The following is a 57671-nucleotide window of genomic DNA, read 5'->3' on the forward strand; positions in this document are numbered from 1 at the left end:
CGGCAGCGGCACGCGGATCGGCCACGGTGTTCCTTCCGTGAGGCTGGCCAGGGCCGCTGCAGCCACCTCGTATTTCCGGCGGTACGGCACCGCCCGATGTGCCGTCAACTCCTCCAGCACCACCCACGGCACGGCCACGCGCTCGACGCCGGACGTCCTGATGATCTTGACCAAGTCCGTGGTGGCGCTGTCTATGCCGGACTTCGTCAGAATGTTCGTGTCCAGGATGATCAAGGCGAGCGGCTCCGTCTCACGCAAGGCTGGGTGGTCTGGTCAGGGTTTCAGGCTCTGTGATCGCCAGCACCCGGTTTCGGATACTGTCCGCGTCGTCATTCACGCCCCGCGCGTTCAGTGATGCCCGACGTAGTTGCCCTTGACGACCTCGAACTGGAGAAGCGGAAGGACGTAGATCTCGTACTCCGCGAGGTAGCCCATCTTCTAGTCGTGGCAGGGTGGGCCGCCGGGGAGTACCTCGGGCACTCCCCGGCGGCCCCGTTCAGCGGCGCTCGAACCAGTAGACCGCCCCCGCGAACACGCCGGCCACAGACGCCTTCACCACCAGGCGCACGAGTTCATCGCTCGCGGTGTCCAGCATCCGACGCGCCCGTATACGGGCCGGGCTCAGCCTCCTGGTCTGCGGCTTCTCACCGAGAGGGGGACCCTCCAGGTGCTGGTCAGAGTTGCTTTGACAGTGGGAGCCCGTAGGCTCGTTGTCAGTAGGAATCGTTGCCTCCTTCAGGTTGTCGGTTCTTGCTTGTCGAAGTCGGTGGCCTCCTGTTGCGAGCAGGGGGCCGCCGCCGTGTTGGCGGCGGCACCAAAAGGCCGCCGGGAACCATTGTGTGGGGTGCTACCGACAACGCCGGATAGCTCGGCACCCCGACACGCCCGATGGTGAAGCCGGTCACATGGAGCCGTTCCCGCATGCCGCACCCTGCTGCATTGGTGCGCTGAACTGCGCAAACGCGATTCAGGGCGGCGGTCTGTCGGCTCCGCCGACGCCATGGATGGCGCAGAACCTGGAGTCCATGAACCAGGCCGCTGCTTCGCTGCTGATCTCGGACAGGTCTGGTGACCTGCATATTCGTGGCTACGCGCCGACGCTCTCCTCGTTGTCCTCCCGCAGGTACTTCTCACTCGCCGAACTTGCCGCCGGTGTGCAACACGGTCACCTCGCACGCCCGCTCACCAGCAGATGTCCGTCGTCCTTGTGGCGGCCGACTTGGGGTAAGCCGCCTTCTTGGTCTGGCCCTCGAAGTCAGCGGTCGTCTTCCCGCCTCCTTGCGGAAGGTGGGGTTGTCGCGGGCGTAGTCGAAGGTGACGAAGACGTACGCGACGCCGAAGTCCTTGTAATCCACCGGCGGGTTCCTGCACGCCTGATGCTGATGTGCGCATCGGGTCACTGAGACGTCAATCTGTACACATCCCGGTGAGCACGTCCCCGGCCTTGCACTCAGTCACGAAGTCGTTCGCCGAGTAGTCGCCCTTGCCGTCGAGGATCTCGACGAGGGACTCGGAGACCTTCGCGATCACCTCGATCTCCGGCAGGACGCGGTCTGACCAGGCGGCCGTGTCGGTACACGGTGGCCGCCTGGGAGCACCAGCACCCCCAGGCGGCATGAGCTCAGTGGCGCTCGATCCAGTGGACCGCCCACACGTATGCACCGGTCACGGACGCCTGCATGGCCAGGCGCACGAGTTCGTCGCTCGCTGTGTCCAGCAGTCGGCGCGCCCGCAACCGAGCCGGGCTCGGCCGCCTGGTTTGCGGCTTCTCGCCGAGGGGCGGGCCATCAAGGTGCTGGTCAGAGTTGCTGTGACAGTGGGAGCCCGTAGGCTCGTTCTCGGTGGGAATCGTGACCTCCTCAAATCGTCGGTTCTTGCTGTCGAAGTCGGTGGCCTCCTGTTGCGAGCAGGGGGCCGCCACCGTGTTGGCGGCGGCACCAAAGGCCACTGAGAAACATTCTGTGCCACGGCACTGACACGTAGAGGGGTCAGCTGATGTCGTACGTCTTGTCTGGCATCTCGTTTCTACGGCACGCACCTGACAAATAAGAAGCCCAACTCCGCTTCATGCAGGCAAGCTGCACCCAGGCGTCGTTTCACGTGAAACCTACTCATCGTCAATTGCGCTACACAGAAGGCCAGTTCAGCCGCTCGGCCCACCGATAGTGGCACGCCCGCGACCGTCACCCAATCGGGCTATCCACAGGGCCCTGGGCACAACCGCCTTACCTCTGGGGACACTTGACCTAACCCTGTGGGTAACCTGCGGGACATGCCTGTGGATAGCTGGCCGCGCCAGACGAGATAGCCGCTTTGACCAGCGGGTTTTCCTGTCCCCAGTCTGCGAGGAAGAAAAAGTCCGCAGTCGGCCCAAAATTGCTTCTTCAGGTGCACCGCGAGCACAACCATCACAGGCTTTCGTAATCTGTGAATGGGCCTTGCATCCCTTACCTGTGGATGGAGTGCCTACGGCGGGTCGCGGTAGGTCTCGACGGTGAACTCGGCGTCACTGAAGGCCGACGTCCATGACGCGGGTTACAGACGTCCGTCTCGGTGCGCTTGGTGAACTCGGCGACGCCGTGCGACTCGCAGGCTGTGAGCGGACTGTTCGCCACCTTCACCGGGACCGGAATGGCTTCCGGATACGTCAGACCGACGTCACATCCGGCCGGGGACCGAACCCCCGCCGACAGCGCGGATGGGAGATCGGCCACGCCGCCGCCTCCTCAACCGTCCGCAGAGTGCCGTTCGCCTTAGCGGTGTCCTTGTGACTGGTCCAGCCGCAATCGGCTCCGTCGAACACCTCAATCCACTGCACACCCGACTCGCGGGCACGATTGAGGGTGCCCGCGTTGTAGGCGACCGCGCTCTTGGCGAGCGTCGCCGACTCCGCCCACGCCTGCACCGGTACCCGAGCCCCGTTTCGATAGATCACGGTCGTCAGCTGGTGCTCGGCGGCCAGCCGGTCCGCCAACACCTTGGCGGCCTGCAGGGCGGTGGTGTGGCCCGAGGCCAGGATCGGCACCTCACGGCGTGCGGCGTCCCGTACCGCCCGATAGAACTGGGCGGCCATGCGCTGCTCCTCCTCGGAGCGGCGCAGGAAGTCGGCGTAGGAGTCCGAGGCAAGCGACTGCAGGGCCTCACGGTGGATGAGCGTCCACGAGAAGTCACCGCCGACGGCGCGGGCCGCAGCGCGCGCCCCCTCCTCGTACAGGTGGGGCAACTGCCGGGCAACGAACGCTCTCGCCTCGGCATCGACGCGCCGCTGAAAGTCTGTGATGGCGGCCTGGAACTGGGCGAGGCGGTCCGTGACCATTCGGGAGCGGCGGCTGTCACCGATCGCGTCGATCACGGCGGCCTGCTCGGCGGCAAGTCGCTGCCAGGCATCCTCGAGCACTGCGGCGACACGCGCCGCCACGGTGGCCGCGTCCCCAGGGGTCAGCGGCGGGAAATCGTAGGCCACTACCGCCGCCAGTGGTGGTACCGGTGGTGAGCAGGCTGCAGCGGGGCAATGACCAGAGTGTCACCGTCAGTTGGATCGTCAGGCGCGGGCGTGTCCTCCATGGAGGCGATCTGCCTTTCCAGGCCGGTCAGGTTGTTGGACTGGTCGACGGTGGCGACACCGTTGACGGTCAACTGCAGCGGCTCGGCCAGCAGTTTCGCGCGTCGCTCGGCCAAGACCTCGTTCGCGACAGCACGGGCGGAGGCCAGCCGCGCGTACCGTGCGTCGAGGTCGGCGATGTCAGTGGCGGGGCCGAGCTGAGCCAGCAGCCAGGCGCGCACAGCGACGTCCACGAGATGCTCCTGTCGTACGAGGTGAGGCCCGGCACCATGGCGGTCCCGAGCCTCACTAGTGATGTGCCGCTACCTATGCATCTGCGCCGGCCGCCTTCGCGGCACGTCGTCTCGGGGCCTTAGAGGGCTCCGGCTCCGGCTCCGGCTCCGGCTCCGGCTCCGGCTCCGGCTCCGGCTCCGGCTCCGGCTCCGGCTCCGGCTCCGGCTCCGGCTCCGGGGCAGGATCCGCCACGGTCGGTGTGTCTTCCGCCTCCCTGTCCTCTCCGATCAGGCCCGGGGCGTCCTTCTCCGCAGAGGGAACCTCCCCTGACCACGCGGCTGGGTTCGGGATGAGCCGGGCGAGCCGCTCGGGAACCTCCTCCCCCGCATCCAGCCGGATCGGGCCCCGCTCGGGGTCTTGCAGGAATACCGTGCGCGCCAACTTCGCCATGACCAGCTCCCTTTAGAAGACCTTCGCGGCGATGTGGATGTCCGGCACATACAGCACGGGCATCGCAGCAGCGGCGGAGATCGTGGACAGCTGGACAGGGGTGCGCGTCTGCACGTGGGTGGTGATCACGATGCCGGGCGCCTCCTCAGCGGTGATGACGCCCTTGCCGCGCAGCTCGATCGCCTCGGCGGTCAGACCGTACTGGGTCTCGCCCCACTGTTCGCGGCGCGGCGGGATCATCGCCCACAACGACTCCGGGGTCGTGCGCACCAGGTTGTCGCTGCTGTCGTACACCTGCACGTCGTAGGCGGTGACGGGCGGCAGGTTGTACTTGGCACGGACCCGGTTGACCTCCTCCGGAGCGAGCATCCCGGTCGGGATCTGGTCCGTGGACGGCGCGTTGTGGAACGCCGCCCGGTACTCCGCCGTGGACCCGAGCAGCGACAGCGCCTTCTCCGAGCTGATGACCCGCTCCGGACGCGGGGCGCCGATGCTCTTCAGATACTGGATCCACGCCAGCTCGTCCGTGACCGGGGTAGCCGCATCCGATTGGGACCACGGCACCGCCACCGTAGGCCGGTTGGCAGCCGGTACCCGCCAGTCCACGTCCAGGGCCACACCGGGCAGCGACACCACACCAGAGGACAGCATCTGGCCGGCAGCGATCTCCATGGCGGCCTTCGTGGCCTCCACGTGCTGTTCGAGGTCGTCGTACAGCAGGTCGAGGAACTCGCTGGTGTCCTGGCCGCGGGCGACAGCGGACAGGATGACCTGGAGCTCGGAGAACGGCAGCTCCTGGCCGACCCAGGGCAGCATGCCCTCGTTGATGACCTGCTCGGCACGCCGCTTCGCGAGCGTCGGCGCGGCTTCCCACGCACGGAACTTCGCCGCGTTGACGCGCCGCTTGCTGCTCTTCGTACGGAACTTGACGTTGTCGATGTTCCGCTCGGCGAACACCTCGCGCGTGAGGAGGTAGTCCTCCGGCGTGGCGATCGCTCGGATGAAGGCCTGAATGTCCTCGGGGACGATCGCCTCGAGAAGCTTCTCAAGAGCCATAGGGGTCTGCCTCCTTACCGGTAGTGGATGAACGCCAGCGTGGACGCGGCGGCCGGGGCCGTGAAAGCCACGGGCAGCTTCGACGCGTACACCTCACCGCGCCAAAGCAGCGCCCCCGCGGTCTTCGCAGAGCCAGGGGTGAACGCGGTCTCGGTAACGAGGAATCCGGCGAGGATCTGAGTGCCGTCGCTCGCTGCGGAGTTGTACGGGGCGTACAGGCCGGATGCGGTGATCCGCCCTAGTGGGATGCCGGACTTGATGATGTGGCGGGGCTGGTTTTGCGTGCCCGCCGTGTAGTGGGTGCCCGCCGTCAGCTTGCTGATGTCGATGGGGATCGTCTGGGCTTCGTGGACGCCGTCCAGCGAAGCCAGCCATGTCCGGTCATCGGTGACCGTCGTGGTGGTGGTGAGGACCTGATAGTCGCTCACGATGTCTCCCTCGTGGGTGCGGATCGGATTCCTCCCGCACCCGGCGCACATCGGCGTGGGGCGGTGTCCACGAAGTGACGGCGGCCGAGCCGCGCCAGGGCGTGGTCCCTGATCAGCCCGACCGACTTCCGGAAGGGCGTCCACGGTTTGAGGGGCGTGGTCCCACGGCCATGTCTCGCCGACGTGGTCAGTCGCTGATGAGCCCTCGCCGCCGGGCCATTTCGAGCCCCGCCGATCCCGGCCTGGGCGGAATGCCTCCACGCTTCGGCGGGCCGCCGGCGGGAGATCCGCCCGGAGCAGGCGGCACAGCCTCCCGGGCCTGGCCAAACAACTCGGGCCGCCGCTGCTTCAGTTGCTCAGCGGCAGCGGCGACCGCCTGCTCGTCGGCGTCGGGCTGGTCGTGAAGGGCACGGTCGATCAGGAGCACCGCGTCATCAAGGTCGTCCCCCGTCGCGCCGAGTCCTCCGAGGGCGGCACGGCGGATGGCGGCGTGCTCCCTGGCCAGGGCCTGCGCCTCACGCGTCTCAGCTGACTTCAGCTTCTCTTCGGCGGCCTGCTCGCGGCGTTCGATCTCCGACAGCTGCGCGGCCTGCGCGTCACGCTGCTGCTGCACGAACGTCGTCAGGTCGTCGGTCTTGGCGAACCCCAGCTGATCAACGAGCTTGCGGATCGCGGCCCGTTCACCCTGCTGCTTCTCGCGGGCCAGCAGCCGGTTCAGCGTCTCCTGGTCTGGCATCTGCGCCGGCGGTTCCGCCGGATCGGTGTTCGGGCCAGGCGGCAGTTGCTGGTTGGAGGGGTCGGTCGGGTCGGCGCCCGGCACTGGGAGGGTGGGGTGACCGATGGGGGTGTGTGGGTCAGGCAGCGGGCGGGCCATGGCGGGTCGTCCTCCAACAGCAGCGCCCCCGCACCGTCGTTCAGTGTAGTCACAGCACGTAGACCACCTGCCAGCCCTATGCTGCGGCCATGGCGAACACACCGTCCATCGACTGGTGGAACAAGCAACTGCCTCCTGAAGATCGCGCGCTGGGCTTCGTGGATCACGCGATGGACCAGGTCGAAGGGTTGCTGGACTACATCATCGGGCCTTCCACGATGCCGGAGGTCGTTCGGGTGGCCTGCATCGAGTCGTTCTGGGTCAACGTGCGCCTGCTCACCGAGTTCTTGGTGAAACTCACCAACGACACGAGGAACTGTGACGCGCGGGCCTTTGCGCCTACCTGGACGAAGCCGACCGGCGACACCGCCGAGCGGTTGCTGAACGACTGGAACACCGCGAGCGCCTACGTAATGCACATGGGCAAGGAGCGCGCACCCAGAGAGCTGGTGGACATCACACCGGTGACGGACGAAGACCTGCGGCAGACGGCATACGACTGCCGCACGGTGTACGAGGATTTCATCGAAGCTCTCCGCCAGTCCGTGGCCGACTCGGAGCAGGCGTAGCCTGACCAGTCGCTCGGAGCGCGGCACTACTTCGGCGTGGCCCCCGTTGAGCTGACCGTGTCGGCCGGGGGTGTAGTCGGCGGGGCGGGCTGGTCGGTGATGAGCGGCACCGGCGGCACGCCCGGGTCGGCCTCGGGCAGCCGCAGGTATTCGCGCACGGCCCCGTTGTCGCCTGTCGCATCGGCGAGGCGGGCGGCCTGGTCGAAGGCCCGCTTCTGAATGCGCTCAACCTCCTCGGCGACGTCCTCGATCAGGTAGCCGGCTTCCTGCAGCATCCGTACGCCGGTCTCCAGGGAGAACACGCCCTTCTCGTAGCCTGCCGTGACGTCGTTGAGGACGGTGGTGCGGTCGGTAGGGGTATGCGCACCCCACACCAGGCGTACGGGCAGCGACTCGCCGGCGGGCCACACCCGCCCGGCCTGGTGCAGGCGCTGCACCATACGCAGAAGCAGCTGGTACTTGTGGTTGCGGGCCAGGCGCATCGCACTGACGAGGGAGTTGAGCGGGCCCAGTGCCAACTGCAGCGCGTACCCGGACGGCACCTCGGCAACGTCGAGGCTGCCGAGCCCGGCCGTGGTCAGGCGGGTGTTCGAGGCGAGCCGGTCCAAGAGGTGGTCGATGCGCTGACGTAGTTCGGCGAGCTGCGCCGAGGTGTCGAGGGTGTCCATGCGCCCGGAGTCGGACAACTGCCACACCGTCCCCGCCTCCACCCGCACCGGCAGAGGCTGCCCGGTGGAGCGGTCGATGGGCAGCCTTGCTCCGGCGAGCGCGACGATCGGTGTACCGGTGGTGGCGGAGGCGGAGGCACTGTCGGTGTCGGTGGCAGCCAGCTCGTCCAGCAGTTGCAGCACCGTCGCCAGCGTCGACTTGCCCCAGTGCTCTCCGACATCGGGGATGGTGTTCGGGATGTGCACCACCGGAATGAAGTCGTGCATCAGGTCGAGCCGGTTCAGGACCTGGCCGTCGGAGCGCACCCGGTAGGCCGCCTTGCCCGGGGGTAGGGAAAACACGTCGTGGGCAAGGCCCACGTCCTCCAGCAGCCATTCGGCGTCGGTGAGGTAGCACGTCGTCGACGACGGCTTGGCTGGCGCCCACGGGTAGATGCGGGTCACGGTGCCGGTGAGAGGGTCGAAGGTGTCTCCGACCGTCAGCACCGGATCGCCGTCGGCGCCGGCCACCTGCTCGCGCACCGCGCGCCCGTCTTCGGTGCGCCCTGGCGCAGTCGCGGGACCGATCGGGCCGAGCTCGTAGGTGATGCGCCGCACACGCGCTTTCAGGCCGCGCACCGGGTCAGCGGCCAACTCCCACGCGAAGTGCACCCGCTGCGGGTACTCCTGAGCGTCCTGCTCGCCCTCGTCCCACTCCGGGAAGTAGAACCCGGGGTCGTAGGTCCTCAATATGGCCCGCTGCTTGGCCGGTTCCCACGCCAGTGCATACACGGCGTCGCCGCAACGCACCGCGCCCCGCTCCGCCTGCTGAATGCGCAGCGGTAGCAACTCCTTATCCGCCCAGGTACGCAGCTTGTCCTGCAGGTCGACGGCGGCCCGGTCTTCAGCGGTCGCCTCGCCCTGCTTGGCGTGGTCGGCACCAGGCACCACGATCGTCTGCTCCGCGCCCAGCAAGTAGCCGAGGGTGGTATCGATCAGCTTGGACGGGTCGCCCAACTCGCGGCGCTCCACACCGTGATGATGGTCGCCGGTGACGGCGGCGAGCTGCCCGGCCTGGTTGGAGTCATACGCGGCAAGGAACTTGTATGCGGCCAAGCGGCGCAGCTCCTCGGCGGGTACCCACGAGGAGTTCAGCTCCGGGAACGCGCGATGACCTGGCCGGTTCGTATCGGCCATTGCCTGCTTGTAGTTGAGCCACGACCAGGCGTCGATGAGCAGTTCACGCGGGTGCCTCACGGGTGCCCCTCCAGGCGACCGGGCCCCGCGCCCGCAGCCAGCTTAGAGGCAGCGCGCGATCACGGGCCCGACACGGCGTCCTTGCGCTTGTCGTCCTCAATGTCGAGGCGCCGCATCAGGAAGCTGGCGATCACCAGCATCTCCTCAGCCTCGTCGCGGGCATCCTTCTCGTCCGGCCCGTGCATGCGAGGGTTACGCAGAGCGCCCATCGCCCCCTTGAACAGGAACTGCATGCCGTTCTGCTCGCTCTCCAGCGAGCTGCCCGTGAACCGGGTCACCGTGAGTTTCGGAGGACCCGGCTTGGCGCCGAAAGCAATGCCCATGAGCCTCTCACCGAACTCGTTGACGCCAGCCAGCGTCTGCACGCGGTGCTCCACTTCCTGAAACGCGCGAGCCACCGCATCGATGTAGAAGCCGCTGTTGAACCGCTCGGCAGCGACCTTCGCGATCAGCGGATGCAGGTTGCAGGTGACAGACATGGTCTCCAGTGATCCCACGGCGGAGGTGACAGGGGCGGGTGGCGTCACCACCGGCGCGGGAAGCGCGAAGTATTCCTCCACGGTGCGTCCCTTGGCGAAGGGCCGGTTGTCGGCCGCAGTGCGCGTCGGCCCCCGCATCTGCTCCCGGATGCGCCAGTAGCCCTCCAGCCGGTCCACGCCAGTGAACGGCCGAATGCCCCGGTCGAAGCTCAGCGACCAGTCCAACTGCTCCGGGTTGATGCTTCCACCGCGGAAGCAGGGCTCACTGATCCCGAGCGCGGCGGCGGCGAACTGGACCTCCTTAGTCAGGAGCTTCGGGTCGATCCCGGGGCGGTTTGCCAGGTCTGCGGGCACCATCCATGGCTGCTCATCGCGGTCTGCGGGCCGCCAGGCAGGCTCCAGGCTGGCCGCAGTCCGCACCATGCCGAGGAATACACCGATGGCCGGTCGGGCGCCGGTACAGTTCGCAGCGCCAGCGATGGTCAGGGACAGTTCCTGCACACCCTGCGGCAGCTGAGAGATGTCCGGGCCAAGTCCACGAAGCAACGCTGGGCACAGCTGCTGTACGACCTCTTCGAACTGCAGGCCGCCCTCGAAGAGCTCCCGATCGATGTCGTCGAAAGTCGGCCAGCGATGGTACGTCCCGAAGTATCTCCAGATCGCTTCGAGGAGGACGTGGCCTTCTCCTCCCGTGGGGCGCGGCATTCCCTCCGGCGCGGTGGTCGGAACGGTCACGTGCTGTCCCCCAGCGTCCTAGTTTGAGCAGTGCCCGCAGGCTACTACCGTGCCGTGCCTCACCGGTTGGGGGTTTTCGTCCAGCCGATCACGAGCATCGTGCACTTCAGGCCGGGCGCAGTTACGGGGTGGTGGCGTCGGCGCAGCCGTGGATCCACATCGAGTACCACAGGCCGTGCTTCTCCGAGTCCAGCAGGTTGACCCACACCGCCTGGCACTCCTCATCGTCAGGCGTCTTGCCCACGGCCTGGATGCTCTCCCGGGTGGTGCGCCCCGCCTTCAGAGAGGCGTCCAGGCGGGCCTGAGCGGAGGCTTTGATCTGCTCCGAGGTGGGCTCTACGGGCGCTGAAGGCGAGGCGGGCCACAGCAGGATCACGCTGGCGACGACGGCCGCGCAGATGACGGCCGCGACGGCCACTTTCCCCCTGATCGACATGGCTCGGAAGGCTATCAGCCGGGGCCGATTGGGCGCCCTGGTTGGGCCGTTGGCCTATATGGGGCCGTTTCCGGTGGGTCATCGGCGTCCGCCGAGGCGGTCATCGTGGATGTGTCCGGCGACGGCGGCGAGCTGGTCGGGGTCGGCGAGTTCCGTCAGTCCGTGGACCGCGGCGTCCATGCGGTCAGGGCTGTCCATGCCGACGACCCAGGTGACCATCTGGTCCTCCAGGGCGACGTGGGCGCCGACATGGTGGACGAGGCCCTGCTCGTAGAGCTGGGCGATGGGTTCGGCGCGCAGGCGTTTGCCGACCTTGGCGGTGACTTCGAGGACGCGGGGCATGAGAGCGCCGGAGGTGACGCCTTCGCGGCGAAGCTGCTCCCATGCCTGAGAGAGGACCTGGCGGGCCATGTCACCGCCGTAGTTGGACTCGACGACGATCGCGTCTGCCTTGAGAGCGAGGGCGAGTTGGCAGGCGGCTCGACCCCAGTCGTTGGCCCCCATGCTGCCGGAGTGGTCCTCAAGCACGTACAGGTGGCCGTCGTAGCCGCGGGCGGCGCCGATGATGCCCGTCTCGTCGCCGATGGAGGATTCTCCGCCAGCGGGGTCGACGGCGACGATGACGCGGGCCATGTCCAGGCCGCCGAACTCGACGGTGGTGAGGCGGTGGCTGGTGATCCAAGCGCGCTGCCACACGCCGCCCTCCGGCGGGCGGGGCTTTTGCTGGTAGAGCGCGGCCCACACGCGTTCGCCGACGCGGCGGCGGGTGGTGGCGTGGTGCTCGGCGTCGAAGCGATCGGGCCACAGCGGCTCGCCGGGCCTTCGGCCGAGGGGGTCGTCGTCGCTGTCGGCGAGGGCGGGCAGGTCAATGATCTTCCATTCGTTGGCCTGCGCGTCGGCGAGGATGCGGCCAGCGAGGTCGTCTTCGTTCCACCGGGTCTGGATGACGCAGATCGCGCCGTCGGGTTCGAGACGGGTCTGCAGGACGGACTGCCACCACTCCCATGTCTTGCGGCGCATGCTGGGCGAGTCGGCGGACGCCATGTCCTGCACGGGGTCGTCGACGAGGGCGATGGTGGCGCCCTTGCCGGTGAGGCTGCCGCCGATTCCCGCTGCGACGAGGCCGCCCTGGTGGCCGGCGATGTCGAAGCGCATCGCCGCGCGGCTGGACGGGTTGAGGTGGATGCCGAGTTCGTCACCCCACGTTTCGATGGCGTCGCGGATCCAGCGGGAGTGTTCCTCGGCGAGGTCACCGGAGTAGGAGGCGATCATGATGCGGCGGTCGGGGTGCTGGCGCAGGTACCACAGGGGCGCCCAGCGGGAGGCTCGGCGGGATTTGCCGTGCCGCGGCGGCATCGTGATCATCACGCGGTCGGCTCGGCCTTCGGCCATGTCGATCCACGCCTGGTCGATGAGGTGAAGGTGGCGGGCCTGCATCTCGCGGCGTTCGGTGAGGACCGCGGCCATCGCGCCCGGGGAGGCGTCCATGGCTATGTGGCGTTCGATGCGTGCCAGTTGGGTTCGCAGCTCGGGGGATGCTTTCCCGGCCATGGCGCGGCGCAACGCGGGTGGCTTGGTGCGGTAGGCGGCCAGCAGCTGAGCTTGGCGTTCGCTGCTACTGGCCGGAACCACGTGCGGCCTCCTCACTGATACCGATGAGGGCTTCGAGTTCGTCGAGCGCGACGGCGGTCAGCTCGCCGTCTGCCGTCTCCGGTGTGAGTCCCTTGGAGGGGGCTTCCTTGTCGAGGCGGTTGAGGCGGGCGCGGCGTTCGAGGATGCGCAGCGCGCGGTCGATGGCGTTGAGGTTGCCGTCCTTGACGGCCTGCCGGTAGGCGACGAAGAACAGGCGGTCCAGGCGCAGGTTGTCGACCGCGCGCATCTCCTCGACCTTCACCTCCAGGTCGGTGGTGCGCTCCTGCAGGGCCAGGCGCACGTCCTTGCACGCGGCGTGGATGAGCTGCTTGTCGTCGGGGGGTTCCTGGCCCTTGGTGTACCGCTCGATGCCGTAGCCCTGCGGGTAGGCGATGCCGTCGGAGTTGACGGCGGGGTCGGCAGCGAGCTTGCGGCCTACGGTGAGCCAGTCCACGCCGGCCAGGTGCAGGTCGATGGCGTCGGCTCGCCGCCGTGCGATGGCGGCGCGCGCGGCCTTGTCAGGGCGTCCCACCGGCAGGGTTCCTCTCGGTGCTGCGCGCCCCCGCGCCGAGAGACATGATCGCACTGCGGCCCGGCGACCTGACCTCGCCGCCGGGCCGCCTGCCCTACGGGAAGGTCAGTTGCTCAGGAGCGTCAGGATCGGTGGGCGGCTGCCAGTTGGGGGGCGGTGTGTCGGGGGCGTTTCGGTTGGTACGCAGCCACCATCCGAACTGCCAGTTGCGGCAGGTGCGGTACTTCCAGTTGGCCCGGTGGGTGGCGGTGGCGGGTATCGAGTGCTCGCCCCATCCGGTGATGGGGCGAGCGTTTTCGAGGGTCACCTGCAGGCCGCGCACCATGGCGGGGCCTTCCCACCGGTGGCCCTGGGCGTACTCGAAAGCCAGGTGGGCATTGTTCGACCAGTCCCAGGGGTGGGGCAAGGCGCACAGATACCAGGCCAGCGGCGGGTTCTCCGCCGACAGGGTGACGTTTTGGCGGGATGTCCTCGGATTGAGGGGGTGACGGTCAGACCAGCCGAACGTTTCCAGACAGTGACGGTCGAGGTTCACGTTGCGAACCCCTGCCAACCACATGATCAGGTACGGAGCGGCGGCCGTGATTCCGACCCTTGCGGGCGGCTGCGGCATGCGTGCATTTCCCCTTCGAATTACGACCCCGGATCAATACCCGGAGATATTCCTTTCTTTAACCAATTTTATCAAAATTTCCACGAGTCGCTTATGGCGCCCATGCCGGAAATCGTTGGGGTAGGGCATATCGAATTCCTCATTGAGGGCTTTCTCGTAATCGAGATCGGAAAGCGGTAGGGGGGCTCTGCACACGGCTCTGAGCGTGGCGTTGGAGCGACCGGAGACCTTCACCTGCCCGAAGTACGCTTCCAACAGCTCGGTCAGCGACTCGGGGGTGTGGTAGCGGATCCGCATCCACTTTCCCTGCATGAATCGCATATCGACGTTCTCGGAGTCCAGGAACGACAGGCGGGTCGAGTCGTTGGCGCTGGTGGAGTGCTGCTTGGCCTCGAATGCCTGCTCCACCAGCAGGTTGCGGGTGCCGATGCACACCGTCCCGTCGCCGGCGCACAGCGCGTTGACGGTTGTCAGCACCCAGTGCTGGTAGTCCAGCGATGTGGTGGCGTTGATGACGGAGTCGAGGACCACCATCTCGTACAAGCCGTGCCCGGCCAGCCGCTTCTCGATCGTACGGATCATCGAGACGACGCCCTTGATGTCCACGGCGTACTTGCCGGGCGTAGTGCGGTACGGCTCGTAGTCGTCGATGCCGTAGCCCTCGGGGCGCAGCTTCTTGGCGTAGTCGCCGTGCCCTGCACCGAAGTCCACGACACGCGTCTCGGGGCGATCGCGCAGCCGGGGCAGCGCCAGCTTCTCCCACACCTCCGACTTGTAGGCGAGCTTTCCCTGCTTACGCAGCGAGGTGTACTGACGCAGCCGCTTGGGCTGCACGATGTGCTGGTTGTAGACGGGGGCCTGGTCCTCCAGACCGGACCAGTCGTACACGCCGTACTCGCCAGTGAGGTCGGCAACCAGCTGCGCCGCGTCCAGGGATGTGCAGGTCCACGCGAGTACGTCGAAGTGGTTCGCGGCGGCGACCACCGCGTACTCGGCGTTGAGCGCGATCTGCCCCTGGTCGTCGACGACGACGCTGCCCCACGCGCCGTGGCCGCCGGTCATGTGGGAAATGCCCTGTTGGAACGGCTTGTTGCGGGAGACGGCCACTTCGATGGTCCGCCACGGGATCCACGACCACTGGCCGATGGGGCCTGGCTGCGCGTATACGACGCTCGCCTCGGTCTCAACCCGGTTGTGCAGGAGGTTGAACTGGATCTCGTCGGTCAAGCGCACGACCTGGCCGAGCATCACCGCAGGGGTATGCGTCATCCCCAGCGCGGTCATGGCCTTGGTTCTCTGGTGGCCTGCGACCAGGGTTCCGTTGGCGTTGAGGATGACCGGCTTGACGACGCCGTGACGGGCGATGGAGGCCTGCAGGCGTTCGAAGGCTTCCTCGGACAGATGCCGCGGGTTGTACTCGGCCGGCCGCAGGTCTTTCAGCGGGTACGCCTCGTAGAAGGTAGTGGTGGGGCCGCTGCTGTTGGGGGCGCTGATACCGGGCTCGCTGCTCATGCGTCCTCGTCGGCTTCGTCGTCGGCGGGCTCGGCCTGGCCGGTGCCGGGGTCGTCCTGGCTGCCGCCGGGCACCTCAGCGGTCTCGGCATGGGCTTCCTGCAGCACGTGCCAGCCGAAACCGAGGTCCGTGCGGGACTCGGAGACGTACCGCTCATAGATGGAGTTGAGGGTCTCCACCTCGGCTGCGGTGATCTGCACGCGGGTGGTAGACCACTGCAGGTAGCCCCACTGCAGGTACTCCAGCTTGGCCATGGCCCCGGTGCCCTGCCCGTCGGAGGGCAGGTCGATCGTGTCGGGCAGGGCCCGGCTGTCCAGGAGCTTGTCCAGGGCAGTCTGGTCGTATCCGGTGCCGTCCAGGTCGGGCAGGTCCTCCAGGATGTCGGCCAGCAGCTCGCTGTCGTACCCGGCGAGGTCGGAGGTGCGGTTATCGACGACGACGATGCGGGCCGCGTCCTCGTCGGAGACGTCGACCCACGTCGCGGCGATCTGGTCCCAGCCGAGCTGCTTGGCGGCGATCCAGGTGTGGTTACCGGCCAGGATCTCTTTGGGACGGCCGGTGTGGGTGCCACGGTTGACGACGATGGCCTTGTACTGGCCGTTGACGCGCAGCGATTCAGCGATGGCGTCGATGTCGCCGGTGCGCGGGTTGCGGTGATAGCCAGTCAGGTCGTCGATGGGCACCGCGAGCGGCAGCAGCGACTCGGGGATGCGGGCGGGCGCAGCACTCACAGGAGGAGCCCTTCGTGTAGGAGCGTGCCCCCGCGCCCTACACCCGCCCACATTAGAGGATCACGCGCTCAGCAGCTCCAACTGCTCCTGCCCTTCGGCATCGGCGGGCGGCGGCTTGCGGGCCGCGCGCAACAGATCCCGTGCCCTTGTCTCGCCCTTGCCGATGTCCGTCGCCCACTGGGGTGCTGTCAGCTTGGGCCGGTCTGGCAGCGCATTGCGGGTCAGGGCAATCCGCTGCTCCTCGGTGCTGCACGCCTCGTACAGCGCCGCCCAGGGCATGGTGGTATCCGGCTGCAGCGGGGGCCGCTGCCGCTGTTGGCGCTGCTGGGCGTCGTCGTCGGCAGACGCCTCCTGCTGCTCCTGCTGCTGTTCGCCGTCGGTCGGCTGTTCGATGTGCTGACCGGTGGTGGCGGCATCGGATTCTGGCGCCTCCTCGGGTGCTGCTTGCGGTGCTGGTGCGTGCTGCGGTGCGGCCTCGGGTTGCGGCAGCAGCAGCGCACGCAGTTCCTGCATGCCCATCTCCAGGGCGACGAGCTGTGCGAGCGGCGCGACGGTGGCAACGGCCCAACCTCCGGCGGTACGCGGCGCGTTGGAGACGTTGAAGGCCCAGCTGACCAGGGTGAAGCCGACCGTCACGGTCCAGTACGGCCTGGTGGAGCGATGGCTTGCCAGGGCGCGGATGACGCCGACGGAGCCCAGGACGATGCCGCCGTCGACGAGGACGGGAAACATCCATGCGGAGTGCTCAGGAACGGCGTTGTCGACGGCGACGCGGTGCAGCGCCTCGTACGACAGGCTGAAGCCCACGGATTCGAACGCGGCGACCGCCACGAGGAAGACGCTGGTGACCAGCACTCTGGTCAGCCTGGTGCGGCTGGCAGATGCGGGCGCGATACGGTGCGGATCAGGCACGGGAGCTCTCTCTCCTGCTGCTTAGGCCCTCGGCTGGTGTTACCGCACCTCCGAGGGCCGCACTGTTGTTCGGTTGTTTTGCCTACCGTAGCGGTGCTGTTGGAGGTCCGCACCAGCAACAGCTCTGCCAGCAGCGTCGGTTGACGCTGGCGGTGGTGCTGAGCGTGTCAGATGGCAGCGTCGTCCGACAGGCACAGCACTGCGGTGTGGCTGCGGATGCGCAGGTACTTCTGGTCGATGGTGTGCCCGTCGAAACGGGCCCGGGCATCGCCGGCGGGAACCCGCCTGACGTGATCGAACAACGATAGGTCGGGGGGCCGGATGGACCAGGTGAACTGCCAGCCCCCTGCACGTAGGAACAGCCGGTACCAGCCGTCGCCGATGTCGGGCGCGGCCGAAAGCACGCTGGGGTGGAGGGCGGCGAGCCAGGCGGCAAGGTGGTTGCGTTCGCGCAGGACGCCGCCGAGGGCCTGTTCGCGCTCCTCGGCCTGGCGCCGCATGATCGGCTGCGCCACGCCGAGGACCTCATGAGGCTCGACGGGTATACCCCCGGTGCCCTTGTCGTCGGCCCGCAGTTCCTCGAAGGGGGACGTGCTCATGGGGTGTTCCAGTCGTCGACGGGGAGAGCGGCGGATGCAAGGCGAAGGCTGTGCGGCGCGGAGGTGGGCTGCCCGAAGCGGTTGACGCACGGGGCGCCGGCGGGCGCTTCACAGGTGGGGCAGTGCACGTCGAGGGCAGGGCGGGAACCAGCTGCGAGCAGGCGGGCAAGCCGGGTGACCTGGGCGGCCTGCCCGGCTTGGCTGGCGATCAGGTGCTCTACGCCGGCACGGAGCCGTGCCGCCTCGGCCGCTCCGAGGGGCCGGTATTCGGTGTGGCCGATCAGGTGCCGCATCTGCTCCACGGTGGGCCGATCGCTCTCTGGGCGGGCCAGGCTCACCGGCCGCGCGCCATGTCGGCCGCGGTCCAGCTTCGCAGCAGGGAGCGTCGCTGGCTGCGCGTGAGCTGCACGGCACGTGTGTAGACGGAGGCGACACGGGCGGCGGGCACGCACCAGGTGGGGAAGGGGTCCTCAGCGGAGTCCTCCGGCTCGCCGACCTTGCAGCCGTCGACGACGTGCGGAGAGATGGGGGTGATGAGGTCCCCGGGGTCGAGCCCGGGGACACCACCGTGGAAGTAGCGCAACGCCTCTCGCCTACCGGTTATTGCAGCCGCAGATGCCCTGCGGTGTGCACCAGCCTGGGCACGAATTGCACCAGGTCCAGCCAGGGCCTGGCGGGGTGCGCTCCGGTGCGAGCAATTCGGCGCGGGACCGGCTGTCGACCTCGGCAACGGCGTCTTTGAGTTCGGCGTAGTGCTCGGCCGCGTCCGGGTCGGGGCTGGACTGGTAGGCGGGCGACATCTGGGGTCTCCGGACAGGGTCAGGGGGGCCGGGTTGATTGCGTTCGGCCATGACCTTTCTCAGCGGCCCGTAGCGTTCCCTCATGAGCTGTTCGAACAGCTCGGGGTCGGCGGCATGGTCAGAGCGGTAGGTCTCGGTCACAAGGTTTCTCCTGGGTACGCGGGGACCCGCCCCACCTGATGGCGTGGGCGGGTCCATTCGCGGGCGCGTGGGGCGGCGTCCCCGTGCGGCGCCGCATGGGCGGTGCCAGTGCCTGGCGGGTAGGGCGCGGGGGAGTTGCCACCCGCCAGACACCGTTGGGGGATGCCGCATGCCACGGCAGTGCTGACAGGCCGGTTCCGCGACTGCAGCCGTTCCCGGTCAGCGAACAGAACGTACCACGGTGGAATGTTGTGGCACATCTATTGGGCGCAGTTTCGGCAGGTGACTTTGCGGTCGCGGCTGTACTCCAGCCGATCGATGACCGGAGCCGAGTGTTCGGCGCACTTCGTTGTGAAGTGGTTGCGGTCCTCGACATACCGGGCCGCGTGGACGGTACCGTCAGCCTCGACTGCGCGCTGTGGGTACTCGGCGTCGAGTTCGTCGACGAGGAACAGCGCGCCCTGATTGGTCTTGGCTCTGACGCCGAAGTCTTGTGGCGTCATGAGCTGCCAATTGGGGCGGCCGGGGGCGTCGCTCACAGGGTTTCCTTTCGGTGGCTGGGGCAAGTCGCGGCCCGTCCCCGGGCGGGGACGGGCCGCTTCTGATCAGACTGCAGCGGAGGCAGCGCGCTTGACCGGAGCCTTGGGCTTGGCCGGGGCCTTGCGCCGGGCCGTCACCTGCGGTTTGGCCGGGGCCTTCGACTTGGGCGCGACGACTTCAGCCTGGGCGGCCGGCTCGACCGGGGCCTGCGGCTCACCGGGGGCCTTGGGCTTGGCCTGAGCGGCGAGGCTTTCGTGTTCGGCGTCGGGGTTCAGGCGGGCAATCTCACGGGCCTCGGCGTGCGCCTTGGCCTGCCGCATGTTGAACCGCGCCTTGGCGAACGCGTCGGCAACGCGGTCCATCTGGTCGAGGCGCTTGCCGACCTCACCCTCCAGGGCCAGGGCCAGCTTCATCGGATCCGCCTTCGCCAACTCGTCCACCAGGACCCGTACCTGCTCGATCCGGTCGATGTTCGAGCGGGTCTTGGTACGGTCACGCTGTCGCTCCTCGCGCTCCTCAGGCGTCATCTCCTCCATGATCATGGCGACGACCTGGCCCTGCTGCTGCTTGAGCGCGTACGCGAAGTGCACCAGCTCGTTGTCGCCGGCGAAGGCACCCTTGGCCCACTTCTTCATGACCGCGGCCTGGTTGCCTGGCGTCAGCGCCGCGATCTGCACGGCGGCCTGGGTGCCGATCGCCCCGGAGTTGACATGCTGCTGCACTTCCTCGACCAAGTTCAGCAGCGCCAGGCGGAGCATCACGTACTGCGGGGACTTGCCGAACTCCTTGGCGACGTCCTTGCCTTCGACGCCGTCCTGCTCGTCGAGGATCCGACGAAACGCCTTGGCCTCCTCCATCGGCGTCATGTCGGCGCGGTTGATGTTCTCCGCGACCGACCGCTTGAAACGCTCCAGGACGCTCAGGTCGTCGTCGGTGACGATGCATTTGATCTCGGTCAACTCGGCGAGTTGGTGGGCGCGCCAACGGCGTTCGCCCGCGACGATCTCGTAGCCGCCGGCCTCCTCGTCCTTGCGGACCTCGATCGGCTGCATGAGGCCGAACCGCTTGATGGAGTCAGCGAGTTCCTGCAGGGCGCCCGACTCGAAGAACTCGCGCGGCTGGCGCTCGTTGCGGTGGATCTGGTCGATGGGGAGGGTCGTGATCGTCATAGCTCGCTCCAAGAGGCCGTGGCCGGGGGGTACTTCCCCCGTCTCGTCCTCTTATTTTAGCTGCACTTTCGGCCTGGGGCCAGATTTTCCAGGGCAATTTTTGCAGGTCAGGGCATACGCAGAGGCGGGCACCGATGGATGCCCGCCTGTGTACACGTGAGGTTGTTCAGCAAGCGTGCACCATCGCCACTGCGGGGCCATGCGGCTGCGAAGCCCCCTCTTTCGCGACGCACCGTAGATCCTCGCCAACCACCACGGCCAGCGCGCGCAATGCCGCCTCCGCCTCCCGGGCACCCAGAACAGGGCGCCCGGATAACTCGGCCTCCGCCATCCGACTCTGAATGCGCGCCGGATCAATCGCCACCGGACTTTCCCTCCCATTGGCGGACCCCCCGCCGTCGAGCACAATCACGTTCCGCTCACAGGCGTCCCCCCGGGCGCCCGCCCTACCTCCGGGCACCCCCGGCGGACTACCAGGTGGTGTCGTCGACGTCCTCGACCTCGCCGCTCGCGCCGCCACTGACGACGGGAACCATCCAAGTAGTGTCCGTGGCCTCAGCGCCACCCAGCGTCATATGCCCTGGACTTATCCCAACGAAGGCGGCCAAAATGGCAAGCACGACAGCCGAAGTGATCCGGATAACACGATTAATAGCCACAAGTTCCCCTGTCGTGTTCGCATGATGGCGACGGGCTGACATGGGGCGCGGCAACAGCCAGCCAACCCCCACCGATAACTAGCATGTGCCCGTCAACCAACACCTTGTAATGGAACTGCATGAAGATCAACCAAAAGCGTTACCGTACTTTCACGAGACCCACAATTCAGGGGATGTTAGGTGCCACAAGTACCCGACCTGCCGGATCTGTCCGATCAGACCGCCCGCGTCTACCAGCAGATACTGGAGGGCATTTCCGTCCCCGCCGGGACTCCCGGGCTCGCTGATCTGCTGACCGCTGGACTCGTCATCGACAACCCCCGCGGCAACGACACTTACACCGCCATTGACCCCAGGTATCCGACCGTGGAGATGACTCGGCAACTCCACACCCGAGTGGAGCAGTTGAGCACCTTCACGGGTGCGCTGCCCGGATTCCTGGCAACTGTCCGGGACCAATACATGGCGGTGAGGCCGCCGCACGAGTCGATCCAGCGCCTGCGAGGCCGCCAGCTGATCAACGAGCACATCGCCCGCGAGCACGCCGGCGCCCGCACCGAAATCATCTCCGCGCAGCCCGGCAACCGCACTCCCGAGGACCTATCGTTTTCCTACGAACGCGACCGCAGGGCCCTGCAACAGGGCTTATCCATGCGGACGCTGTATCACAGTTCGGTGCGCCGCGTCGCCACCGTCGGTGACTGGGCGAACTCCATGACCACCGCCGGCGGCAAGATCCGCACCTTCAACGGCCGCTTCCCCCGCGCCATCATCTTTGACCGCCGCGTGGCCTTCATACCCGTGCACACCGTCCCTGAGCCGCACCCGGACGAAGCGGTCATGGTCTCCGACCCGCTGGTGGTCGCGCATGCCATCGCGATATTCGACCTGTTCTGGGAGCGTGCCGACCCCTGGTTGGGCCCCGGCCCCGGCGACGACAAAGACATTGTCACCTCAGCCACCCAGCGGGCGATCCTGCGAGAACTGTGCCTGGGGCGCACACAGGCACAGGCTGCGAAGAACCTCGGGATCGGCCCGGCCTGGATCAACGAACAACTGGGGCAGCTCCGCAAGAAGCTTGGCGCGCGAACCCTCAACGCGGTCATCTACTGGTGGGCGACGTCCCCCGACCACAACCTGCAGGACTGACACACCCGGCGCACCCCGGCTATGAGGCGACAGGGGTGCGCCAGGTCAGCGTGACCCGGTCGTCCACATCCCGTACCCCGCGCGCCCGCGCCGGGTGAACCTGGATCTTGTCTACCAGCAGCACCACCAGGGCCCGTTTCGAACGGTGCGGTGCGTGCTCCCACCAGCGCGCAAGGTCCTCGACCCCGCCCAGCGGCACATCCACGGCCTGCTCCAGGAACCGCAGCCGCGCCCGGCTCTCCCTCAGGCCCTGCCCGATGGCCCGGTCCGTGGCGACGAGCGTGCTCCGCGCCAGCTCGCCCTTCGCATACGGCTCGGCAAGCTCGGTCCGTGACTTCTCCAGTTCGGCGATCCGCGCGCGCACCTGGTCGGCTTCGACAGCCATGCGCGCGCGAGCCGCTTCCAGCGCGGCGACGGCGCCCGGACGGAGCAGCTCACCGAGGACGTGCTCAGCAACATGGTCCTCGAACAGTGACGCGGTGATGCGGACCTTGCCACACCCTCCACGGCCCTCAAAGTTGGTCTGACAGCGGTAGGACGGCGTCCCAGCGCCGGTGCGGGCGCCCGCCATCCGCTGTCCGCACAGTCCGCACTCGCTCAGCCCGCCCGCCAGCAGGTACTCCCTGTCAGGTGCACGATCCTGATCACTTCGCACGCTGCCCGGCCGGCCGGGGCGCTGCTGCAGCCACCGGAACTCATCCGGTGTAATCAGCGCATCCCGGCCCGTGTCGCGTAGTTCGCCGGTCTCGGGGTCCCGTTCCAGTCCGGCGATCGACGGATTGTCCAGCAGGCGGCCGAGCTTCATGGAGGTCCACTCGCCGCCCATAGTGCCCCGATGGCCCTCGGCCGTCATCCAGGCCGCAACCTCAGCCTGAGACTGTCCGGCCCGGATACGGCCGACGGCCTCACGCACAACTTGCCGCTCCTCCGCGCGAACACGCGTCAGAGCCTGGTTGTCGAAGCCGTACAAACGCGGCATGCCACCGTTCCCCCACTCATCCAGCCGCCCGCGCAGGTCCCTGACGCAGCGAAGTGATCCCAAGCGCCTCCCATAGGGAAGCCGTCGGGATACGGATTGTGCTCCCCATCGTGAGCGTCCGCACAGGGAACTGACCGGCCTTGATCAGTTCGTACGCTTTGTTGTGCCCGATACCCAGTGCGCGGGCCGCGGTCACTACATTGACCGTCGCGGGCAGTGCCAGGACCTCGTCCAGGCTCATTCCGCGCTGATCGGCGGCCAGAATGCTCGTCCTAGTCGTCATCTCATTGTCGCGATCTCCCCCGCGCCAACATGTGCCACACCATACACGCGGCGCCTCGATATCAGGGAGTACAAGCAGGCAACGCTAGGGAAGAATGTGTGGCCACAGTGACAACTGAGCGTAGGGGTGGGGGAGATGTTCGAAGACAAGACGTACAAAAGATGCGCCTGCAAGGGACCTCTGGTGAGCGAGGACGGCAAACCCGTCCTGGACGATGACGGCAACCAGAAGATCGGCCACCTGGAGAAGACCTGCCCCAAGCTCAAACAGCGAGCGCACGGCTCCTGGTACTACTCGCTGGAGCTGCCGCCCAACCCCGACGGGTCACGCCGGCCTCGCGCGAAGAAGGGCGGCTTCCGCACCAAGGAAGACGCCGCCGAGGCCGCCACGAAAGTGTGGAAGGCCGCCCAGGACGGAATCAACGTCCTCAGCAAGGAGACCATCGAGCAATACCTGCGCCGCTGGGTTGCCACGAAGAAACTGGACCTGGCCGTCACCACAGCACACGAGTACGAGCGCGACATCGAGCTGTACTTCATCCCACACCTGGGCAAGCTGCAGCTGCGGCAGCTGCGCGTGGGCAATATCCAGGCGATGTATGAGTGGATCGTCCGGGACAACGAGCGCCGCGTCGAGCACCGCAAGCACGTCGACGAGCTGAAGCAGCAGGCTGACGCGGCGAATGCCGCCTGGCGGGCCGCTCCGCTGGAGGAGCGGGCGTCCAAGCGCGCCGCGTGGACGGCGGCCCGGGACCTCTACACGGCCGAGCGCAAGAACCTGAAGCGGGTCACCGGCCCGGCGACCATGCGAAGCATCAACGCCACCTTGTCCTCCGCCCTGAATGACGCGATGGAAGAGGAGCTGATCGCCAAGAACTACGCCACCTTCGTGACCCTGCCCAAGGTCACGAAGCCCAAGGGCCTGGTGTGGACGCCAGAGCGGATCGCCCGCTGGAAGCGGACCGGCAAGAAGCCGTCGCCAGTCATGGTGTGGACCACCGAACAGACAGCGGAGTTCCTGGACTTCGTCAGCACCGACCGCCTGTTCCCACTGTGGCACCTCATCGTCTTCCGGGGCCTGCGCCGAGGCGAGGCTGCGGCTATCACCTGGGACGAACTCAACCTCGACCGCGGCCTACTGCACGTCACAGAGCAATTGGTCACCGTCTCCTACGAGGTCCACGGCGCCACACCGAAGGCGGACAGCGTCCGCGACGTCAAGCTCGACGCCCAGTCGGTGGCACTGCTGAAGGCGTGGTGCAAGAAACAGCACGCCGAGCGGGAGGAATGGCAACGGGAGGGAGCCTGGGTCAACAGCGGCAACCGGGTCTTCACTCGGGAGAACGGCGAGCAGTACCACCCGCAGGTCTTCTCCGACCGCTGGGACCGGCTGGTGGGGCAGTCTGGCCTGCCGCCGGTCCGGTTGCATGACGGGCGACACGGCGCCGGCTCGCAGGCGTTCGCCGCCGGCGTGGCCCCCAAGGTCATCCAGGCCATGCTCGGCCATTCGTCGCTGCGGATGACGATGGACACCTACACGTCGATCATGCCGGGCCTGGAAGAGGCGGCAGCGGAGGCATCGGTCGACCTGGTCGCCAAGGCCATGGAGAAGATCAGAAAGAAGAAGCAGCACGAGGAAGCGAACGACCGTCCGGACTCAACCGAGCAGGAGGCGGAAGATGACGACGACGGAGGCGAACCTGTGGCGGCGTAGCGCCCTGGGAACGGTCCGGCTGCGGCTCCGTTCCCACGACGTTCCCATCCGGCCATAGTTGGGGGCCGCCAGGGCGGTGGTATAGACCGTGAGTCGATCAAGGAAAAGCAAAAGCCCCAGGTCACGGCGAGTGAGTCCTGAGGCTTCCACAGAGCCGCCTTCGGGATTCGAACCCGAGACCTACGCATTACGAGTGCGTTGCTCTGGCCATCTGAGCTAAGGCGGCGCGCTGTCCACACTATGGTGCGATCAGCAACGTCGGTAAGTCTACACAGTTTCCAGGGGTGCTCCGCACACCCCCCTGAGGCCTCAGAGGAGGCCTCAGCGCCGACGTCCGCCCCGCCCCGCCGCTCCGCTACGAACAGCGCTTGCCCTCCGTCGGAGGCGTCCCCCGCAGCAGATACGCGTTGATCGTGTCGTCGATGCAGTCGCTGCCCCGACCGTACGCCGTGTGGCCGTCGCCCTCGTAGGTCAGGAGGCGGGCCGAGGAGAGCTGGCGGGCCAGGGACTGGGCCCAGGGGTACGGGGTCGCCGGGTCGCGGGTCGTGCCGACCACCACGATCGGGGCCGCGCCCTTCGCCTCGATGCGATGCGGCTCGCCCGTCGGCCGGACCGGCCAGTACGCGCAGTTCAGGGAGGCCCAGGCCATCGCCTCGCCGAAGACCGGGGACGCCTTCTCGAACGACGGGAGCGCAGCGCGTACCTGGTCGGGGGTGGCGTACGCCGCCGGGAGGTCGAGGCAGTTCACGGCCGCGTTGGCGAACATCAGGTTCGAGTAGCGGCCGTCGGCGTCACGCTCGTAGTAGCTGTCGGCGAGGAGCAGCAGGCCCGCGCCGTCCTTGTCGCGCATCGCCGAGGTCAGCGCCTCGCGCAGTCGCGGCCAGTTGCTCTCGTCGTACATCGCGGCGATCACGCCGGTCGTGGCGAGGGCCTCGCCCAGCCGGCGGCCGTCCGCGTCGCCCGTCGGGATCGGCGACGCGTCGAGGCGACGGAAGAACGCCTTCAGGTTGGTGCCGACCTCGCCCTCCTCCGTACCGAGCGGGCAGTCCGTCTGCCGTACGCAGTCCTTCGCGAACGCGTCGAACGCCGTCTCGAACCCCGCCGTCTGCCCGAGGCTCAGCCGGCTCGCGGACAGGGAGGGGTCCATCGCGCCGTCCAGGACCAGCCGGCCCACGCGCTTCGGGAAGAGACCCGCGTACGTCGCCCCGAGGAACGTCCCGTACGACGCCCCCACGTACGTCAGCCGTTCGTCGCCGAGCACCGCCCGCAGGATGTCCATGTCTCGGGCCGCCTCCACCGTGGACACATGCCGCAGCAGATCGGGCGAACTGCTGCCGCAGCCCTCGGCGAACTCCTTGTACGCGCCGACCAGTTCGTCCGTCTCCCGGACGTTGTCGGGCGTCGCGTCCGTCTGCGTGTACGCGTCCATCTCGCGACCGTCCAGGCACTCGACCGGCTCGCTGCGTGCCACCCCGCGCGGGTCGACCGCGACCATGTCGTAGCGCGCTCGGACCTCGGCGGGGTAGCCGATACCCGCGTACGACTGCACGTACCCGACCGCCGAACCGCCAGGCCCGCCCGGGTTGACCAGCAGGGAGCCGAGCGACTTGCCCGGCCCCGTGGCCTTCTTGCGGGAGACAGCGAGCTTGACGTCCCCCTCGGACGGCGCCGCGTAGTCGAGGGGTGCCTTCATCGTGGCGCACTGGAATCCGGGGACACCGCACGCCCGCCAGCTCAGCTTCTGCCCGTAGTACGGCGCGAGACCGGCCGCCCCGGTGTCCGCCGACGAACTCGCCGCACTCGTCGAACTCCCCGTGGAACAGGCGGAGACGAGCAGCGTGGCGACCGCGAGCAGGGTCCAGGTCTGACGAGGGATGCGCCTCATTTGCATTCACCGAGCGTAACCCTGGGGAGCCGGACAGATACTCTCCGTCCGCGATATGACTCATACGAGTTACGGCTGCCGACCAGTGGCCAATGGCCAGTGGCTGCGGCCACGAGCCGGTGAACCAGCGACCGTCAGCCCGCTGGCCGTCAGCCCGCTCTCAGCGCCAGCGTCATCGCCTCCACAGCCAGCAGCGGAGCCACGTTCCGGTCCAGGGCCTCGCGGCACGCGGCGATCGCGTCGATGCGGCGGAGCGTCGACTCGGGTGAGCCGGCGCGGGCCAGGCGTTCCAGGGTGTCCTCGGCCTCCATGTTGGCGATCGCCAGCCGGGAGCCGAGCTGGAGGGCGAGGACGTCGCGGTAGAAGCCGGTGAGGTCGATCAGGGCGAGGTCGAGGGTGTCGCGCTGCGTACGCGTTCTCCGGCGCTTCTGCCGGTCCTCCAGCTCCTTCATCACGCCCGCCGTGCCACGCGGCATCCGGCCGCCCTGGCCCGCGCCCATCGCCTGCTTCAGATCCTCCGTCTCCTTCACATCGACGCCCTCGGCAAGCTGCTTGGCGTCCTCGGACGCCGAGTCGATCAGCTCCTGGGCCGCTTTCAGGCAGCCGCCGACGTCCTCGACGCGCAGCGGCAGCTTCAGTACGGCGGCCCGGCGCTCGCGGGCCCGCGCGTCCGTCGCCAGCCGCCGGGCACGCCCGATGTGGCCCTGGGTCGCCCGGGCGACGGTGTGCGCGACGTTCGGCTCGATACCGTCCCGGCGGATGAGGATGTCGGCCACCGCCTCCACCGGCGGGGTGCGCAGCGTGAGAAGACGGCAGCGGGAGCGGATGGTGGGCAGTACGTCCTCGATGGACGGGGCGCAGAGCAGCCACACCGTGCGCGGCGCGGGCTCCTCGACGGCCTTGAGCAGGACGTTGCCCGCGCCCTCCGTGAGGCGGTCCGCGTCCTCCAGGACGATGACCTGCCAGCGCCCGACGGCCGGTGACAGCTGGGCCCGCCGGACCAGGTCGCGGGTCTCCTTGACGCCGATGGAGAGCAGATCGGTACGGACGATCTGCACGTCGGAATGCGTACCGACCATGCTCGTATGACAGCCGTCGCAGAATCCGCAGCCGGGGACTCCGCCGAGGGCCCGGTCGGGGCTCACGCACTGGAGTGCGGCGGCAAAGGCACGGGCCGCCGTGGACCGGCCCGAGCCGGGCGGGCCGGTGAAGAGCCAGGCGTGCGTCATCTTCGACGCCTCGGGCACCGGCTCTCTCGCGGCGACGGCGGTGACCAGGGCGTCGGCATCCCGCGCGGCCGCCTCCAGCTGCGCGCTCACCTTCTCCTGACCCACCAGGTCGTCCCACACCGGCATGGGAGCACCGCCCTTCCGTCACGCCGTATACGTCATGCCGCCTCGGCAGGCCGTTTTCGTACGGCCCGCCCTGCGCAGTCCATTGTGCGGGTCACCACTGACAACGGGCGCCACAGACAAGTGACCACCAGGAACAGGCCACCGGCGACGGGCCACGAGCAACGGACACGAGCCCTCAGCGGCGCCGCCCGCCCCGCCCCCGCCCCTCGTCCCGGTCGTCGTCCTCGCGCGGCCCGAGCAGCTCGTCGGCCAGCGTCGGCAGATCGTCCAGCGGAGTCTCCTCCGCCCAGTCGGAGCGCGGACGGCGACGCGGGGCACCGTCGGCATCGAGCTGGGGCAGCTCCCGCGTACGGTCCTCACCGGCCCCGGACCCGGACTGCCCGTCCGCACGCTCGTCCCGGAAGAACCCGGGCGGCACCCGATCCGTGGGCGCACCGTCCCGCCGACCCGCACTGTCCTCCCGTACGGGAGGCAGCACAGCCGTCTCATCGGCCGCACCCGGCACCACGGGCGGCAGCACAGCCGTCTCGTCAGCCGGCCCCGAGGGAACCGGCGGCAACACCGCGGTCTCGTCCGCCGCACCCGGCACCACAGGAGGCAGCACAGCCGTCTCATCGGCGGCCCCCGGAGGAACCGGCCGCAGCACGGCCGTCTCGTCCGCAGCCCCAGAAGGCACCGGCGGCTTCTGAAGCTTGGCCGTCACCTCCGAATCGGAACCGCGTGACTGTCCGCCACCCGCCTCACTGGAACGCGACCCAGAATCCGAACCCGAAGCCCCAGCCGCGCCCTTGCCCGCACCGGCACCCGTGCCCGAACTCGAACCAGCACCCGCAGACGCCGAAGCAGCCGCCTCAGCCGCGGCAGCAGCCGCAGCCGAAGCCGCCGCCTCCGCAGCCTGCCTCCGCTCAGCCTCCGCCCGAACCAGCGCCTCCTCGGCCTTCCGCTGCTTCTCCAGCCGCCGTTCCTCCGCCTCCGCGCGGAGCCTCGCCTCGTCCTCTGCCTGCTTGCGCCGGCGGTCCTCGTCGGCCTTGCGGCGGGCCTCGGCCTCGGCGCGGGACTTCTCCTCCGCCAGCAGCCGCGCCCGCTCCTCCTCGGCGCGGCGGCGCGCGTCCTCGGCCCGCTGCCGGGCCTCCTCCGCCTGGCGTTCGGCCTCGCGGCGCTGCGCCTCCTCCAGTTCGCGGCGCTTGCGCTCCTCCTCCTCGGCACGCAGCCGGGCCAGCGTCTCCTGACGCTCGCGCTCGACGCGCTCCTCCTCGGCCTTGCGCGCGGCCTCTTCCTCGGCCTTGCGCCTGGCCTCCTCCTCGGCCGCCTTGCGCGCCTCCTCCTGGGCCTTCACCTCGGCCTCGGAGAGGGGCAGCATCAGGTCGAGCCGGTGGCGGACGACCGTCGTGACGGCCTCGGGCTCCTGGGCCGCGTCCACGACCAGATAGCGGCCCGGGTCGGCGGCGGCCAGCGTGAGGAAACCGGACCGCACGCGCTCGTGGAACTCGGCCGGTTCCGACTCCAGCCGGTCCGGCGCCTCCGTGAACCGCTCCCGCGCGGCCTCCGGGGAGACGTCCAGCAGGACGGTCAGGTGAGGCACCAGTCCGTCGGTCGCCCAGCGCGAGATCCGCGCGATCTCCGTCGGGGAGAGGTCCCGGCCCGCGCCCTGGTAGGCCACCGAGGAGTCGATGTACCGGTCGGAGATGACGACCGCGCCCCGGTCCAGGGCGGGCCGTACGACCGTGTCGACGTGCTCCGCGCGGTCCGCCGCGTACAGCAGCGCCTCCGCGCGGTGCGACAGCCCGGCACTCGACACATCCAGCAATATCGAACGCAGCCGCTTGCCCACCGGGGTCGCCCCCGGCTCGCGCGTGACCACGACCTCGTGGCCCTTGGCCCTCATCCACTCGGCGAGCGCCCTCGACTGCGTGGACTTGCCGGCCCCGTCCCCGCCCTCCAGAGCGATGAAGAAACCGTTCGAAGCGGGTGCCTGTACGGGGTCGTCGCCGCCGCGCACCGCGTCCAGCAGATCGTGCCGCAGCGGTACGCCGGACCGGTCGTCGACCTTGGCCAGGACCAGCGCGGCCACCGGCAGCAGCAGCGCGCCCACCAGCATCAGCGTGAACGCAGCACCACCGTGCGCGAACACGAACTTGCCGCTCTCCAGGCGGTGCGGCCCGATGAGGGCGGCCACCAGGGGCGCGATCAGCGCGGCCAGCGCCACGGACACCCGTACGACCGCGTGCAGATGCTCCGTCAGCCGGGCCCGCCGCTGGTCCTCGGTCTCCTGGTCGAGCAGCGTGTGCCCGGTGTTGGCGGCGACGCCCGCGCCGATGCCCGCGAAGCCGACGATCAGCAGCACCGTCGTCACGTCCGGGACCAGCCCGGCGGCGAGCAGCGCGACCCCGGTGAAGGCGAGGGCCAGCGCGAGCAGCCGACGCCGCGACAGCGACACCAGCACCTTCGGTGCCGTACGGATGCCGACGACCGTGCCGCCGGTCAGCGCGAGGACCAGCAGTCCGTACGTCACCGGGCCACCGCCCAGGTCCTTGGCGTGCAGAACAGCCACGGAGACAGCCGCCGCGACCGCGCCGGCCACGGCCGCGCAGGCCAGGACGAGCAGCGGGATCGCGCCCGTACGGCCCGTCTCGGCGACCGTGCCGGACTTGGGGCGGCGCAGGCCTTCGAGCGGTGACCGCGCGCGCGGGGTGCGTACGTCGGGTAGTTCGAGGGCGGTGAGCACGGACAGCGAGGCCGCGAACAGCCCGGCCGCGACGTACGACGCGAAAGCCCCCTGGTGCAGGCCGAACCACTCGACGCCGGTGCCCAGCAGGTTGTTGACCAGCCCGGCGGCGACGAGGGCGGCCCCCGCGAGGGGCAGCGCGACGAAGGTCGTACGCAGGGACAGGCGCCGCAGGGCGTCCATGTGGTCCGGCAGCGGGCGGACCGTCGCCCCCTCCGGGGGAGGCGTGGGCAGCAGGGCGGGCGCCGCGCTCTCCCGGCACACCGTCCAGAAGCGCTCGGCGACGCCACTGACGAAGGCGGTGACCAGGAGGACGGCCAGGGCGTTCTCCGGCGTCCAGTCGATCCACAGGGGCGCGATGATCAGCAGGACGGCGCGCAGTCCGTCGGCGCCGACCATGGTCCAGCGGCGGTCGAGCGGGCCTTCCTGGGAGGTGAGCGACGTGAGCGGGCCGAGCAGGACGGCGCCGAAGAGCAGCGTGGCCAGAACTCGTGCCCCGAAGACGGCGGTCACGGCGAGGGCCACGCCCCGGTAGCCGCCGCCGAACGAGCCCTCGGCGATGGCCGCCTGGAGGGCGAGCACCACCAGCACCAGCAGTGCGAGCGCGTCACCGACGCCGCCCACCAGCTGCGCGCTCCACAGCCGCTTCAGCTGGGGCTGGCGCAGCAGGGCGCGGACGGCGCGTTCGCGGGAGTCCGCGACCAACGCGTCGTCGGGGGCCTGGGGAATGGCCGTTGGCTGCTCTGCTGGCGTCATGCTTTCAGCCTATCGGCAGCCACCGACAGCCCGAAGTTGCCGTCCGTACGCGCGACCGCCCCGACACCTGATGGTGTCGGGGCGGTTATTTAACGAAGCTCGCGTGCAGACGAAGTGAAGATCACTCACTCGTCGCTTGTGCCACCTGTGACCCTCGAACTCGAAGCGGTCGCCTTCTTGGCCGGAGCCTTCTTGGCGGCCGTCTTCTTCGCGGTGGTCGTCTTGGCGGCCGTCGTCTTCTTGGCGGCGGCGGTCTTCGTCGTGGCCGCCTTCTTGGCGGGGGCCTTCTTCGCCGGTGCCTTCTTCGCGGTCTTCTTGGCGGGCGACTTGGCGCGCTTCTCGGCGAGCAGCTCGTAGCCGCGCTCCGGGGTGATGTCCTCGACGCTGTCACCGGAGCGCAGGGTCGCGTTGCTCTCCCCGTCGGTGACGTACGGCCCGAAGCGGCCGTCCTTGACGACGACCGGCTTTCCGCTGACCGGGTCGGTGCCCAGTTCCTTCAGCGGCGGCTTGGCGGCGGCCCGGCCGCGCTGCTTGGGCTGGGAGTAGATCTCCAGCGCCTCTTCGAGGGTGATCGTGAAGAGCTGGTCCTCGGTCTGCAGGGACCGCGAGTCCGTGCCCTTCTTCAGGTACGGGCCGTAGCGGCCGTTCTGCGCGGTGATCTCCACGCCTTCGGCGTCCTTGCCGACGACTCTGGGCAGGGACATCAGCTTGAGCGCGTCGGCCAGGGTGACCGTGTCCAGGGTCATCGACTTGAACAGCGAGGCCGTACGCGGCTTGACGGCGTTCTTGCCGGTCTTCGGGGTGCCCTCGGGGAGCACCTCGGTGACGTACGGGCCGTAGCGGCCGTCCCTGGCGATGATCTGGTGGCCGGACTCGGGGTCGGCGCCCAGCTCGAAGTCGCCGCTCGGCTTGGCGAGCAGCTCCTCCGCCAGTTCGATGGACAGCTCGTCGGGAGCGAGGTCCTCGGGGACGTCCGCGCGCTGGTGGTTCTCGGAGTCCTTCTCACCGCGCTCGATGTACGGGCCGTAGCGCCCGACCCGCAGCACGATGTCGTTGCCCACCGGGAACGACGACACCTCGCGTGCGTCGATCGCGCCCAGGTCGGTCACCAGCTCCTTGAGACCACCGAGGTGGTCCCCGTCGCCGTTGCCCGCCTCGGCCGCGCCACCGACGGCGGGAACGCCCTTGGCACCCTCACCGAAGTAGAACCGCTTGAGCCACGGCACGGACTGGGCCTCGCCGCGGGCGATGCGGTCGAGGTCGTCCTCCATGCGGGCGGTGAAGTCGTAGTCGACGAGCCGCCCGAAGTGCTTCTCCAGGAGGTTGACCACGGCGAAGGACAGGAAGGACGGCACGAGGGCCGTGCCCTTCTTGAAGACGTAGCCGCGGTCGAGGATCGTGCCGATGATCGACGCGTACGTCGACGGGCGGCCGATCTCTCGCTCTTCCAGCTCCTTGACCAGCGACGCCTCGGTGTAGCGGGCCGGGGGCTTGGTGGCGTGCCCGTCGACCGTGATCTCCTCGGCGGACAGGGCGTCGCCCTCGTTCACCTGGGGCAGCCGGCGCTCGCGGTCGTCCAGCTCGGCGTTCGGGTCGTCGGCGCCTTCGACGTAGGCCTTCAGGAAGCCGTGGAAGGTGATCGTCTTGCCGGAGGCGCTGAACTCGGCGTCCCGGCCGTCGGCGGCGGTGCCGGCGATCTTGACGGTGACCGAGTTGCCGACCGCGTCCTTCATCTGGGAGGCGACCGTGCGCTTCCAGATCAGCTCGTAGAGCCGGAACTGGTCGCCGGTCAGGCCGGTCTCGGCAGGCGTGCGGAAACGATCACCCGACGGGCGGATCGCCTCGTGCGCCTCCTGCGCGTTCTTGACCTTCCCGGCGTACGTCCGCGGGGACGAGGGCAGGTAGTCGGCGCCGTACAGCTGCGTGACCTGGGCGCGGGCGGCGGTGATCGCCGTGTCCGACAGGGTCGTGGAGTCCGTACGCATATAGGTGATGAAGCCGTTCTCGTACAGCTTCTGCGCCACCTGCATGGTCGCCTTCGCGCCGAAGCCGAGCTTGCGGCTGGCCTCCTGCTGGAGCGTCGTCGTACGGAACGGGGCGTACGGCGAGCGACGGTACGGCTTCGACTCGACCGAGCGGACGGCGAAGCTGGTGTTCTCCAGGGCGGCGGCGAGGGCGCGGGCGTTCGCCTCGTCGAGGTGGAGGGTGTTCGCGCTCTTGAGTTGTCCCAGGGAGTCGAAGTCGCGGCCCTGCGCGACCCGCCTGCCGTCGACGGTCGTGAGGCGGGCGACCAGCGACGACGGGTCCGACGAGTCCCCCGCGCGGCCGGTCGCGAAGGTCCCCGTCAGGTCCCAGTACTCAGCAGAACGGAAGGCAATGCGCTCGCGTTCCCGTTCCACCACAAGTCGTGTCGCGACCGACTGGACACGCCCGGCCGACAGCCGTGGCATGACCTTCTTCCAGAGGACCGGCGAGACCTCGTAGCCGTAGAGACGGTCGAGGATGCGGCGGGTCTCCTGGGCGTCGACCAGCTTCTGGTTCAGCTCGCGCGGGTTGGCGACGGCGGCCTGGATCGCGGCCTTGGTGATCTCGTGGAAGACCATCCGCTTGACCGGGACCTTGGGCTTCAGGACTTCCTGGAGGTGCCACGCGATGGCCTCGCCCTCGCGGTCCTCATCGGTGGCGAGGAAGAGTTCGTCGGAGTCCTTCAGCAGGTCCTTGAGCTTCTTGACCTGGGCCTTCTTGTCCGCGTTGACCACGTAGATCGGCTGGAAGTCGTGTTCGACGTCCACGCCGAGGCGGCGCACCTCGCCGGTGTACTGCTCGGGCACCTCGGCGGCGCCGTTGGGGAGGTCGCGGATGTGCCCGACGCTCGCTTCGACGACGTATCCGGGGCCGAGATAGCCCTTGATCGTCTTCGCCTTGGCAGGCGACTCGACGATGACGAGTCGGCGGCCGCCGTGTGCGGTCTCGCTGGTCGGGGACAACTTCGCTCTTCTCTCCGGTCGACACTGGGGTCTCCCCCGGCTGCCGTGCTCCCGGGGTCGGGTCATGCTGACGCTGCGGAGTGTGACGGTACATCCCGCCCCCGTGTCAAACGGGAAAAGCCCGCAACGGCCACTCGAACGGTAACCCGACTACCGCCATTCCTGCCGCCCGGAGTGTCGACCTGCCCCTTCGCGCCTATCCGGAGGGTGACCTCCCAGTTACCGGCGGGCCCTCTGCCGTATGGGCCGCCCGGCCGTCTCTCCCGCACCTCACACCCGGGTGAAGCACCATGCGCCGACCCCGAGGGCGACCAGCGCGGCGACGCTCGCGAGGGCCGCCGATGCGACGGGGTTCACACCGAGGGCGACGGGCGCCCGGTTCCGCACCCGGGCCGTGGTCCACACCAGCAGTCCACCCCCGAACAGGGCGAACACCACTCCCGCGAAGATCGCCGGTCCGCTCTCCATATCCCTGCCCGCCCCTTTTCCTCCCGCCCGGGAGTCCCCGGACCCGGGAGGCTGGCACGCCCGGGAAGCGTCCGCGCGAACCCGAGGTGAACGCCGGACGGACGACGGCCCCGCGTCCCTGTGAGTACCCGCCGAGCACCCCCGGAGCACCCTCGCGAACGGCCCGGCCGACCACAGTCCGTCGCAACCCGGCCCCGCGAATCTCACAGCCGGTACGCGCGGCCCGCCCTGGCCCGGCCGCCCAACTCGGCGCGAATATGCCGCCCGAACCCGGCCACCCGCACACTCGACACGACGGTCACGAGCGAGGGCCACGACGGCACAGGCACCGCGACCGGCCCGCCGGCGTCACCCGCGCGCTTCCCCGCGCCTCACGCGCCGCCCCTGTACCTCCCACCTCCGTACGGCGGACGAGTACGCGACCTGCCGTACCGAACCCGGCCGCGACACCCCCCTCCACCATGGTCGTCATGCCGTAGCCGACCGGACCCACTCACCCGCCCACCGGCTCCAGGAACCCCAGCTCCACCAGCAGCCGGATCTGCGCGGGCGTCCGGTCCCGCAGCGACACCGGGTCCTCGCCGACCAGTTGGGCGATGGCGTCCAGGATCCGCCCAGCGCTCAGCGTGCCGTCGCACACGCCCGCGAAGCCCGCGCCGACCGTGTCCACCTTGGTGGCCCGGCGCATCCCGCGGTTCTGGCGCAGCACCACGTGCTCCGGGTCCTCGGCGCCGGGCAGCCCGACCTGCTCCTGCACGACCTCGCTCCCCAGTCTGAAGTGCGCGGCGAGCAGCGCGGCGTCGTCGTGCGCGCGCAGGTAGTCCACGCGGTCGAAGTGCGCGCGGACCGTGTCCCCGAGCGGTTGTTCGACGGAGTGCGGCCACTCCTCCACGGTGATCGAGGGCTCGGCCGCCCCGGTCTTCCGCAGCGTGATCCAGCCGAACCCGACCGACTTCACCTTGCGCGCCTCGAACTCGTCCAGCCACGCGTCGTACCGCGCCCGGTACTCCGCCGGGTCCGAGCGGTGGTCGCCGGCGTCGCGCAGCCACAGCTCGGCGTACTGCGTGACGTCCTGCACCTCGCGCTGCACGATCCAGGCATCGCACCCGCGCGGCACCCAGGACCGCAGCCGGTCCTGCCAGTCCTCCCCTTCCACGTGCTGCCAGTTGGCGAGGAACTGTGCGAACCCGCCTTCGCGCAGCCGCTCCCCCGCCTCCTGAACGAGCGTGCGGCACAGATCGTCCCCGCCCATCCCGCCGTCCCGGTAGGTGAGCCGCGCGCCGGGCGAGATCACGAACGGCGGGTTGGAGACGATCAGGTCGTACGTCTCGTCCTCCCGGACCGGCTCGAAGAGCGAGCCCTCGCGCAGATCGGCCGCCGGGGCGCCGGACAGGACGAGCGTCAGCGCGGTGATGTGCAGGGCGCGGGGGTTGAGGTCGGTCGCCGTCACGCGCGTGGCGTGCTGCGCGGCGTGCAGCGCCTGGATCCCGGAGCCGGTCCCGAGATCGAGCGCGGCGGCGACCGGCGTACGCACGGTGATGCCCGCGAGGGTCGTGGAGGCACCGCCCACGCCGAGGACGACACCCTCGTCGTGACTGCCGATGCCACCGGCGCCGCCGACCGCGCACCCCAGGTCGGACACGATGAACCAGTCCTCGCCGTCCGGCCCGCTGTAAGGCCGCACATCGACGGCGGCAGCCACCTCGCCACCGCCCCCGGAGTCGAGCCACCCGCTCGCCACACAGTCGTCGACGGGCAGCACGCCCGCCACGCGCGCGTGGGGCACGGGTTGCTGCAACAGGAAAAGCCGTACGAGCAGTTCCAGCGGCGTGTCGCCACGGGTGGCCCGGAGCGCGGGCACGGTCTCGCTGCGCGCCAGGGCGGCGTACGCGGGCGCGCCGAGCAGGTCGAGCAACCCGTCGGCGGTGAAGTCGGCGGCCAGGAGGGCGTCCCGGAGGCGCTGGGCGACATCGGGGCGGTCGGCGGAGGGCAGGGCGTGCAGGCTGGCGTTACTCACGCCTCCCATTGTGTCCGCCCCGCCGCTCCACCGCGCACGCCTGTGGACAGACGCGCGCGGACACCCCGTACGCCTGTGGAAAACTCCCGCGGAGGGTCAGCCGGCGGCCGAGGAGGCCGACGGGGACACGGTCGTCGACTTGCAGCTCTCCTGCTCGGACATCGCCTTGCCGACGTCGCCCTCCTCCAGGGCCTTCAGGGCGTCGTTGCCGCTCTGGCTGAGCTTGTCCAGCTGGGTGGCGACACCCTTGAGGCCGTCGGCGAACTTCGCCTGGTCCTTGGTGTCGAGTTCGTCGACCTGCTTCTTGAGGCCCGCGTAGGAGGTCGCGATGTCGTTGAGCTCCTTGACGGCGTTCGTCTTCTTCGTCTCGCCGTCGTCGACATTGGGTGCGCCCGCCGTGTTCACGGCCGCGCCGATCGCCTTGTAGGCGTCCGCCATGTCCTGGAAGGCCTGTGCGTCGGTCTTCTGGACGGCCTCGGGGGTGCTGTTGTCCGAGGTCTCCTTCTGGATCGCGGCGTTGGCGGCCTCGATCTTCTGCGCCTGCGGTTTCACCGCGTCGCACACCTGCTTGGCCCAGGCATCCAGTTCCTTGTTGCCGTCGTCGCTGCTGCATCCCGACAGCGCCAGTACCAGTACCGCACCGCCGGACAGTGCGACCGCGAGCTTCTTGTTCACCGGATTGGTCCCTTCCATGGCTCTCGGCCCCGGAACATACACGCCAACTGGGCGACATCAGCGTGACGGACATCCGCTTGATGTGTTATTGCAGCCATTTGCACCAAGAGAGATAAGGCTCACTGAAATGCCGTGCAACCCACGCCAAGCGGGCGGACGACGCGTCAAAACGCGCCGTCCGCCCGCTTGTTGGCCGGTTCCTGACCCGCCTCGCTACGAAACCACCGCGGGATCGGCCGACTTGGCCACCCGCTGCGCCTCCTCCTCGTCGTCCCCGGCGACCCCGCGCCGCTTCGACACGTAGACCGCGCCCACGATCACCGCGATCGACAGGACCGCGATGACGATGCGCAGGGCGAGGTTCTCGTCGTCGCCGTAGCTGAACTTGACGATCGCGGGCGCGATGAGCAGCGCGACCAGATTCATCACCTTCAGCAGGGGGTTGATGGCCGGGCCCGCGGTGTCCTTGAACGGGTCGCCCACGGTGTCACCGATGACGGTCGCCGCATGGGCCTCGCTGCCCTTGCCGCCGTGATGACCGTCCTCCACGAGTTTCTTCGCGTTGTCCCACGCGCCACCGGAGTTGGCGAGGAACACCGCCATCAGCGTGCCGGCGCCGATCGCGCCCGCGAGGAACGCGCCGAGCGCGCCGACACCGAGCGTGAACCCGATGGCGATGGGCGCCAGGACGGCCAGCAGCCCGGGCGTGGCGAGTTCCCGGAGCGCGTCCTTCGTACAGATGTCGACGACGCGTCCGTACTCCGGTTTCTCGGTGTAGTTCATGATCCCGGGGTGTTCGCGGAACTGCCGCCGCACCTCGTAGACGACCGAACCCGCCGACCGCGACACCGCGTTGATCGCCAGCCCGGAGAACAGGAAGACGACCGCCGCGCCGGCGATCAGACCGACCAGGTTGTTGGGCTGCGAGATGTCCATCACGAGGTTCATCGGCCCGCCCTCGCCGACCTTCTCGCCCACCTCCCGCGCCGCGGTCGTGATCGCGTCGCGGTACGACCCGAAGAGCGCCGACGCGGCCAGGACGGCCGTGGCGATGGCGATGCCCTTGGTGATGGCCTTGGTGGTGTTGCCGACGGCGTCCAGGTCGGTGAGGACCTGCGCGCCCGCGCCCTGGACGTCGCCGGACATCTCGGCGATGCCCTGCGCGTTGTCGGAGACCGGTCCGAAGGTGTCCATGGCGACGATGACGCCGACCGTGGTGAGCAGGCCGGTACCGGCCAGTGCCACCGCGAACAGCGCCAGCATGATGGACGTACCGCCGAGCAGGAACGCCCCGTACACGCCGAGGCCGATCAACAGGGCAGTGTAGACGGCCGATTCGAGCCCGATGGAGATACCGGCGAGGACGACGGTGGCCGCGCCGGTGAGGGAGCTCTTGCCGATGTCCCGTACCGGTCGGCGGGTCGTCTCGGTGAAGTAGCCGGTCAGTTGCTGGATCAGGGCCGCCAGCACGATGCCGATGGCCACCGCGAGGAGCGCGAGGATGCGTGGGTCGCCGTCCTTGGCGGCGATGGCGGCGTCGGTGATCCCGTCGAGTTCGGCGTACGTCGACGGCAGGTAGACGTAGACGGCGATCGCGACGAGCGCGAGCGAGATCACCGCGGAGATGAAGAAGCCGCGGTTGATCGCGGTCATGCCGCTGCGGTCGGACCGCTTCGGCGCCACCGCGAAGATGCCGACCATCGCCGTGAGCACGCCGATCGCGGGCACCAGGAGCGGGAAGGCGAGCCCGGCGTCGCCGAAGGCGGCCTTGCCGAGGATCAGCGCGGCGACGAGCGTCACGGCGTACGACTCGAAGAGGTCGGCCGCCATGCCCGCGCAGTCGCCGACGTTGTCGCCCACGTTGTCGGCGATGGTCGCGGCGTTGCGCGGGTCGTCTTCCGGGATGCCCTGCTCGACCTTGCCGACCAGGTCGGCGCCGACGTCGGCGGCCTTGGTGAAGATGCCGCCGCCGACCCTCATGAACATGGCGATGAGGGCGGCGCCGAGGCCGAAGCCTTCGAGCACCTTCGGCGCGTCGGCCGCGTACACCAGCACCACGCAGGAGGCGCCCAGCAGGCCGAGGCCCACCGTGAACATGCCGACGACACCGCCCGTACGGAAAGCGATCTTCATCGCTTTGTGGGAGACCTCGGTGAGATCCTTTTCCGGCTCGCCTTCCGCCGGAGTCGCCTCCCGCGCCGCGGCTGCCACGCGCACATTGCTGCGCACGGCGAGCCACATGCCGATATAGCCGGTGGCCGCGGAGAACGCGGCGCCGATCAAGAAGAACACCGACCGTCCGGCGCGCTGATTCCAGTCGTCGGCGGGCAGCAGCATCAGCAGGAAGAACACGATCACGGCGAATACGCCGAGCGTGCGCAACTGCCGTGCCAGATAGGCGTTCGCGCCTTCCTGGATCGCCTTCGCGATCTCCTTCATGCTGTCGGTGCCCTCGCCCGCCGCGAGCACCTGGCGCACCAGCACCCCGGCGACCACGAGCGCCGCCAGGGCCACGACCCCGATGACCATCACGAGCAGACGGTTGTCGTCGGTCAGTACTGCGGCTGCGAAGGTTGTGGGTTGATCGAACCGATGAGGGGTAGAAAGCCCCGCCATTCGTCCTCCTTGACGCTTGGGCTGAGCTCAAGATGTGGACGGATTGTAGGTACCGGAACCTGATCAAAACAGTACGCGGAAACGGAATAGATCGCCCCATGCTATTCAGCAAATGATCGACAGGTGATCCATTGACCCATATGGCGTAATGCCGCAGACGCATTCACGCGTGATCGAATTCGTGATCGAATTATCGTGCGACTGATCGTGAATACCTTCACGAAGGGATCGTGATTGGTTTCACTAATCTGGAACCCGTCGCCAAAAACGCCAAGGGCCCTGCTCAGCAGGGCCCTTGAGGCTGTACGGGGTTGAGGTCGGCGTCGAATATCAGGGGAGGAGCGTGACCGGCGGCGTGGTTGGCCAGCTCATGCGGATAGATCCGCCGTTCTCCCCCGCGGTGACCTCGACGTCGTCGACGAGGCCGCTGATGACCGCGAGGCCCATCTCGTCCTCCTCGGCATCCACGTCCGCGTCGCCGCCGGCACCCGGAGAGTTGTCGCCGGGAGCCGATCGGGGCGCTTCGTCGCCGACCTCGATGGAGAACTGCTTCTCCTCCTCGATCAGCGTCACCCGCACCGGGTCCGGGATGCCACTGCTCTGGTGCAGTCCGACGGCACGCGAACAGGCCTCGCCGACGGCGAGTCGCACCTCGTCGAGTACGGCCTCGTCCACTCCGGCCCTGCGCGCAACCGCTGCCGCCACCAGTCGGGCGGTCCTGACGTGCTCGGGCAGCGCGCTGAAGCGGAGTTCAACGGTGGCCATGCATCCCCCTCGGAATACGGGCGTGCGGTCAGGGGGCCAGGTCGCCGAGACCCGGACCCCCCTCGTTTAACTTCTTCCGTCACGAACGTGCGTACGGGTGACCGCACACGCGTCCGGTAAACGGCCGTCAGTCGGTGGCCGCCACCGCTTCGTCGACCGAGGTGTGGATCGGGAACACCTTGGTGAGACCGGTGATGCGGAAGATCTTCAGAATGCGCTCCTGGTTGCAGACCAGGCGCAGCGAGCCCTCATGGGCACGCACACGCTTCAGGCCACCGACCAGCACGCCGAGCCCGGTGGAGTCGAGGAAGTCGACACCCTCCATGTCGACGACGAGGTGGAAACTCCCGTCGTTGACCAGCTCGACCAGCTGCTCACGCAGCTTGGGCGCGGTATAAACGTCGATTTCGCCACCGACCTCGACGACCGTACGATCGCCGACGGTACGGGTCGACAGGGACAGGTCCACGGATCCTCCAGCACCTTGCTATCGAGCGGTCATCCCAAGGGACACCTCGGCAGAGCCCCCGGGACGGTTCGCCAGCCGCGATGGCATTCAATCACTTACCGCAGGGCGTGCACGACGCCTTGGTCCCATTGTCCGTCACGCCAGTGACACACTCGATGCCGATGGCCAATATTCACCGATCCGATCGACCCTCGACTTTCGCCGCCTCGCGGCCGGATCCGGGCACGATCCTGGACCGGCTCGCCTCGGGGCCGAGCCGGGCTTCGCGCATCACTCATACGGAGCACTTGCCCCCACGTGCGGGCCGTCATGCCGTCTGGCCCGACCGGATTCGCGCCGAGGTCATCGCCGCGATCCAGGCCGCCGGTATCGAACACCCATGGGCCCACCAGGCACTGGCCGCCGAGCACGCCCTGGACGGCGAGAACGTGATCGTCGCCACAGGCACCGCCTCGGGCAAGTCGCTCGCGTATCTCGTACCGGTCCTCTCGTGCCTCCTGGACGGCTCCGAAGCCCCCAACGGCCGCGGGGCGACCGCCCTGTACCTCGCCCCGACCAAGGCCCTCGCCGCCGACCAGCGGCGTTCCGTGAAGGAACTTTCACAACCTCTGGGAAACGCGGTGCGACCGGCCGTGTACGACGGCGACACCCCCTTCGAGGAACGCGAGTGGGTCCGCCAGTACGCGAACTACGTCCTGACCAACCCGGACATGCTGCACCGGGGGATACTCCCGTCCCACGCCCGCTGGTCCTCCTTCCTGAAGTCGCTGAAGTACGTCGTCATCGACGAATGTCACACCTACCGCGGGGTCTTCGGCTCGCACGTCGCCCAGGTCCTGCGCCGGCTGCGTCGCCTGTGTGCCCGCTACGGCGCCTCCCCCGTCTTCCTGCTCGCCTCCGCCACGGCCGCCGAACCGTCCGTCGCCGCCCGCCGTCTGACGGGCCTCCCGGTGGTCGAGATCGCCGACGACGCCTCACCGCGCGGTGAACTGGTGTTCGCCCTCTGGGAGCCCCCGCTCACCGAACTGCACGGCGAGAAGGGCGCGCCCGTCCGCCGTACGGCCACCGCCGAGACCGCCGACCTGCTGACCGACCTCACCGTCCAGGGCGTGCGCTCGGTGGCCTTCGTACGCTCCCGGCGCGGCGCCGAGCTGATCGCGCTGATCGCCCAGGAACGCCTCGCCGAGGTCGACCGATCCCTCGCCCGCCGGGTGGCCGCCTATCGCGGCGGCTACCTCCCCGAGGAGCGCAGAGCCCTCGAACAGGCGCTCCACTCCGGCGAACTCCTCGGCCTCGCCGCCACCACCGCCCTCGAACTCGGCATCGACGTCTCGGGGTTGGACGCCGTCGTCATCGCCGGCTACCCGGGCACCCGCGCCTCCCTGTGGCAGCAGGCGGGCCGCGCCGGACGTGCCGGACAGGGCGCGCTGGCGATCCTGGTCGCCCGCGACGACCCGCTGGACACGTTCCTCGTCCACCATCCGGAGGCCCTGTTCGACCAGCCGGTCGAGTCGACGGTCCTCGACCCGGACAACCCGTACGTCCTGGCCCCCCACTTGTGCGCGGCGGCGGCCGAATCCCCCCTGGTCGAGGAGGACCTGGAGCTGTTCGGCCCCGAAACGGCGGCCCTGCTCCCGCAGTTGGAGGCCGCGAAGCTGCTTCGCCGCCGTACGAAGGCCTGGCACTGGACCCGCCGTGAACGGGCCGCCGACCTGACCGACATCCGGGGCGGTGGCGGCAACCCGGTCCAGATCGTCGAGGAGGGCACGGGACGGCTGCTCGGCACGGTGGACGCGGGCGCCGCGCACACGGCCGTGCACGAGGGCGCTGTGCATCTGCACCAGGGCCGCACCTATCTCGTCCGCTCCCTCGACCTGAAGGACTCGGTCGCCCTGGTCGAGGAGGCGAGTCCGCCGTATTCGACGGTCGCCCGCGACACGACGTCCATCGCCGTCCTGGAGACGGACACCGAGATCCCCTGGGGCGACGGCCGCCTCTGCTACGGCTCCGTCGAGGTCACCAACCAGGTCGTCTCCTTCCTGCGCCGACGGGTCATCACGGGTGAGGTCCTGGGCGAGACCAAGCTCGACCTCCCTCCGCGTACGTTGCGCACCCGCGCCGTGTGGTGGACGGTCACCGAGGATCAACTCGACGCCGCCCGGATCAACCCGGAGATCCTCGGCGGCGCCCTGCACGCCGCCGAACACGCCTCGATCGGCATGCTGCCCCTCTTCGCGACCTGCGACCGCTGGGACATCGGCGGCGTCTCCGTCCCGCTCCACCCTGACACCCTCCTTCCGACGGTCTTCGTGTACGACGGCCACCCGGGCGGCGCGGGCTTCGCGGAGCGCGCCTTCCACACGGCCCGCTCCTGGCTGACGGCCACCCGCCAGGCCATCGCCTCCTGCGAGTGCGACGCCGGCTGCCCGTCCTGCGTCCAGTCCCCCAAGTGCGGCAACGGCAACGAGCCCTTGCACAAGCGGGGGGCGGTGCGGCTGCTGACGGTGCTGTTGCAGGGGGCGCTGGAGGAGGCGGGGTAGGGCTTGCCTGTACGGGGCTGTACGGGGCTGTACGGGGTCGTCTCAGGTCGGCCCCGGGGAGCCAGGAGGCCCTGGTGGCCCCGCCCGCGACCTGACCTCCGCCGAGAACAGCCCCCGCCCCGACATCACGGTCAGGTCCGACGTCTCGCCCACGATCGCGCACCGAACGAGCCGGGTGCCCTGTGCCGCAGCCACCCGGTCCGCCCGGGCGCAGGCCCCCGAGGCACCCTCCGCCCAGTGGTCCGCCGCGGCGAGCGCCGCCATGTCCGCACCGGCGGCGGCCCGATGCCGGGCCACTGCGGCCTGCCCCATGGCGAGGACCACGCCGAACGCCACACAGAGGACGGCGATGGCACCGACGCTCCAGACGGTCGCCGAGCCACGGTCGGAGCGGACCGGGCGGGCGCCAACTCTCGTGAGCAGCCCGCTTCCCAGACGTCTCACGCGCCCTCCCCCACCGTCTCCTCGGCCAACGCCACCGCCTCGTGCGCCACATCGACGGTCAGGGCACCGATCCCTGGCGACCGCGCCACGACCTCCACGCGCACGAGGTCGCCCTCTCTGCTGACGGTGACCTCCGCCCCGCTCGGGGCAGCGCCACGGGCCACCGCGGCGACCGCGTCAGGCGGGTCCTGCCGGGCGGCGGCCCGGGCACCGGCCCGGGCCGCGTCCACGCACTGGATCTGCGCGGCGGCGACGAACAGCGTCCAAACCAGGCCCATCGAGAACAGCACGAGCACGGGCAGCACCACAGCGGCCTCGGCGGTCACGAACCCCCGGTCCCGCCACCGCCCCACATCCCGCTCCCGGGCCTGGCGTTCACATCTTGGCATCGAGGGCCTTCTTCACGATGGCCTGCAACTCCGAGCTGACCTGCCCGCTCGTCACCACCTTGTAGAGCACCGCGGCGAACGCCACCGACGCGATGATGCCTACGGCATATTCCGACGTGACCATTCCGGCATCCCTGCGCGCCCCGATCGCCGCACGCGCCCTGAACGCCAGCGCCCACATCCGTTCCCGTACCACTGCGAACATCTCAACTCCCGTAAGTTTCAGTTCCGTTGATGACTTGTTGTTGTCGACCCGCTGTTGATCTCGCCCCGCCCTCGTCACCCACCACCCCCACCCAGCAACCCGTCCGCCAGCCCGATCACCACGGGCAGTACGCCGACCGCGATGAACGCGGGCAGGAAGCACAGCCCCACCGGCGCGGTGACCATGACGGCCGCCCGTCGGGCCCGTTCCGTCGCCGCGCGGCCCCAGCCGGCGCGGGTGTCGGCTGCGATGCGCGCGACGGGCGCCGCCGCCGCAACGCCCGACTCGTCGGCCCGCTCCAGCAGCCTCGCCAGGGGTCCGGCGCCCGGTATCGACGCCAACCTCCGCCACGCCTCGGCCGGTTCGCCGCCGAGCCGTACCTCCGCCGCGCCCCGCGCCAGCCGCTCCCCGACCGGTCCCGCCAGCGCCTCGCCCACCGCCTGGGCCGCGATCACCGGACCGGCGCCGGCCGCGATACAGGCCGCCAGCAGATCGGCGGCGAGCGGGAGTTGCCGGGCCGCCTCGGCCGCGTCGACCTCCTCCGCCGCGCCACCGGCCGCTTGTCGCAGTCGCCACCGCCACAGGGCGAACCCGGCGACCAGTCCCACCACGACCCCGGCCCCGCCGCCGACCAGCACCCACCCGGCGCACACCGCGCCCGCCACGGGCAGCCACCGTCGTACGGCGTCCCGCGCCTCGAACCGCCGCCCAGCCAGGCCCCGTTCCCGCTCCAGTTCCCGTGCCAGCAGCCGGGCCAGCCTCCGGCGCACCCTCCGTTCACGCCGTACCGTCTCGATCCACCGCAGCAGCCACCCCAGGGCCAGCGCGACCCCCAACACCGCCCCCAGCCTGTGGAAAACCTCCGCGCTCACGCCAACTCCCTTCGCCGGCCCCGGTCGACGGCCGTACCGCGACGGCCCTCGTCACGCACTCCCCCGACCCTCATGCCGCCTCCGCTCCCCGCACGATCCGCAGCACCCACCACAGGCCCACGCCCTCCAGCACCCCGCCGACCAGCAGGCAGCCCAGTCCGGCGCCGGTGTGCAGCAGCACGTGCAGGGGGTCGGCGCCCAGTGCCGTACCCAGGAACAGGCCCAGCACCGGCAGGCCCGCGAGCATCACCGCAGTCGAGCGGGCACCCGCCAACTGGGCGCGCAGGTCGGCGCGTTGGTCCCGGTCGGCGCGCAGGGCTCCTTCAAGGCGGTCCAGGCCGGCCGCCAGTCCGGCGCCCTGGTCCACGGCCACCCGCCAGCACGCCGCGAGGCCCAACAGCCCCTCCGCGCCCGGTTGTCGAGCCGCCGAGGCAAGCGCCCCGGGGACGTCCCCGCCGAACCGTGCCGCCGCCAGCACCGACGCCTGTGCCTCGCCGAGCCCGCCGGAGTCACGCGCCGCCCGCAGCAGCGCCTCCCCCGGCTGCCGCCCGGCGCGCACCTCACCGGCGAGCGATCCGCATAGCGCGATCACCTCATCGCCCCGCCGCTCCCGCGCCCGCCGCACCTCACCGGCCAGCCTGACCCGGCGCAGCAGCGGCACCCCGGCCGCGCCCACCAGTGCCGGCACCACGGAGGCACCCAGCAACGCCACCACCAGGCCGCCGGCCACCGCCCACCATTCGGCCCGCAACCGCCCGCGCAGCCGCCGCAGTTCACCGGTTGCCCGCTCCCACGAGGGCGGCCCGGTCCCCGCCGCCCCGCCCCCGGAGAGCAGCAACTCCGCCCGCCGCGCCCCCGGATACCGCCCGCCCAGCAACCAGCAGACCGCCCCGGCACACACCCCGGCCGCCCCCATCGACAGCTCACCGATCCCGCTCACGCGCCCTCACTCCCCCGCCCCTTGTCGCCACCGGCGCGAAGCAGCCCCCGCAGCCGCTCCCACCCCCGCTCGTACGCGAACGCCTCCTCGCCCCACCGCAAGGCCGGCACCGTCACCACCAGCCCCGACGCGTCCCGCTCCAGGACATGCACCTCGGCGATCCGGCGCCGCCCGGCCCGGTCGCGGGCGAGATGCAGGACCACCGACAGCGCGGCCGCCAACTGGCTGTGCAGCGCGGCCCGGTCGAGCCCGGCGGCCGTACCCAGCGCCTCCAGCCGCGCCGGTACGTCCGCCGCCGCGTTCGCGTGGACCGTCCCGCACCCGCTGTGGCCCGTGTTCAAGGCGGCGAGCAGATGCACTACCTCGGCGCCTCTGACCTCCCCGACCGCCACCCGGTCCGGCCGCATCCGCAGCGCCTGCCGCACGAGGTCCTGGAGGGTGACCAGGCCCGCGCCCTCCTGGTTGGCGGGTCTGGTCTCCAGGCGTACGACGTGCGGATGGTCGGGCCGCAGCTCCGCCGAGTCCTCGGCGAGCACGATCCGCTCACCCGGACCGGCCAGCCCCAGCAGGGCGCTCAGGAGGGTGGTCTTGCCGCTTCCCGTGCCGCCGCTGATCAGGAAGGACAGCCGCGCGTCGAGCAGCGCCCGCAGCACCCGGTCGCCGCCCGGCGGGACCGTCCCCGCGGCCATCAGCTCGTCCAGCGTGAACGCGCGCGGCCGTACCACCCGCAGCGAAAGGCAGGTGCAGCCGACAGCCACCGGAGGCAGTACCGCGTGCAGACGCGTCCCGTCGGGCAGCCTGGCGTCGACCCATGGCCGAGCGTCGTCGAGCCGCCGTCCGGCCACCGCGGCCAAGCGCTGCGCGAGCCGTCGTACGGCGCCCGCGTCCGGGAAGGACACGGCGGTCAGTTCCAGTCCGCCGCCCCGGTCCACCCACACCCGGTCCGGGGCCGCCACCAGTACGTCGGTCACCGACGGATCGGCGAGCAGCGGCTCCAGCGGGCCGGTGCCGACCAGCTCGGACCTCAACCGCACGGCGGCGCCCAGCACTTCGGCGTCCCCGAGCACCCGCCCCTGCTCCCGCAGAGCCTGTGCCACGCGCGCGGGTGTCGCCTCGGCGCCGCTCTCGGCCAGCCACTGCCGTACGCCGTCCAGCAGCCCGGCGGGCGCCCCCGGCCCCTCGTCCCAGCGCGCGCGGCTCATACGCCACCCGCCTCGGCCAGCGCCCGCTCCCAGAACACCGTGCAGAACCGGGCCAGTGGTCCGCGCGGGGCCGCTCCCGGCGGCGCCTTGCCCTCGTGCGGGCGTGCCAGGGCCGACTCGACGGGGACCTCGCCCGCCAGGGGCAGGTCGAGCAGCCTGGCCACCTCGTGGTCGTCCAGGCCCGGTGTGTACGGCCCCCGTACCGCCACGCGCAGGTCGCGCAGGACCATGCGGACGGCGGACGCCACCCGGCCGGCCGCCGCGACGGCGCGCAGTTCGCCGGGGACCACCAGGATGCCGACGTCCAGCTGGGCGAGGACCTCGGCGACGCCGTCGTCGACGCGCCGCGGGAGGTCGACGACGACCGCTCCGCCGCGCCGTCTGGCCGCGGCGAGCACCGCGCGTACGGCTTGGGGCGGGACGGCCACGCAGTCTCCGCGGTCCCAGCTCAGCACCCTCAGGGAGTGCAGTTTCGGCAGCGACTCCTCCAGGGCGCCGCCGCCGACCCGGCCGCGCGAGGCGGCGAAGGCGGGCCAGCGCAGTCCGTCGGCCGTCTCACCGCCGAGGAGTACGTCGAGTCCGCCGCCCAGTGGATCCGCGTCCACCAGGAGGGTGCGCAGCCCCTCGCGCGCGGAGGTGACGGCGAGCGCGCAGGCCAGCGTGGACGCTCCGGCCCCGCCCCGGCCGCCGATGACGCCGACGGTGAGCGCGGGCCTGCCGACGCCCTCGGCGACGTCGGCGATGCGGTCGACGAGCCACTGTTCGCCGTCGGGCAGCATCAGGACGTGGTCGGCGCCGATCTCGACGGCCCGCCGCCAGACCCCGGAGTCGTCCTGGTCCCGCCCGACCAGCACCACTCCTCGCCTGCGCACGGCCCCGCGCACCCGGCGTACGGCGTCGTCGCCGACCAGGACGAGCGGTGCGGCCTCCCAGCCACCGCCCCGCTCGGGCACTCCGTGGTGCACTTCGGGTGTGGCGCCTGCCGCCGCGCACAGGCGCAGCAGGTCGTCCAGCAGATCGGCGTCCTCGGTGACGATCAGCGGTCCGCTCTGCCGTCCCTCGGCCGCGGGCTGATCGTTGTCGTGCGTGATGGCTCCTGCCATGGTTTCCGGCCCCCTTCGCTAGTTCCCGGACATGCGGAGAACCGGCGAGCGGCCTCCATATGAACGGCCGGCGGAAACCGGCCAAGCGCGTTCGACAAACCGAACCGGCCATGAACTCGCCGCGAGCGGGACGCGCTGGAATCACGATGAGGCGAACCCGGAAATCGTGTGGATCTTGGTCGAAATCTGTGGACAACACAGTGGTTGTGGATATCTCCGTCACCCAAACAGGTGACCGTTGTACGACTTTCCCCAGAGCAGTCCAACGGCTACGCACAGTGACGGATCGCGGGCATGCAAAAGAGGCGACCGGAGCCGCCTCGTACGGCGCAACGGCCGCGAAGGGAGAACGAAGGAAGAGCTGAAACCCACCCGGACATGCGACGACCCCCGCCGGGGGGGAGAGCGGGGGTCGTCCCCACGGTTCGACTCGGGGGGGGAGGAGCCGGACCGGGTTAGCACGGTCGCGAACGATCCGTGACTTCCATGGTGTACCCGACAGCCCTCTGGGGCAAACCCACGCGCCACACCTTACGCCGAATGGTGGGCGCCTATGCTCGGGCTCGTGGAAAACCACTCCTTGCCCCGCACAGCCGCCTTCTTCGACCTGGACAAGACGGTCATTGCGAAGTCGAGCACGCTCACGTTCAGCAAGTCGTTCTACCAAGGCGGTCTCATCAACCGCAGGGCCGTCTTGCGTACCGCCTATGCCCAGTTCGTCTTCCTCGCGGGCGGCGCCGACCATGACCAGATGGAGCGCATGCGCGAGTACCTGTCCGCGCTGTGCCGAGGCTGGAACGTCCAACAGGTCAAGGAGATCGTCGCCGAGACGCTGCACGACCTGATCGACCCGATCATCTACGACGAGGCGGCCTCCCTCATCGAGGAGCACCACACCGCCGGCCGTGACGTGGTGATCGTGTCCACGTCGGGCGCGGAGGTCGTCGAGCCGATCGGCGAACTGCTCGGCGCGGACCGGGTGGTGGCCACGCGCATGGTCGTCGGCGACGACGGCTGCTTCACGGGCGAGGTGGAGTACTACGCGTACGGGCCCACCAAGGCCGAGGCGATCAAGGAGCTGGCCGCGTCCGAGGGATACGACCTCGCGCGTTGCTACGCGTACAGCGACAGCGTCACCGACATCCCCATGCTGGCGTCCGTCGGCCATCCGCACGCCGTGAATCCGGACCGCGCGTTGCGCCGGGAAGCGGTCGCCCGCGGCTGGCCGATCCTGGACTTCCACCGCCCGGTCCGGCTGAAGCAGCGACTGCCGGCGCTCTCCGTACCGCCGCGTCCGGCCCTGGTCGCCGCTGCCGCGATAGGTGCGGCGGCGGCCACGGCGGGCCTCGTCTGGTACGCGAGCAGGCGCCGCCCGACGGTCGCCTGAGCCGCCCCTGCGGCCCCGTCCGGGGTCATCCGGCACACCGGCGCCCGAATCATGCCCGTTTGATCACAAAAGTAAAGAAGTACATCCAGGGCTTCCGCTTACTCCGGTCCAGGAGTAGAAAGGACTTAACGGCCCGCGAGACCAAGGACATCCGAAAGGATCACCTTAATAACGCAATTGGCCCCACGGACCGAGCATGAACACTGGGCACCCACGCGACGTCGACCCGTCGATTACGGGCCAGCCGCACCAGGTGACGGGCCAAGTTCCCGACCTGATGGGCAATATTTCGAGGACGCTTGGTAACCGGGTGGACATGCCAGCGGCGGTACGAATCCTCGTGCCGCCGCATCCCTTTGCAGGCCCTCCGCGGAGGGCCTTTTCGCTGCCTTCCCCCGCGTATCCGCTTTTACGCCGCCCCGCGCTGCAACGCCTCGCACACGGCGGTCGATTCACGCGCCCCGAGTTCAACCGCCCGGCCACAGTGCGCGATCCACGCCGACATGCCCTCCGGAGTGCCGGAGACATAGCCTTCGAGCGCCGCCAGATAGGCCGCGCGGCCCGGTTCGGCGTGGCCGACCTCGGCCGGGCACACCGACTTCGGGTCAAGGCCGCTGCCGACCAGGACGATCCGCTCGGCCACGCGCGCGACAAGGCCGTTGTGGGAGCCGAAGGGGCGCAGGGCCAGCAGTTCGCCGTGCACGACGGCCGCCGTGACCAGGGCGGGGGCGGAACCGCCCGCGATGATCAGCTCCGCGAGTCCCTCCAGCCGCCCGGACACCTCGGCCGCGCTCGGCAGCGGCAGTTCGACCAGCGGCTCGTCGACCGGCTCGCCGTCCTGGCGCGGACGCCCCACCTCGTCGCCCGCGCCCGCGGCGGCGACCAGATGCAGCCGGGCCAGCACGCGCAGCGGCGACTGGCGCCAGATGGACAGGAGTTGGCCGGCCTCCGCGGTCAGCCGGAGGGCCGCGCCGACGACCCGGGCCTCGTCGTCACCGCTGAAGTCGGTGCGCCGACGCACCTCTTCGAGGGCCCAGTCGGCACCGGAGAGGGCCGCTGAACCACGCGCGCCGCGCAGTGCGGCCTCGCCGGTGATCTCGTTGCTGCGCCGCCGCATGATGCGATGCCCGTAGACCCGGTCCACGGACTTGCGCACGGCCTCCACGGAGTCGGCCACCCCGGGCAGCGATCCCAGGGCCGCGAGCGGATCGGCGGTCGCACCTGTCGTACTCATGAGTACGACCCTACGCAATCCAGGGAGCCGACCCACGAAGGAGTGGACTTCCTCACGCTCCCTGGACACCCTCGGCGGTCACCCCACTACCGTTAGTGAACATGAAAATTGCTTTCGTCGGGAAGGGCGGCAGCGGCAAGACCACGCTGTCCTCGCTGTTCGTCCGCCACCTCGCGGCCTCCGGGGCCCCGGTCCTCGCCATCGACGCCGACATCAACCAGCACCTGGGCGCCGCACTCGGCCTCCACGACACCGAATCCGCCGCGATGCCCCCGATGGGCGAGCGGATGGAGCTGATCAAGGAGTACCTCCGCGGCACGAACCCGCGCATCGCCTGCGCCGACGCGATGATCAAGACGACCCCACCCGGCGAGGGTTCGAGGCTGCTGCGGGTCCAGGAGACCAATCCGGTGTACGACGCCTGTGCGCGGCCGGTGGAACTCGACGGCGGTGCCGTCCGTTTGATGGTCACCGGCCCGTTCACCGAAGCCGATCTGGGAGTGGCCTGCTACCACTCCAAGACGGGCGCGGTGGAGCTGTGCCTGAACCATCTCGTCGACGGCCCGAGCGAGTATGTCGTCGTCGACATGACCGCGGGCTCGGACTCCTTCGCGTCCGGCCTGTTCACCCGCTTCGACATCACGTTCCTCGTCGCCGAACCGACCCGGAAGGGAGTCTCCGTCTACCGCCAGTACAAGGAGTACGCCCAGGACTTCGGGGTCGTTCTGAAGGTCGTCGGCAACAAGGTGCAGGGCCAGGACGACCTCGACTTCCTCCGCGCCGAGGTCGGCGACGACCTCCTGGAGACGGTCGGCCACTCGGACTGGGTGCGCGCCATGGAGAAGGGCCGCTCCACCCGGTTCGAACTCCTGGAGGACACCAACCGCCGCTCCCTGCGCCGCCTGCGAACCGCCGTCGACGCCACGTACGACCTCCGCGACTGGGAGCGTTACACCCACCAGATGGTCCACTTCCACCTGAAGAACGCCCACTCCTGGGCCAACGCAAGAACGGGAGTCGACCTGGCGGCCCAGGTCGACCCCGGTTTCGTCCTGACCGAGGAACTGGCGGCAACCACAGCGCCCCGATAGGGGCGCGGGGAACTGCGCGACCGGCCCCCACCGGGCCGCGGCCGACAAACCGCCAACCGCTACCGCGCACCCGCAGGCGCCCCCGGCACCCCCTTCGGCGCCGGGGCCGATGCCGATGCCGACGCCGGGCGGCCCGCCAAGAAGGTCGCCCACCCACCCTTCGGCGCCTCCCCGACCTCAAGCGTCCGCAACCGAGCCAACACCTCCGGATCCTGCGCATCCAACCAGTCCGCAAGCTGCCGGAACGAAACACACCGCACATCGGCCTTCGTACACACCCGCTCGATGACCTCCTCCACGGCGCGCATGTACACCCCGCCGTTCCAGGACTCGAAGTGGTTGCCGATGATCAGCGGCGCCCGGTTGCCCTCATGCGCCCGTTCGAACCCCTTGAGGAGCCCGTCCCGGAACTGGTCGCCCCAGTACTCGTGCCGGGCCTTGTCCCCCGTCCGTGCCGCGGACTGGTTCATGTAGAAGTTGTAGTCCATGGTCAGCGTCTCGAAGCCCCGGCCCGGCATCGGGACGAGCTGCATGGACAGGTCCCACAGGCCCTTCTTCTTCTCGGGCCAGACCTGGTCGTTGACGCCGCTCGTGTCATAGCGGAAGCCCAGTTCGCGGGCGGCGCTCGTGAAGTTCTTCTGCCCTTCCAGGCAGGGCGTGCGGGCGCCGACGAGTTCCCGCTCGTAGTCGAAGGGCAGCGGGGACGCCTTCGTCATGCCGGTGGTGGTCTTCCAGGACTTCACGAAACGTTTCGCCTGGGCGATCTCGTCCTTCCAGTCCTCCACCGACCACTCGCCGACACCGCCCCCGGCGCCGCAGAAGTGGCCGTTGAAGTGGGTGCCGACCTCACTGCCCTCCAGCCAGGCGAGCCGCAGTTGCTTCACGGTGTCGGCGATGCCCTGCTCGTCGTTGAAACCGATGTCGGAGCGGCCCGGCGAGTGCTGGGGCGGCCGGTACAGATCGCGCTTGTCCTCCGGGAGCAGGTACACGCCGCTCAGGAAGTACGTCATCGTCGCCTTGTTGGCCTTGGCCACCTTGCGGAAGTGGGAGAAGAGCCGCTGGCTGTCCTCACCCGCGCCGTCCCAGGAGAGGACGACGAACTGCGGCGGCTTCTGGCCGGGCTTCAACCTCTCCGGTCGGGGCTGGTAGGGCTGAGCTCCGGTGTACGCAGTCGAACCGTCGCCGATCAGCCGGACCGCGCTCCTGGGTGCCGGGGCCGGGGCCGCCTTCTTCGCACCGGGCGCGCCTCCCTTCGTACCGGAGCCGATGCCTCCCACCCCGCAGCCGCCGAGTGACGCGGCACAGGCCGCGACGGCCACGACGCCCGCGGCGATCCTCCTGGTGACGGCCATGTCCGCCCACCTCTTCCTTCGTTCGGGCCGGCGCTTTCGGGCGCGGCGCCGCCAAGGTGACACGGAACAAAAAAGGAATTAGTACGACAAGCCGATCAAAAGTTCAGTTCACTCTTCGGGGTGATCCATTACCCCATTTGCCCGGAAAATCCATACTCGGCCTTTACTGTGCATTACGATCCATTTACCGAGCGTTGAAAAATCCCGCCGCTGCACGCCGTGACCACACGGCCGCGACCCGCCCCCCGCCACAGACGGGGGACCACCTGTTCCGCGACCGCGCTGCCCCGGAGGAGACGGGAAACATGTCTGCCTGCGTCCCCACTCGCGCCCCCGACCCGACTCGGACGAAGCGCATGCACCAGCCCCACAGCCCACCTTCACCGCCGACCCCACCCCGCCGCTTCCGTATCGCGGGCGCCGATGTGTCGGCCGCCATCGCGGTCTTCCTGATCGCCCTGCCCCTGTCCCTGGGCATCGCCCTCGCCACCGGCGCCCCGCTCCAGGCGGGCCTGGTCGCCGCCGCCGTCGGCGGAATCGTCGCCGGACGGCTCGGCGGTTCCCCGCTCCAGGTGAGCGGCCCCGCCGCCGGGCTCACCGTCGTCACCGCCGAACTCATCCAGCGGTACGGATGGCGGACGACCTGCGCCATCACCGTCCTCGCCGGGCTCGCCCAGCTCGGCCTCGGCTGTCTGCGGGTGGCCCGCACCGCGCTCGCCGTCAGCCCCGCCGTCGTCCACGGCATGCTCGCCGGCATCGGCGTGACCATCGCCGTCGCCCAGCTGCACATCGTCCTCGGGGGTACGCCGGAGAGCGCGGTCCTCGACAACCTCCGCGCGCTGCCCGCCCAACTGGCCGGTCTTGACCCCGACGCCGTGTCGATGAGCGTGCTGACACTGACCCTGCTGCTGCTCTGGCCCCGGCTGCCCGGCCGGGCGGGGAACGTGCTGCGCAAGGTGCCGGCCGCGCTCGTCGCCGTCACCGGCGCCACGCTCACCGCCGCGCTCGCCGGGCTGAGCCTGCCCAAGGTCGACCTGCCGTCCTGGCGCAGCCACGCGCTGGCCGGGCTGCCCGAAGGACCCGTGCTCGGCCTTGTCGCCGCCGTGCTCACCGTCACCCTGGTGTGCAGTGTGCAGTCACTGCTCGGCGCGGTCGCCGTGGACAAGCTGGTGGCCTCCCGGCCCGATCTGCTGGCCGGACGGACCGAGCGGTCCGGGGGCGCGACCCGCGTCGGCCGCTCCGACCTGAACCGTGAGCTGCTCGGCCAGGGTGCCGCCAACGTCGTGTCCGGGGTGCTCGGCGGACTGCCGGTCGCGGGCGTGGCCGTGCGGAGTTCGGCGAATGTGCAAGCCGGTGCCGTGAGCCGGAACTCCACGATGCTGCACGGCGTTTTCGTAGTAGTCGCCGCGTTGCTGATGGTTCCGATCCTGGAGCTGATCCCGCTCGCCTCACTCGCCGCCCTGGTGATGGCCGTCGGTATCCAGATGGTGTCCCTGCACCACATCCGCACGGTGACGCGCCACCGCGAGGTCCTGGTCTACGCGGTGACGACCTTGGGCGTCGTCCTGTTCGGCGTCCTCGAAGGAGTGCTGCTGGGCGTCGCGGTCGCCGTCGCCGTCGCCCTGCACCGCCTCGCCCGCACCCGGATCACCTACGAAGTGAGAGACGACGAGAGAGAGGGAGTCCATTACGTACACGTACGAGGACAGTTGACGTTCCTCGCGGTGCCCCGGCTCAGCCGGACACTGCACCTCGTGCCCCAAGGGGCCGACGCCGTCGTGGAGTTGGACGGCTCGTTCATGGACCACGCGGCGTACGAGTCGCTGCACGACTGGCAGAACACGCACACCGCGCAGGGCGGCACCGTCGAGGTGACCGGCCGCACGGGGACCCGTATCGCCGAGCCCACGAGCGACTCCGACTGCCGCTGCCGGCCCTGGACGCCCTGGCGCAACCACCAGTGCGAGGTCCCGGAGCCCGGACAGGGGCGAGGGGAGTCGGTGAGTGGGTCCGGCGGGGCGAGCCGTCCCACCGCTTCCCCCGGCTCGCCCGACTCGGTCGACGCGGCCGATTCGCTCGGTGCCGTCGAGCCGAGCGGGCACCAACTGGCGCGCGGTATCAGCGCGTTCCAGCGGAACACCGCTCCGCTGGTGCGCGGTGAGCTGGCCCGGCTGGCGCGTGAGGGACAGCGGCCCGCGCAGCTGTTCCTGACGTGTGCCGACTCGCGTCTCGTCACGTCGATGATCACCTCCAGTGGTCCCGGCGACCTGTTCGTCGTACGGAACGTCGGCAATCTCGTGCCGCTGCCCGGCGAGGAGAGCGGGGACGACTCGGTGGCGGCGGCGATCGAGTACGCGGTGGACGTGCTGCAGGTGCGGTCCATCACGGTGTGCGGGCACTCCGGGTGCGGGGCCATGCAGGCGCTGCTGAGCATGGAGCCCGGCGGGGCACGGACGCCGCTGAGGCGGTGGCTGCGGCACGGGGCGCCGAGCCTGGAGCGGATGGCCTCGACGGACGGGCCCTGGGCGCGGCTCGCCGGGCGGGCGCCCGCCGACGCGGTCGAGCAGCTCTGCCTGACCAATGTGGTCCAGCAGTTGGAGCATCTGCGGGCGCATGAGTCGGTGGCGCGGGCCCTGCGGGAAGGTGCGCTCGAACTGCACGGGATGTACTTCCATGTGGGTGAGGCTCAGGCGTATCTGCTCAGCGGAGAGGTGGGCGGGGACGAGGTGTTCGATCATGTGCGGGCGGCCGGACTGTCCGCCTGACGGGGGCGGATGAACCGGGCGACCGTCGCGCACGTGACCTTGGTTGTCCCCTTCATGAGGAGGCGCGCCGACGGGAGCGGCCTGGCGGCCCGAGGGTCCTACGACCCGAGGGCGCAAAGGTCTAAACCAATTTTCCGTCGGCCCTTGTCATCGGGCCCCCCGGTCTGATGAGCTGTGGCCTGGGACACAACGGCCGCCCCGGCAAAGCACCGTAAGGGAGATGTCGTGAGCAACGAAAGCCTGGCCAACCTGCTCAAGGAAGAGCGCAGGTTCGCGCCACCCGCCGAGCTGGCCGCGGACGCCAACGTCACGGCGGAGGCGTACGAACAGGCCAAGGCTGACCGGCTCGGCTTCTGGGCCGCGCAGGCCCGCCGGCTGAGCTGGGCCACCGAGCCGACCGAGACGCTGGACTGGTCGAACCCGCCGTTCGCCAAGTGGTTCAAGGACGGCAGCCTCAACGTCGCGTACAACTGCGTCGACCGGCATGTCGAGGCCGGCAATGGCGACCGGGTCGCCATCCACTTCGAGGGCGAGCCCGGCGACAGCCGCGCGATCACCTACGCCGAGCTCAAGGACGAGGTCTCCAAGGCCGCCAACGCCCTGCTGGAGCTGGGAGTCGAGAAGGGCGACCGGGTCGCCGTCTACATGCCGATGATCCCGGAGACGGCGATCGCGATGCTGGCGTGCGCCCGGATCGGCGCCGCGCACTCCGTCGTCTTCGGCGGGTTCTCCGCGGACGCGCTAGCCACGCGCATCCAG

The 57671-nt window shown here is 69.6% G+C and carries 53 protein-coding genes and 1 tRNA gene (2 of these 54 running past the window's edge); 8 read left to right on the forward strand and 46 right to left on the reverse strand.

Features of this window, described 5'->3' with window-relative positions; all coding sequences use genetic code 11:
• From ACFYXF_RS35050 to ACFYXF_RS35095, 10 genes are all read right to left on the reverse strand, one after another.
• Window positions 1-234, reverse strand: the beginning of a protein-coding gene (locus ACFYXF_RS35050; protein ID WP_389355868.1) for a PIN domain-containing protein. Its footprint begins 984 nt before the window's first position; the window shows 234 of its 1218 coding nt (coding positions 1-234); it begins with the start codon at window positions 232-234; its stop codon lies off the left edge, out of view.
• A gap of 896 nt (window positions 235-1130) precedes the next feature.
• Window positions 1131-1355: a hypothetical protein gene (locus ACFYXF_RS35055; protein ID WP_389355869.1), complete on the reverse strand. Its 225-nt coding sequence runs from the start codon at window positions 1353-1355 to the stop codon at window positions 1131-1133.
• A gap of 52 nt (window positions 1356-1407) precedes the next feature.
• Complete coding sequence (locus ACFYXF_RS35060; protein ID WP_389355871.1) at window positions 1408-1530, reverse strand: hypothetical protein; 123 nt, start codon at window positions 1528-1530, stop codon at window positions 1408-1410.
• A gap of 91 nt (window positions 1531-1621) precedes the next feature.
• Window positions 1622-1948 carry a hypothetical protein gene (locus ACFYXF_RS35065; RefSeq protein WP_389355873.1) on the reverse strand — a complete coding sequence of 109 codons (327 nt, stop codon included), beginning with the start codon at window positions 1946-1948 and terminating at the stop codon, window positions 1622-1624.
• Window positions 1949-2647: 699 nt separating this feature from the next.
• Entirely contained in the window at window positions 2648-3463 is an 816-nt protein-coding gene (locus ACFYXF_RS35070; RefSeq protein WP_389355875.1) for a hypothetical protein, read from the reverse strand.
• Window positions 3463-3795, reverse strand: a complete 333-nt coding sequence (locus ACFYXF_RS35075) for a hypothetical protein (RefSeq protein WP_389355877.1) — start codon at window positions 3793-3795, stop codon at window positions 3463-3465. Before ACFYXF_RS35075 ends, ACFYXF_RS35070 begins: the two co-directional genes overlap by 1 nt.
• A gap of 73 nt (window positions 3796-3868) precedes the next feature.
• Window positions 3869-4225: a hypothetical protein gene (locus ACFYXF_RS35080; protein WP_389355879.1), complete on the reverse strand. Its 357-nt coding sequence runs from the start codon at window positions 4223-4225 to the stop codon at window positions 3869-3871.
• A gap of 12 nt (window positions 4226-4237) precedes the next feature.
• On the reverse strand, window positions 4238-5281 hold the full coding sequence (locus ACFYXF_RS35085; protein ID WP_389355881.1) for a major capsid protein: 1044 nt from the start codon (window positions 5279-5281) through the stop codon (window positions 4238-4240).
• A gap of 14 nt (window positions 5282-5295) precedes the next feature.
• Window positions 5296-5709: a head decoration protein gene (locus ACFYXF_RS35090; protein WP_389355883.1), complete on the reverse strand. Its 414-nt coding sequence runs from the start codon at window positions 5707-5709 to the stop codon at window positions 5296-5298.
• A 187-nt stretch (window positions 5710-5896) separates the two neighbouring features.
• A complete protein-coding gene (locus tag ACFYXF_RS35095) occupies window positions 5897-6583 on the reverse strand; it encodes a hypothetical protein (protein ID WP_389355885.1) in 687 nt (228 codons plus the stop codon).
• Between the two features lie 89 nt (window positions 6584-6672).
• Here ACFYXF_RS35095 and ACFYXF_RS35100 point away from each other — a divergent pair, with 89 nt between their 5' ends.
• Window positions 6673-7152 (forward strand): hypothetical protein, encoded by a 480-nt coding sequence (locus ACFYXF_RS35100; RefSeq protein WP_389355887.1) that lies wholly within the window; start codon window positions 6673-6675, stop codon window positions 7150-7152.
• 26 nt (window positions 7153-7178) lie between these two features.
• On the opposite strand, the gene ACFYXF_RS35105 is transcribed toward ACFYXF_RS35100, so the two are convergent.
• The 15 genes from ACFYXF_RS35105 to ACFYXF_RS35175 all read right to left on the reverse strand — a co-directional run bounded on the left by ACFYXF_RS35105 (window position 7179) and on the right by ACFYXF_RS35175 (window position 19887).
• On the reverse strand, window positions 7179-9056 hold the full coding sequence (locus tag ACFYXF_RS35105) for a hypothetical protein (protein ID WP_389355889.1): 1878 nt from the start codon (window positions 9054-9056) through the stop codon (window positions 7179-7181).
• A 59-nt stretch (window positions 9057-9115) separates the two neighbouring features.
• Complete coding sequence (locus ACFYXF_RS35110; protein WP_389355891.1) at window positions 9116-10270, reverse strand: TIGR02391 family protein; 1155 nt, start codon at window positions 10268-10270, stop codon at window positions 9116-9118.
• A gap of 121 nt (window positions 10271-10391) precedes the next feature.
• Window positions 10392-10706: a hypothetical protein gene (locus ACFYXF_RS35115; protein ID WP_389355893.1), complete on the reverse strand. Its 315-nt coding sequence runs from the start codon at window positions 10704-10706 to the stop codon at window positions 10392-10394.
• Between the two features lie 78 nt (window positions 10707-10784).
• Entirely contained in the window at window positions 10785-12338 is a 1554-nt protein-coding gene (locus ACFYXF_RS35120) for a terminase large subunit domain-containing protein (protein WP_389355895.1), read from the reverse strand.
• Window positions 12322-12870, reverse strand: coding sequence for a hypothetical protein (locus ACFYXF_RS35125; protein WP_389355896.1), 549 nt, complete (start codon window positions 12868-12870; stop codon window positions 12322-12324). Before ACFYXF_RS35125 ends, ACFYXF_RS35120 begins: the two co-directional genes overlap by 17 nt.
• Window positions 12871-12964: 94 nt before the next feature.
• Window positions 12965-13483, reverse strand: a complete 519-nt coding sequence (locus ACFYXF_RS35130; protein WP_389355898.1) for a hypothetical protein — start codon at window positions 13481-13483, stop codon at window positions 12965-12967.
• Between the two features lie 33 nt (window positions 13484-13516).
• Entirely contained in the window at window positions 13517-14995 is a 1479-nt protein-coding gene (locus ACFYXF_RS35135) for a ParB N-terminal domain-containing protein (RefSeq protein WP_389355899.1), read from the reverse strand.
• The gene (locus tag ACFYXF_RS35140; RefSeq protein ID WP_389355901.1) at window positions 14992-15726 is read right to left on the reverse strand and encodes a ParB/RepB/Spo0J family partition protein; all 735 of its coding nucleotides are present in this window, start codon (window positions 15724-15726) and stop codon (window positions 14992-14994) included. Before ACFYXF_RS35140 ends, ACFYXF_RS35135 begins: the two co-directional genes overlap by 4 nt.
• A 60-nt stretch (window positions 15727-15786) precedes the next feature.
• Window positions 15787-16581, reverse strand: coding sequence for a DUF2637 domain-containing protein (locus tag ACFYXF_RS35145; RefSeq protein ID WP_389355903.1), 795 nt, complete (start codon window positions 16579-16581; stop codon window positions 15787-15789).
• A gap of 224 nt (window positions 16582-16805) precedes the next feature.
• Window positions 16806-17237 carry a hypothetical protein gene (locus ACFYXF_RS35150; RefSeq protein WP_389355905.1) on the reverse strand — a complete coding sequence of 144 codons (432 nt, stop codon included), beginning with the start codon at window positions 17235-17237 and terminating at the stop codon, window positions 16806-16808.
• On the reverse strand, window positions 17234-17530 hold the full coding sequence (locus ACFYXF_RS35155; protein WP_389355906.1) for a hypothetical protein: 297 nt from the start codon (window positions 17528-17530) through the stop codon (window positions 17234-17236). Before ACFYXF_RS35155 ends, ACFYXF_RS35150 begins: the two co-directional genes overlap by 4 nt.
• A 41-nt stretch (window positions 17531-17571) precedes the next feature.
• A complete protein-coding gene (locus ACFYXF_RS35160) occupies window positions 17572-17820 on the reverse strand; it encodes a hypothetical protein (RefSeq protein ID WP_389355908.1) in 249 nt (82 codons plus the stop codon).
• Between the two features lie 10 nt (window positions 17821-17830).
• Window positions 17831-18178, reverse strand: coding sequence for a hypothetical protein (locus tag ACFYXF_RS35165; RefSeq protein WP_389355910.1), 348 nt, complete (start codon window positions 18176-18178; stop codon window positions 17831-17833).
• 260 nt (window positions 18179-18438) lie between these two features.
• Entirely contained in the window at window positions 18439-18717 is a 279-nt protein-coding gene (locus ACFYXF_RS35170) for a hypothetical protein (protein WP_389355912.1), read from the reverse strand.
• A 66-nt stretch (window positions 18718-18783) separates the two neighbouring features.
• On the reverse strand, window positions 18784-19887 hold the full coding sequence (locus tag ACFYXF_RS35175; protein WP_389355914.1) for a ParB/RepB/Spo0J family partition protein: 1104 nt from the start codon (window positions 19885-19887) through the stop codon (window positions 18784-18786).
• A gap of 839 nt (window positions 19888-20726) precedes the next feature.
• On the opposite strand from ACFYXF_RS35175, the gene ACFYXF_RS35180 reads away from it, so the two are divergent.
• Window positions 20727-21695: a hypothetical protein gene (locus ACFYXF_RS35180; RefSeq protein ID WP_389355916.1), complete on the forward strand. Its 969-nt coding sequence runs from the start codon at window positions 20727-20729 to the stop codon at window positions 21693-21695.
• 19 nt (window positions 21696-21714) lie between these two features.
• Here the strand turns inward: ACFYXF_RS35180 and ACFYXF_RS35185 are convergent, their stop codons facing one another.
• A complete protein-coding gene (locus ACFYXF_RS35185) occupies window positions 21715-22674 on the reverse strand; it encodes a recombinase zinc beta ribbon domain-containing protein (protein ID WP_389355917.1) in 960 nt (319 codons plus the stop codon).
• 466 nt (window positions 22675-23140) lie between these two features.
• On the opposite strand from ACFYXF_RS35185, the gene ACFYXF_RS35190 reads away from it, so the two are divergent.
• Window positions 23141-24670, forward strand: coding sequence for a tyrosine-type recombinase/integrase (locus tag ACFYXF_RS35190; RefSeq protein WP_389355919.1), 1530 nt, complete (start codon window positions 23141-23143; stop codon window positions 24668-24670).
• A gap of 152 nt (window positions 24671-24822) precedes the next feature.
• Here ACFYXF_RS35190 and ACFYXF_RS35195 read toward each other — a convergent pair.
• The 11 genes from ACFYXF_RS35195 to bldG all read right to left on the reverse strand — a co-directional run bounded on the left by ACFYXF_RS35195 (window position 24823) and on the right by bldG (window position 41388).
• Window positions 24823-24896: transfer RNA gene (locus ACFYXF_RS35195), tRNA-Thr, on the reverse strand.
• Between the two features lie 129 nt (window positions 24897-25025).
• Window positions 25026-26561 carry an alpha/beta hydrolase gene (locus tag ACFYXF_RS35200; RefSeq protein WP_389355921.1) on the reverse strand — a complete coding sequence of 512 codons (1536 nt, stop codon included), beginning with the start codon at window positions 26559-26561 and terminating at the stop codon, window positions 25026-25028.
• Between the two features lie 143 nt (window positions 26562-26704).
• A complete protein-coding gene (locus ACFYXF_RS35205) occupies window positions 26705-27910 on the reverse strand; it encodes a DNA polymerase III subunit delta' (protein ID WP_389355923.1) in 1206 nt (401 codons plus the stop codon).
• Window positions 27911-28085: 175 nt separating this feature from the next.
• Entirely contained in the window at window positions 28086-31391 is a 3306-nt protein-coding gene (gene tmk / locus ACFYXF_RS35210; protein ID WP_389355925.1) for a dTMP kinase, read from the reverse strand.
• Window positions 31392-31516: 125 nt separating this feature from the next.
• The gene (topA, locus tag ACFYXF_RS35215) at window positions 31517-34378 is read right to left on the reverse strand and encodes a type I DNA topoisomerase (protein ID WP_389355927.1); all 2862 of its coding nucleotides are present in this window, start codon (window positions 34376-34378) and stop codon (window positions 31517-31519) included.
• A gap of 270 nt (window positions 34379-34648) precedes the next feature.
• The gene (locus tag ACFYXF_RS35220) at window positions 34649-34846 is read right to left on the reverse strand and encodes a hypothetical protein (protein ID WP_389355928.1); all 198 of its coding nucleotides are present in this window, start codon (window positions 34844-34846) and stop codon (window positions 34649-34651) included.
• A gap of 493 nt (window positions 34847-35339) precedes the next feature.
• Window positions 35340-36872, reverse strand: coding sequence for a methyltransferase (locus tag ACFYXF_RS35225; RefSeq protein WP_389355930.1), 1533 nt, complete (start codon window positions 36870-36872; stop codon window positions 35340-35342).
• 87 nt (window positions 36873-36959) lie between these two features.
• Window positions 36960-37556, reverse strand: a complete 597-nt coding sequence (locus tag ACFYXF_RS35230) for a small secreted protein (RefSeq protein ID WP_389355932.1) — start codon at window positions 37554-37556, stop codon at window positions 36960-36962.
• 195 nt (window positions 37557-37751) lie between these two features.
• The gene (locus ACFYXF_RS35235; protein ID WP_389355934.1) at window positions 37752-40154 is read right to left on the reverse strand and encodes a sodium-translocating pyrophosphatase; all 2403 of its coding nucleotides are present in this window, start codon (window positions 40152-40154) and stop codon (window positions 37752-37754) included.
• Window positions 40155-40484: 330 nt separating this feature from the next.
• Window positions 40485-40919, reverse strand: coding sequence for an ATP-binding protein (locus ACFYXF_RS35240; protein ID WP_389355935.1), 435 nt, complete (start codon window positions 40917-40919; stop codon window positions 40485-40487).
• A gap of 127 nt (window positions 40920-41046) precedes the next feature.
• Window positions 41047-41388 carry an anti-sigma factor antagonist BldG gene (gene bldG, locus ACFYXF_RS35245; RefSeq protein WP_005475923.1) on the reverse strand — a complete coding sequence of 114 codons (342 nt, stop codon included), beginning with the start codon at window positions 41386-41388 and terminating at the stop codon, window positions 41047-41049.
• A gap of 80 nt (window positions 41389-41468) precedes the next feature.
• Between bldG and ACFYXF_RS35250 the strand changes: the two genes are divergently transcribed.
• Window positions 41469-43928, forward strand: coding sequence for a DEAD/DEAH box helicase (locus ACFYXF_RS35250; RefSeq protein ID WP_389355937.1), 2460 nt, complete (start codon window positions 41469-41471; stop codon window positions 43926-43928).
• A gap of 42 nt (window positions 43929-43970) precedes the next feature.
• Here the strand turns inward: ACFYXF_RS35250 and ACFYXF_RS35255 are convergent, their stop codons facing one another.
• From ACFYXF_RS35255 to ssd, 7 genes are all read right to left on the reverse strand, one after another.
• Window positions 43971-44372: an Rv3654c family TadE-like protein gene (locus tag ACFYXF_RS35255; RefSeq protein WP_389355939.1), complete on the reverse strand. Its 402-nt coding sequence runs from the start codon at window positions 44370-44372 to the stop codon at window positions 43971-43973.
• Complete coding sequence (locus tag ACFYXF_RS35260; protein ID WP_389355941.1) at window positions 44369-44761, reverse strand: TadE family type IV pilus minor pilin; 393 nt, start codon at window positions 44759-44761, stop codon at window positions 44369-44371. The genes ACFYXF_RS35255 and ACFYXF_RS35260 overlap by 4 nt, the downstream gene beginning before the upstream one ends.
• A complete protein-coding gene (locus ACFYXF_RS35265; protein ID WP_369034395.1) occupies window positions 44748-44966 on the reverse strand; it encodes a DUF4244 domain-containing protein in 219 nt (72 codons plus the stop codon). The genes ACFYXF_RS35260 and ACFYXF_RS35265 overlap by 14 nt, the downstream gene beginning before the upstream one ends.
• A gap of 74 nt (window positions 44967-45040) precedes the next feature.
• Window positions 45041-45838 (reverse strand): type II secretion system F family protein, encoded by a 798-nt coding sequence (locus ACFYXF_RS35270; protein WP_389355943.1) that lies wholly within the window; start codon window positions 45836-45838, stop codon window positions 45041-45043.
• Window positions 45839-45908: 70 nt separating this feature from the next.
• Window positions 45909-46754 (reverse strand): type II secretion system F family protein, encoded by an 846-nt coding sequence (locus tag ACFYXF_RS35275; protein ID WP_389355997.1) that lies wholly within the window; start codon window positions 46752-46754, stop codon window positions 45909-45911.
• Window positions 46755-46774: 20 nt separating this feature from the next.
• Window positions 46775-47980 (reverse strand): TadA family conjugal transfer-associated ATPase, encoded by a 1206-nt coding sequence (locus ACFYXF_RS35280; protein WP_389355945.1) that lies wholly within the window; start codon window positions 47978-47980, stop codon window positions 46775-46777.
• The gene (gene ssd, locus ACFYXF_RS35285; RefSeq protein WP_389355947.1) at window positions 47977-49083 is read right to left on the reverse strand and encodes a septum site-determining protein Ssd; all 1107 of its coding nucleotides are present in this window, start codon (window positions 49081-49083) and stop codon (window positions 47977-47979) included. Before ssd ends, ACFYXF_RS35280 begins: the two co-directional genes overlap by 4 nt.
• A 553-nt stretch (window positions 49084-49636) precedes the next feature.
• Between ssd and ACFYXF_RS35290 the strand changes: the two genes are divergently transcribed.
• Entirely contained in the window at window positions 49637-50470 is an 834-nt protein-coding gene (locus ACFYXF_RS35290) for an HAD family hydrolase (RefSeq protein ID WP_369034399.1), read from the forward strand.
• Window positions 50471-50879: 409 nt separating this feature from the next.
• Here the strand turns inward: ACFYXF_RS35290 and ACFYXF_RS35295 are convergent, their stop codons facing one another.
• The gene (locus ACFYXF_RS35295; RefSeq protein ID WP_389355950.1) at window positions 50880-51704 is read right to left on the reverse strand and encodes an oxidoreductase; all 825 of its coding nucleotides are present in this window, start codon (window positions 51702-51704) and stop codon (window positions 50880-50882) included.
• Between the two features lie 101 nt (window positions 51705-51805).
• Here ACFYXF_RS35295 and ACFYXF_RS35300 point away from each other — a divergent pair, with 101 nt between their 5' ends.
• Window positions 51806-52795, forward strand: a complete 990-nt coding sequence (locus ACFYXF_RS35300; RefSeq protein ID WP_389355952.1) for an ATP-binding protein — start codon at window positions 51806-51808, stop codon at window positions 52793-52795.
• Window positions 52796-52854: 59 nt separating this feature from the next.
• Here the strand turns inward: ACFYXF_RS35300 and ACFYXF_RS35305 are convergent, their stop codons facing one another.
• Complete coding sequence (locus tag ACFYXF_RS35305; RefSeq protein ID WP_389355954.1) at window positions 52855-54147, reverse strand: hypothetical protein; 1293 nt, start codon at window positions 54145-54147, stop codon at window positions 52855-52857.
• Window positions 54148-54452: 305 nt separating this feature from the next.
• On the opposite strand from ACFYXF_RS35305, the gene ACFYXF_RS35310 reads away from it, so the two are divergent.
• Both ACFYXF_RS35310 and acs read left to right on the forward strand, forming a co-directional pair.
• A complete protein-coding gene (locus ACFYXF_RS35310; protein WP_389355956.1) occupies window positions 54453-56912 on the forward strand; it encodes a bifunctional SulP family inorganic anion transporter/carbonic anhydrase in 2460 nt (819 codons plus the stop codon).
• A gap of 225 nt (window positions 56913-57137) precedes the next feature.
• A protein-coding gene (gene acs / locus ACFYXF_RS35315) for an acetate--CoA ligase (protein WP_389355958.1) crosses the window boundary here: on the forward strand, window positions 57138-57671 show its beginning. Its footprint extends 1422 nt past the window's final position; the window shows 534 of its 1956 coding nt (coding positions 1-534); it begins with the start codon at window positions 57138-57140; the stop codon falls past the right edge of the window.

The sequence above is a fragment of the Streptomyces sp. NPDC002680 genome, from assembly GCF_042889145.1.
GTDB lineage: Bacteria > Actinomycetota > Actinomycetes > Streptomycetales > Streptomycetaceae > Streptomyces > Streptomyces adonidis.

Bases quoted from the DNA above. Each gene is read 5' to 3' on its own strand.
- ACFYXF_RS35200 (WP_389355921.1), bottom strand. From the start codon at position 26,561: ATGCAAATGAGGCGCATCCCTCGTCAGACCTGGACCCTGCTCGCGGTC.
- ACFYXF_RS35150 (WP_389355905.1), bottom strand. From the start codon at position 17,237: ATGAGCACGTCCCCCTTCGAGGAACTGCGGGCCGACGACAAGGGCACC.
- ACFYXF_RS35130 (WP_389355898.1), bottom strand. From the start codon at position 13,483: ATGCCGCAGCCGCCCGCAAGGGTCGGAATCACGGCCGCCGCTCCGTAC.
- ACFYXF_RS35205 (WP_389355923.1), bottom strand. From the start codon at position 27,910: ATGCCGGTGTGGGACGACCTGGTGGGTCAGGAGAAGGTGAGCGCGCAG.
- ACFYXF_RS35100 (WP_389355887.1), top strand. From the start codon at position 6,673: ATGGCGAACACACCGTCCATCGACTGGTGGAACAAGCAACTGCCTCCT.
- ACFYXF_RS35295 (WP_389355950.1), bottom strand. From the start codon at position 51,704: ATGAGTACGACAGGTGCGACCGCCGATCCGCTCGCGGCCCTGGGATCG.
- ACFYXF_RS35155 (WP_389355906.1), bottom strand. From the start codon at position 17,530: ATGCGGCACCTGATCGGCCACACCGAATACCGGCCCCTCGGAGCGGCC.
- ACFYXF_RS35230 (WP_389355932.1), bottom strand. From the start codon at position 37,556: ATGGAAGGGACCAATCCGGTGAACAAGAAGCTCGCGGTCGCACTGTCC.
- ACFYXF_RS35265 (WP_369034395.1), bottom strand. From the start codon at position 44,966: ATGTTCGCAGTGGTACGGGAACGGATGTGGGCGCTGGCGTTCAGGGCG.
- ACFYXF_RS35135 (WP_389355899.1), bottom strand. From the start codon at position 14,995: ATGAGCAGCGAGCCCGGTATCAGCGCCCCCAACAGCAGCGGCCCCACC.
- ACFYXF_RS35290 (WP_369034399.1), top strand. From the start codon at position 49,637: ATGCTCGGGCTCGTGGAAAACCACTCCTTGCCCCGCACAGCCGCCTTC.
- ACFYXF_RS35095 (WP_389355885.1), bottom strand. From the start codon at position 6,583: ATGGCCCGCCCGCTGCCTGACCCACACACCCCCATCGGTCACCCCACC.
- ACFYXF_RS35300 (WP_389355952.1), top strand. From the start codon at position 51,806: ATGAAAATTGCTTTCGTCGGGAAGGGCGGCAGCGGCAAGACCACGCTG.
- ACFYXF_RS35275 (WP_389355997.1), bottom strand. From the start codon at position 46,754: ATGGGGGCGGCCGGGGTGTGTGCCGGGGCGGTCTGCTGGTTGCTGGGC.
- ACFYXF_RS35115 (WP_389355893.1), bottom strand. From the start codon at position 10,706: ATGTCGATCAGGGGGAAAGTGGCCGTCGCGGCCGTCATCTGCGCGGCC.
- ACFYXF_RS35185 (WP_389355917.1), bottom strand. From the start codon at position 22,674: ATGCCGCGTTTGTACGGCTTCGACAACCAGGCTCTGACGCGTGTTCGC.
- ACFYXF_RS35225 (WP_389355930.1), bottom strand. From the start codon at position 36,872: ATGGGAGGCGTGAGTAACGCCAGCCTGCACGCCCTGCCCTCCGCCGAC.
- ACFYXF_RS35085 (WP_389355881.1), bottom strand. From the start codon at position 5,281: ATGGCTCTTGAGAAGCTTCTCGAGGCGATCGTCCCCGAGGACATTCAG.
- tmk (WP_389355925.1), bottom strand. From the start codon at position 31,391: ATGACGCCAGCAGAGCAGCCAACGGCCATTCCCCAGGCCCCCGACGAC.
- ACFYXF_RS35080 (WP_389355879.1), bottom strand. From the start codon at position 4,225: ATGGCGAAGTTGGCGCGCACGGTATTCCTGCAAGACCCCGAGCGGGGC.
- ACFYXF_RS35240 (WP_389355935.1), bottom strand. From the start codon at position 40,919: ATGGCCACCGTTGAACTCCGCTTCAGCGCGCTGCCCGAGCACGTCAGG.
- ACFYXF_RS35250 (WP_389355937.1), top strand. From the start codon at position 41,469: ATGGCATTCAATCACTTACCGCAGGGCGTGCACGACGCCTTGGTCCCA.
- ACFYXF_RS35220 (WP_389355928.1), bottom strand. From the start codon at position 34,846: ATGGAGAGCGGACCGGCGATCTTCGCGGGAGTGGTGTTCGCCCTGTTC.
- ACFYXF_RS35280 (WP_389355945.1), bottom strand. From the start codon at position 47,980: ATGAGCCGCGCGCGCTGGGACGAGGGGCCGGGGGCGCCCGCCGGGCTG.
- ACFYXF_RS35260 (WP_389355941.1), bottom strand. From the start codon at position 44,761: ATGCCAAGATGTGAACGCCAGGCCCGGGAGCGGGATGTGGGGCGGTGG.
- ACFYXF_RS35310 (WP_389355956.1), top strand. From the start codon at position 54,453: ATGTCTGCCTGCGTCCCCACTCGCGCCCCCGACCCGACTCGGACGAAG.
- ACFYXF_RS35175 (WP_389355914.1), bottom strand. From the start codon at position 19,887: ATGACGATCACGACCCTCCCCATCGACCAGATCCACCGCAACGAGCGC.
- ACFYXF_RS35235 (WP_389355934.1), bottom strand. From the start codon at position 40,154: ATGGCGGGGCTTTCTACCCCTCATCGGTTCGATCAACCCACAACCTTC.
- ACFYXF_RS35305 (WP_389355954.1), bottom strand. From the start codon at position 54,147: ATGGCCGTCACCAGGAGGATCGCCGCGGGCGTCGTGGCCGTCGCGGCC.
- ssd (WP_389355947.1), bottom strand. From the start codon at position 49,083: ATGGCAGGAGCCATCACGCACGACAACGATCAGCCCGCGGCCGAGGGA.